A 57,671-nucleotide genomic window follows, 5' to 3' on the forward strand; every position below is an offset into this window, starting at 1 on the left:
CGCTGACGGAAGACGGCTTCCTCCTGGTGACCAGCTCCGGGCGGCTCAGCGACGGGCAAATCCGCAAGCTGAACGCGGGCGGCGCCGATGCGTTCCGCAATAAAGAGTTCGACCATCAGCTGGTCGATACGGTGACGGATTCGCAAGGGTTTATGTACACGTTAAGCCTGCGGTTCGGCGAAGTCGGCATTTACGACCCGACGGCGTTCCAAATGATTTTCTTCGGCGTCAAGGACGAGGCGGCGCGCCAACAAGGCGTGATGAGCTTTCCCGCCAGCATCGCGGTCAACGACGCCGACGAGGTGTGGGTAGCGGACAGCTCCCAGCATTCGGTCCAAGTGTACGAAAGAACGGATTTCGGCGAGACGTTCCTGAAGGCGAACGAATTGTATTTCGCGGGGGAGTACGAGAAGAGCAAGCCGTATTGGGAAGAAGTGATGCGGCATAACGGAATGATGGACTTCGCCTTCACCGGACTCGGCAAGAGCGAGCTCAGCGAAGGGAAGTACGCCGCGGCCGTCGGTTATTTCAAAGAAGCGCGGGACGCGGCGAACTATTCGGATGCGTTCTGGTACGTTCGCTACGAATGGATGCAGCGTTACTTCGGTTGGACGCTTCTCTTCCTGGCGGCGGCCTTATGGGGGGGCGCGTTCCTGATCCGCAAGTGGAGAGCCTATGCCGCGAAGCGTACGTGGCCGCCGTCGGCGCTTCGATACGGTTCGGAAATCAGAGACGTAGGGTTCGCCATGTTTCACCCGTACGAAGGGTTTTACCGATTGAAGGAACGGAACTTGTCGTGGCTGACGACGATAACGATATTGGCGGCGGTCGTCGGCGTCCACCTGTACTCGATTTTCGGCTCCAGCCTCATCGCCTCTCCCCGCGATGCGGATAAGGTCAATCTTCCGTTGTCCGTCGGCCTGCTGCTCGTGCCGTGGCTGACTTGGGTCGTCGCCAATTATTTGGTCAGCTCCGTCAAAGGCGGCGAGGGACGCTTCCGGGAAGTCGTGCAGGCCAGCGCCGTCGCGTTCGTCCCCTATGCGGTCATGACGATTCCGATCACGCTTCTGTCCAACGCGCTCGTATTCGAGGAATGGATCGTATACGACGTCAGCCGGCAATTGATGTGGATATGGATCGGACTGCTGTTTTTCGTCATGACGCAAGTGACGCATAATTTCGAGTTTACGGAAACGGTCAAAAATATCGGGATTACGTTGTTTACGATCGGCGTCATCTGGATTTTCGTCACGATTATCGTCGGGCTCGGCGTGAACTTGTATGACTTTATCGAGCAGATTTATCGGGAGGTGACCTTCCTTGCTTAGAAGGGTATGGCCGACAAGCGTTTCGACGCGGCTCCTGATCGTTCTGGCGATGGGCCTTCTGTCGGCGGGGATCATCCTGTTCGCGATCGGTCGATGGGATCGCCTCCCCAGCCTGCAAGAGATGGGAATCGACGCCCCCCCGGGGAACGCGTTCCCGGTGTTCCAAGGAGATCCATGGGTCGCGCCGGCGATCGGCCCCGACGGCTTCGCGGAAGTCGCGCAAAATCGGCGTTTCGCGCTGTACGTAGATCCGAAGACGAGCCAGATCGCGGTCCGCAACAAGGAGAGCGGGTTTGTATGGAGAAGCAACCCGCCCGCCTCGCGAATCGAAAAGGAGACGGTGAAAGGGGCGCTGCTTGAAAACCTGCAGTCCCCGTTCATCTTGGAGTACGTCGTCGGCGCGAATACGCGCCGAATCCAAAGCAACTCGCTCGATGCGAAGCTGAACGCGACCTACGTCCCGATCCGGGACGGCATTCAAGTGACGTACGATTACGGCGAGCTGAACCTCTCCTTCGCGATGCAATACGTCTTAACCGAAGCCGGCTTCGAGCTGCGCATTCCGGACGCGGGCTTGAAGGAGGCGGGAGAGGCGAAGTTGTTCTCACTCAATCCGCTCCCGTATTTCGGCGCGGTCGCCGGGAAGGAGGAGGAAGGGTATCTCTTCGTACCCGACGGTCCGGGAGGGCTCATTCGGTACGACTCCCGTCCGCCGGCTCATGTGAGAGGTTACGATTTCGCCGTCTACGGCGACGATCCCGCCCATCTGAAAGAGGGTATCTTCAAGCCGAAGCGGGAGCCGATCAGTTACCCCGTATTCGGCCTTGCGAGAGGGGACGAGGCTTACGCGGCGATCGTATCGGAAGGGAAATATAACGCGTCGATCCGTGCCCTTCCGTCCGGGATCGTCTCTTCGTACCATTCGCTCAGCGTCAACTTCCCTTATCGGCAGGAGTACGGACGAAGAGTCAGCGGGCTTACGGACGAGAAGGTCAAGACGATCGAAGCGGAACGGGCGTCGACGGATCGCCGCGTCGAATATCGGCTGCTTCATGGAGACGAAGCCGATTATGTCGGGATGGCCCATGCGTACCGGCAGTACTTGGAGGACAACGACATGCTGCCGGAACGGCTTGCGCCGACCGAACGGATCCCGCTGCATCTGTCGTTGATCGGCGGCGGGATGAAGCCGAAATTCGGCGGTTATCGGTACGAACCGGCCACGACTTTTCGACAGGCGGAGCGCATCGTAGAGCAGCTGCTTCAAGAAGGGGTCGCGAACCTTCGGATCACCTTCCAAGGCTGGCAGCGCAGCGGCCGCGCGAGCACGGACCAGCGGCTTCCGATCGCGAAAGACATCGGAGGAACGGACGGCGTGCGCGACTTCGTCCGTACGATGAAGGAGAAGGGGATCCCGGTGTTGTTCGAGGATACCGTCGGTTGGAAACGACCGGAGCATTCCGATTTCTCCATGAAGGCGGACGGCGTCCGGGCCATCGATTCCACCGTGCTCCAGGGAAGATTCCGATTTAACGACGAATTCGCGCTGATCCCTGGAGTGCTCGGCGACTTCATCGTGCATCCGGTGCAAGCGATCCGCGGTCAGAAGGAAGTGATCGACGCGCTCGGACGCATCGGGGCGAGCGGAATCCATTACGTCGACGGTCCCGGCAACTTGCTGTACAGCGACTACAACGCCGACGCGCGTCTCTCCAGAGCGGACACGGCGTACTATTACTCGTCGCTGCTTCGGTACACGAAGAACGAATTCGGCTCCGTCGGCGTGAAGCGGGGGCATGATTACGCGCTGCGATACGCGGAGCTGGTCGAGGAATTCCCTCTGGAGTCGAGCTACGACTTGATCGTCGACGAGACGGTGCCGTTCTATCCGATCGCCGTTCACGGGGCGGTTCCTTATACTTCGACGCCGGGCAATTTACGCAATCAATACGATCTCGACTTGCTGAAAGCGATCGAATACGGCGCGATCCCTTCCTTCAAGCTGACGTACGCGCCGAGCCGCGCGTTGACCGACACGGATTACGGCGGCGTGTACAGCAGCGAATTCGCCGTATGGAAGGATCGGATCGCGGAAGAATACGCGAAATTCGATTCGCTCGCCGCGGTGTACCATCAGCGGATCGTAGACCATGAGCGAGCGGAGGACGGCGTGTTCGTCACGACGTACGAAGACGGCACCAAGGTCACCGTCGACTACAACGCGATGCAATTCTACGTGGAGGAAGGAGGCGGGGAAGACCGGTGAATTCGAGCGTCGAGAAGCGCAAGGCGTATCTGTTGTTTCGCTGGAAGACCTACGGCGTCGGGTATTTGTTTATGCTCCCGTGGATCGTCGGTTTTTTATCCTTCGTCCTCTTCCCGGTCGGATGGTCGTTATACAACAGTTTCAATAAAGTGTCGATTACGAGCGACGGCTTTCAATACCATTGGGTCGGATTCGAAAATTATTACAGGATGCTGTTCGAGAACAACGAATACCCGATTTTATTGATTACGTATTTTCAAGAAATGCTGCTCATGATTCCGCTGATCTTGATTTTCGCGTTTTTCGTCGCGCTCTTGCTGAATCAGAAGTTCCCGGCTCGGGGGTTCATGCGGACGGTGTTCTTCTTGCCCGTCATCTTCGCTACGGGACAGGTGTTGATGGAGCTGTTCCGGCAAGGCTCGGGCGAGCTCCCGTTCATGGAGCAATATCGAGTCGAAGACGTCGTCGATTTGTATTTCGGCGGCTCCGTCGCGGAGGCGATCGTGAGCGTGCTGAGCAAGGCGGTCATCATCCTATGGTATTCCGGGGTACAAATTTTGATCTTCCTCGCCGGCTTCCAGACGATTTCGCGAACGCTGTACGAAGCGATTCGCGTCGACGGCGCGTCGCCTTGGGAAAGCTTCTGGAAAATTACGTACCCCGCGATGATTCCGTTCATCGGGCTGAACGCGGTGTATACGATCGTCGACTTGTTCACGTACCCGTTCAACCCCGTCCTGAAGGTCGTGCAGGATAACATGTTCAAGGCGACGACGGGGTACGGATACGCGAGCGCGATGGCATGGTTGTATTTCGGCTTAGTCTTAGTATGTATCGGCGCGGCGCTCGGATTGACGTATCGGGCGTCGGGGATGGGAGGCGGACGAAGATGAAGCCGGAGAGAACGGCAAGGCGGCTCGAGGGGCTCCGAACGGCGGGAAGGATGCCGAATCGGATGGCGCTGCAGCTGAAGAGGCTTGCGATCGGGCAGAACGTGAACGACGGCTGGATCGCGAAGATCGTCATCTTGCTCGTGTTGACGGTCATCGCGTTCTTGTACGTTCGTCCGATCATCGACATGATCTCGACGAGTTTGAAGAGCTTGGAGGACTTGATCGACCCGGTGGTCGGGGTCATCCCGCGGCACGTCGATCCGCAAAACTTCATCGACGCCTGGAACGGACTCGTGTACCCGCAGTCGTTCGCGAGCACGCTCACGATCGCCTTGTTCGGCTCGGCGTTCCAGGTGTTCTCCTGCGCGATCACCGGGTATGCGCTGGCCCGTCTGCAGTTTCCTGGGAAGAACGTCTTCTTCTTCTTGACGATCGTAACGTTCCTGGTGCCGCCGCAAATTACCATCGTTCCTTTGTACATGATCTACCAGCAGCTCGGGTGGCTCCATACGCCGTTCGTCTTCTTGGTGCCCGCGCTGCTCGGGCAAGGGCTGCGCGGCGCGTTGTTCGTCATCATTTTCCGCCAATTTTTCCTGTCCCAACCGAAGGCGTTGGAGGAAGCGGCGAGGATGGACGGCGCCTCCGCGTTCCGTTTGTTTTTCCGGATCATGCTTCCGCTCGCGAGCGCGTCCTGTCTCGTGGTGTTCCTCTTTTCCTTCATCTGGTACTGGAACATGTACTACGAGGCGACGCTGTTTCTAAGCAAAGGGTTCACGCCGTTATCGATCCGGCTCAGCGCGCTCGAGATGCAGCTGATCGGCAACCAGTCGCTGACGTTCGGCGCCGACGCCGGCAAGGATCCGATCGCCGAAGGGCCGAAGATGGCCGCGGCGTTCCTCATCATCCTGCCGCCGCTGATCGTGTATATGATCGCGCAGCGTTGGTTTACCGAGGGCATCGAACGGTCGGGGATGGTCGAATGACGACCGCGCGCGAATATACGAAGCGAGGGGCGTTCGCGGCAGGGATCGAAGGCCCGGCCTGCGACCCGGACGGCAATCTATACGCCGTCGCGTACAATGACGGCCGGCCTCGGGCGATCGGGAAGGTGTCCCCCGGAGGGGAGGCCTCCTTCTTCGTCTCCCTGCCGGAAGGCAGCATGGGCTGCGGCATGCGGGCGTACCCGAAGGAGGGCGCCCTGTTCGTCGCGGACTTCGCCGGCCATAACGTGCTGAAGATCGAGCTGACGACGCGGCGCGTGTCGGTGCATTGCCATGAGCCGCGCATGCATCAGCCGAACGATCTCGCGATTCGCTCGGACGGGACGCTGTTCGCCAGCGACCCGCTTTGGGACGAAGGAACCGGACAGCTGTGGAGGATCGATCCGGACGGAACCGCCGCGCTGCTCGAGACCGGCATGGGGACGACGAACGGGATCGAGCTCAGCCCCGACGAACGAACGCTGTACGTGGCCGAGACGCTGCAGCGTACCGTATGGGCGTATGACGTGAGCGGAACGGGGGCGGTATCGGGCAAGCGGCTCTTGCACCGCTTCGAGGACCATCTGTCGGACGGGATGCGCTGCGACGCGTCGGGGAATCTGTACGTGACGAGGTTCGGCAAAGGCTGCATCGCAAAGCTGTCCCCGGAGGGGGAGCTTCTGGAGGAGATCGCGCTGAACGGGAAGCAGTGCACGAATGTAACGTTCGGCGGAGCGGACGGCCGGGATGCGTACGTCACGGTCGCCGACAACGGCACGATCGAGACGTTCCGGACGGACGTTCCCGGACGCTGCTGGGCGATGTGGAGGAGCGCGGAGGGCTTCTAGGTTCGTCGTGGACACCCGGACGACGGATACGTTACAATATTTTCGGAGAAAGAAGGAGGGATATCCTTGGATCAACCATCGCCTAAGGTGAAATCGGCGGACCGGGTTCTTGATATATTCGAGCTGTATTCGGGAGATAAAGATTCTTATACGCTGACGGAAATCGCGAAGTCGTTGAACATGCCCGCCAGCAGCACGTACCAACTGCTTCAGAACATGCTGAGCCGAGGGTATCTCGAGTCGGACAGCACGGGCAAAAATTTCCGACTGGGCTACAAGCTCTTCGAAATTCGGGTGCAGCACCGGAAGAGCACCAGCTTGACGGCGGAATTTTTCCATATCGCGGGGAAGATGGCGGAACAGCTGAAAGAAGTCATTCTACTGGGCGTGCGCAGCGAAGACAAGGTCGTCTATATCGCGGAGAAGCAAATCGCGCAGCCGTTCCGCTTTTCCACAAGCCTCGGTTCGGTGCTGCCTCTTCACGCGTCCGCTTCCGGGAAAATCTTGCTCTCCCGTCTGCCCGAAGAGGAGATCGACGCGCTGTATCCGAAGAAAAAATTAAAAACGTTTACAAGCAAAACGATTTCGACCGTCGACGCGCTGAAAGAGGAGCTCGCGAAGGTGCGCGAGGAACAGATCGCGTACAATTACGGCGAATCGGTGGAGGGCGTCCACTGCATGGGCGGGCCGATCTACGACATGGAGGGCAACGTGGTCGCTTCCGTCAGCGTGTCGATTCCCGCGATCCGGATTACGGACGAATTGTGGGAAAATACGCGGTTTTGGATCAAGAAGGCTTGTACGGAAATCAGCAATAAGGTATACCTGCAAAATTGAAAACAGGCCGTCCGCGGCTCGAAGCCTCCTGCGATGCAGGGGGCTTTTTCGATGCCATTTTTCATAAATAAAAAAAGTTTAAGTATACATGAAAAAATCGTTGACTATCGAGGGCGTCGAATATAGAATTTCCTTAACAACTGGAATAGAACGGAAAAACGGAATACGGGGAGTCGAGGGGGAAGCGGGATGGTCGACAATTTGCTGGCGGCGCTGCCTGAGGAACTGACCCGATTTACGCAGCTGCCGAACGCGGAGGGGCATAACGCGGTTTGGGATTTCGCGAAATCGCCCGATGGCCGGTTTTACGTAAGCGTGTGCGGGGAAAACGAGAAACCGCTTACAGCGCTGCTCTACGAGTATTACCCGAAGACGGGCGACATTCGGCTCATCTTCGACGTCGCCAAGGCGTGGATCGTCGACGCGCGGCAGATGCCGCCGAGCAAGATCCATACGAGCATCGATTTCCTGCCGGACGGCCGGCTGATTATGGCGACCCATAACACCGCGCCGGCCCCCGGGCATAAGCAGTGGATGTATGAGCAGTATTACGAGCATCCGTGGGAAGGGTATCCGGGTTCGATTCTGATGATCGTCGACCCGGATACGAACGAGGTGCAGGTCCGAGGCATTCCCGTGCCGAGAGAGAGCATCTACGGCGGCATGCTCGGGAACGACCCGCGGTATTATTATTTTCTCGGGTACATGCGAGGTCACTTCTACCGGCTGGACCTGGATACGAACGAAGTGAAGGATTACGGGAAGGTGTCCGAGTTTTCCTCCTGCCGGTTGGTGAAGGACCGCGAGGGGCGGTTGTACGGCAGCTCGTATACCGGCGGGGTGTGGCGGTACGATCCAGCGAGCGACCGCGTCGAGGATTTGAAGGTGCGATTCACGTCGCCGAACGGGACGAAGCATCGGAGGCAGTTCATCTTCGCCGTGCATTCCCCCAGGAACACCATCTTCATGGTGGACAATATGGACGGCGAGATGATCGAGCTCGATCCCGAGACGCTCGAAGCGACGAGGCACGGCCCGATTCATCTGCCTTCGCAGCGGCCGGTCAACCCGTACGGCGTCGGCGGCCTCGCGGCGGACGACGACTTCGTGTTGTATTACGGCCTGAAGACGTACGACGGCTACAGCCCGATCCGGCTCGTCCGCTGGGATATCTTGAACGGCGGGACTCCCGAAAATCTCGGACTCGTCGCGCCTTCGGGCAAGGACTCTCAGTATTTGTGCGAGATGATCTTCGACGGCGACGGGCGGCTGCACATGGTGGACGTCTGCGGCGAATTTTCGCCGTATATTTTGGCCGTCGACGCGAAGCGGCTGCAGCCGCCGGGACCGGACGCGCCGAACGCCGCGCTGCGGCCGTACAGCGAGCCCGACTATAACGGCGTAGGCGCGCCGGCGTATATGCATATTGTCGCGAACGACGCCCGTACGATTCCGCTGCATCAGCATTTGGATTGGGCGGACACGGCGGTGCTCCATATGCGGAGCGCGCGCGGCCGGCTGTACGCGGTAAGCGGCACGCAGCGTACGCTGCTGCTCGAGCTCGAGCGGGACGACGTCCGGCCGGCGAAGGCGACGGTCGTGAACGAACGGGCGGCCGCAGTCTCTTGCATCGATCGGGTGGACGGCGGGATCGCGGCGCTGACCGCGGACGGCGACGTCGCGTCGATCGACCTCGCCGACGGCGCGGTCCGCACGGTCGCGGCGCCGGTTCCGGGCGGCGCGCCGTTAGCGGCGCTGCACTGCGACCTCGGAGGAGGCGTCCTGGTCGCGGGCGACCGCGAGGGGGCGCTCTATACGCTCGATTGCGCGACCGGGGCATGCGCGCCGCTGCGGAACGCGCCCGCCGCCGCCAAGGACGGTTGCGTACTGAAGCTCGACGACCGCAGGCTGCTGTTTTCCGGCAACAACGACGAGCTTCTGGTGTACGACATGTCGGAGGGGCGCAGCGAGACGTTAGCCGTACGGGCGCCCTCCATTCGGGGCAGGGCGTTCCTGGCGACGATGACCGGGGGCGCGCAGCTGGCGGACGGCACGGTCGTCGCGGGCACGTACGACGGCATGCTGTTTACCTTGTCGCCGGATTTGCGGCGCAAGACGACATACGGCCGGCTGTACTCGAGCGGGGAGCTTCGACAGTTCGTCCGGCTCGACGGCGAGACGATCGCCGGCGTCTATGGCGGCCCGAACGATGCCGGTCATGTGTTCCGCTACTCCCGGGACGAGGGCTTCGTCGATCTGGGCCGGCCTCGGGTGATCAAAGATAACCCCGAGCTGAGGGACGTCGACACCGAATGGGCCAATATCCATTACATCTCTTGTTTGGTCTACGACGCGGAGGACGATGCGCTCTGGGTCGCTTCGGGCGAGGAGTACGGCTGCATCGTGCGTTATCAAGGCCCGTCCGTCCCGGGCGAACCGTCATGATCCGGATTCAAGGTCACCGAGGCTTGCCGGCGGCGTTTCCCGAAAATACGATGCTGTCTCTGCGGGAAGCCGTTCGCGAAGGGGCCGACGGCATCGAGATGGACGTGCGGCGCACGGCCGACGGGATGTACGTCTTGATGCACGACGAAACCGTGGACCGGACGACGAACGGCTCGGGAGCCGTGGACCGGCTGCGATTCGAGCAGGAGGTTCGACACTTGGACGCCGGCGCTTGGATGGGAGACGCGTTCGCCGGGCGGGAAGATGCCAAGGTGCCGGCGCTGATCGACGCGCTCGACGAATTCGGGGACGCGGGGGTCGAACTGATCCTCCACATCAAGTGCCCCGCGGGCGACGCCCTTCCCGCCCTGGAGCTCGTGAAGGCGCGAGGGCTGATTCGGCGGACGACGTTCTTCGGCAAGCTCGAGGCGATCAACGCCGTCAAAGCGGCGGAGCGGGACGCGCGCACGCAGAACGACGGCGCGCCGGGACCGGAGACATACGAAGCGGTGCTGCAGAATGCTGTTCTTCACGGGCACGACGCGGTCAGCGTGAGCCCTGCCGTCACGGCGGAGATGGCGGCCCGCATCAAGTCGTTCGGGAAGGCGGTCCATTGCTCGTTCCTTACGGACGATTACGAGGAGCGGACGAAGCGGCTTGCCGAACTAGGCGTCGATGCGGTGTTAGGGAACGATGTGTCGCGCATGAAGCGAGCGGTCCGGCAAGCGGGCCGGGACGAACGGAGGTGAGCGAATGCCGAACGCAACGGGGTATCGGGCCGTGGAAGAGACGTACGACGTCGTCGTCTGCGGCGGGGGGCTCGCGGGGTTTTGCGCCGCCGTGGCGGCGGCCCGGCACGGGGCGCGCGTCTGCTTGGTGCAGGATCGCCCGGTGTTCGGGGGGAACAGCTCTTCGGAAATTCGCGTCCCGCCGCAGGGCGCGGCGAGCTTCCACGCGTACGCGAGAGAGACGGGAATCGTCCACGAGCTGCTGACGGAGGAGCGCGCGAGGAACCACGAGGAGGCGACGTTCGACAACGGGTGGATCAACAGCGTATGGGATATGGTGCTGTACGATACGGCGATGAAGACGCCGAACTTAACGTTCCGGCTGAACACCTCCGTGACGGGGGTGGCGATGAAGGACGAACGGACCCTCGAAGCCGTCGTCTGCCGCGTCCAGCATGCCGAGACGGAGCTGACGCTTCGCGGAGGCGTCTTCATCGATTGCACCGGCGACGGGCTGGTCGCCGCCTTCGCCGGCTGCGAATGGCGTCTCGGCACGGAGGGGCGGGACGAATTCGGCGAGCCGCATGCGCCGGAGCGGGCGAGCGACGCCGTCATGGGGAACTCGATCCATTTCAAGGCGAAGGATACGGGGCGTCCCGTTCCGTTCGCCGCTCCGGATTGGGCCGTCTCCTACGACGACCCGGACTTCTTCTACAAGCAAGGCCGATGGCCGGGCGAAATCCGCAGCGGGTATTGGTGGATCGAGCTGTCCGTGCCTTGGCATACGATCTACGACAACGAGACGCTGCGCCACGAGCTGACGCGGCATGTGCTCGGCGTCTGGGACTGGATCAAAAACAAGGACCCGGAGCTTTCCGTCGCGGCGGCGAATTACGCGCTGGATTGGATCGGGCAAGTGCCGGGGAAGCGGGAGAGCCGCCGGATCGTCGGGGAGTACTTCATGACGGAGCACGATCCGCTCGAGAAGACGGCGTTCCCCGACGAAGTGGCGTACGGCGGATGGTTCGTGGATTTGCACGAGCCCGGGGGACTGCTCGCGCCTTTCAGCGAGCGGGCCGCCGCCGAAGGGCATGCCGGCGCGTACGCCGCGAAGAGCTACGTCGGCCCGTACGGGATCCCGCTGCGCATCATGATCGCTCGCGGCATGAACAATCTGATGATGGCCGGACGCAACGTCAGCGTGACGCACGCCGCGCTCGGCACGGTGCGCGTCATGGGCACGACCGCCTCGATGGGGCAGGCGGCGGGTACGGCGGCCGCCTACGCGGTCCGCGCCGGCATGCCGGTCCGGGACGTCCCCGCGCGCGGGATCCGGGACGTGCAGCAGGCGCTGCTCCGGGACGGCTGCTTCCTGCTGCACGCAAGGAACGAGGACGATCGCGATCTGGCCCTCCGCGCGTCGGTCGAAGCGAGCAGCGAGGCGGGGCTGTCCTGCACGGCGGGCGTGCGGCGGGAGGCGAACGGGTCGGACGCGCTGACGGCGCGGCGCGGGCAGTGGATCGCGGTCGGCGAGGATCGGATCGACGCGCTGTCCGTATGCGTGAGCAACGGATCCGAGACGCCGCAGCCGGTCGCGGCGCGGTTATACGCGGTCGAGCATCTGTGGGATTATCGCGTCGAGCCGGGGCCGCCGCTCGCGGAAGCCGTCCTTACGGTGCCGGCGGGAGAGGAGCAATGGATCGAATGGCCGGTCGGGCTTCGTACCGCGGCGCTTCGGGGCGCTTACGTCCGGCTCGATCTGCTCGAGAACCCGCAGGTGCGCTGGCATGCCGCGGAGCGCGTCGAGCCCGGGCACGTCAGCGCGTACGACCTTGGGACGGGACAGATGCGAAGATACGGAGGCGGCGTCGCGATGAGCTTCCGCGTCGCGCCCGCGCAGCATTGCTTCGGCGCGGCGCAAGTCGTCAGCGGCGTGACGCGGCCGTACCGGTATACGAACCTATGGCGTTCCGACCCGAACGAGGCGCTGCCGCAGCGGTTGACGTTGTCTTGGCCCGAGCCGGTACGCATCGGACGCGTCGAGCTGACGTTCCCCGGTCAGCTGCTGCGCGATTACCGTTCTTATCCGGCGCTGTACCGGGATCCGCAATGTCCGAAGGATCTCGTCGTCGAGGCGTACGCCGGCGGACGGTGGACGGAAGTCGGCGCGATCGAGGGCAACTACGGCCGGCAGGCGGCCGTCGTTCCGCCGCATCCCGTCGTCGCCGACCGGCTGCGCGTGACGGTGACCGCCACGAACGGCGACGCGTCCGCGGCGATCTACGAAATTCGTTGTTACGCCGAGGACGACCGGCGGATCGGAACGCCGGCGACGGAACAAGGAGGAGGGGATCGCTACGATGCTGCAACATAAAGTCATATGGATCACCGGCGCCCTCGGCATGCTGGGACGGAGCGCGATTCGGATGTTTCTGGAGCGCGGGGCGGTCGTGATCGCCGTCGATCGCCGCCCCCTCGAAGATGTCCCCGACGTCGAACGACTGGCGGCGTCGTACGGCGAGGACCGGTTCGCGTTCCTCCGCGCCGATGCGTGCGACGAAGGCGACGTCGTCTCGGCGGTCGCCGAGATCGAACGCCGGTACGGGCGGTTGGACGGCACGTATCACAACGTGTACGCCAACGTCTGGAAGCCGGCGCTGGAGCTGTCCTTGACCGAATGGGAGGACTCCGTCCGCGGAACATTGACGAGCGCGTTCCTCGTGTGCAAGCATGCCCTGCCGCTCATGATTCGTTCCGGCGGCGGCTCGATCGTCAACACCTCCTCGATTTTGGGGCAGGTCGTCTCGCCGGGCTGCCTCGCCTACGGGGCGGCGAAAGCCGGCCTCAACCAGTTGACCCGCGTGCTGGCCGCGGATTACGCCGCCTCCGGCATACGGGCCAACGTACTGGTTCCCGGCGATTTCCGATCCGGGGAGGCGCTCGCGCGTCAGTCGGACGCGGAACGGCAAGCGATGCGCGAGCGCGCTTGGCTCGGGCGGAGCGGCAGCGCGGACGAAATTAACGAGCTCGCCGCCTTCCTGCTCTCGGACGCTTCTTCGTACGTAACCGGCACTTTATTTACCGCGGACGGAGGCTTTCACTTATGACATCGCTGTGGATGTACGAGCGCACGCGCGAAGAGATTTCCGAGTTCGCCCGCGCCGGCGGCGCCGCCGTCGTGCCGCTGGCCGCGACGGAACAGCACGGCCCGCACCTGCCGGTCTATACCGATACGATCATCTGTGAGCATATCGCGCGGGAGGCGGGCGAGCGCGCGGCCGAACAAGTGCCGCTCCTGATCGCTCCGGTGCTCCCGATCGGCTGCTCGCAGCATCACCTCGCGTTCGGCGGCACGCTGTCCTTCGCCTCGGAGACGTACTTGCGGATGCTGCGGGATCTCGGGGAAAGCCTCGTCGCGGACGGCTTTCGCAGGATCATCTTCCTGAACGGGCACGGGGGCAACGATCCGATCATGCACCAGACGGCGAGCGACCTCGCCGTGCGGCATCCGATCTGGACCGCCTCCGCCTCGTACTGGAGCGTCGCCGGGGAAGCGCTGCGTTCGATCGGGGCGAGCCGAGTCGGCATGGTGCCCGGCCATGCGGGCGGCTTCGAGACGGCGGCGATGCTGGCGCTGCGTCCGGAGCTCGTGCGGCGGGACCGCATCCCGGCCGAACACGTCCATAGGCCATGGATCAACAGCGGACCGCCGGGCGCCTTCATCGGCAGGCATCTGGAGCTGACGGGGGTCGACGGGTACACGGACGCCGCCTCCCAAGCGACGCCGGAGCTGGGGGAGCTGTATCTCGAGACGATCGTATCGAGCGTGGCGGCTTGGTTGGTGCGTACGTTGCAAGCGATGGAGGAAGGAGAGCGGAGCCGATGACCTCCTTGGCGAGCGGAAGCGGTCGGAAGAAGGTGGCCGCCGTCGTAACGGAGTACCGCTTCAATTCCCATGCGGACGTCATTCTGGGACGGCTGCTCGGCGACTTCGATTACCGGCCCGAGGTGGACGTCGTCGCGATCTATACGGATCAGGTGCCGGAGAGCGACATGAGCCGGGAGAGGGCCGGTCGGCTCGGCATTCCGATCTACCCGACGATCCGGGACGCCGTGCGCGCCGAGCGAAGCGGCGGACCCGTCGACGGGGTCGTCATCGTCGGAGAACACGGCAGCTATCCGTCGACCGCCAAAGGGCAGACGATGTACCCGAGACGGCGCATGCTGGAGGAGACGCTGCTCGCGCTGGACGAACTCGGACGCCGCGTACCGATCTTTTCCGACAAGCACTTCTCCTACGACGTCCAAGAAGCGAAGTGGATGTACGATCAGCTGAAGCGGCGCGGGATTCCGTTCATGGGCGGCTCCTCCATCCCGCATACCGACCATCTTCCCTCTTATGACCCGGCGATGCTTCGAACGCTCAAGGAAATCGTCGTCATCAGCCATTCCACGTTAGTGGAAGCGTACGGGTTCCACGCCCTCGAAGTGCTGCAGTCCGTCGCCGAACGGAGGCGGGGCGGCGAAACCGGGGTCGCCTCGGTAACCGCGACGCAAGGCCATGAGGTATGGGCGGCTATGGATCGCAAGGAGTGGCCGGAGGCGTTGATGCTGCGGGCGCTAGAGACGTATCCGGGCTTGCCGGCCGGCCGACATCCTAGAGAACTGGAGCCGAACCCGATCTTGATGACGATCGAATACGCGGACGGCACGAGAGGGTACGTCGTTCAGTTCGGAAGCTTGATCGAGCAGTGGGCGTACGCCTTCCGCAACGAAGAAGGAGGAGTCGCCGCGGCGCTGTGCAATAGCGACCTGGATCGGCCGTTCGGCCACTTCGAACGGTTGACCCGTCTCATCGAAGGGTTGATCGTTACGGGCCGGCCGCCTTTTCCCATGGAACGAACGCTGCTGACTACCGCCTTGACGTGCGCGGTCGTCGACAGCTTCCACGACGGCAAGACCGTCGCGACGCCGGAGCTCCGGATCGCGTACGGCGAGTAACGCGCCTTAAGGCGCGAGAGGAGGGTCGCGGAATGAGCAAGGCGAGGGTGGCGCTGATCGGCGCCGGATTGCGGGGGCAAGGGTATACGGAATATGCGTTGAAACACCCGGAAGAGATGCAGGTCGTCGCCGTGGCGGATCCGAACGCGAACCGTCGGGAGAAGATGAGGCTGGATCATGGCATCGACGCGGCGATGTGCTTCGCCGATTGGCGGGAGCTGCTGTCGCGGCCGAAGCTGGCGGACGCCGTCTTCGTGTGCACGCAAGACAAGATGCATTACGAACCGACGATGCGTTCTCTCGAGGCGGGATACCACGTGCTGTTGGAGAAGCCGATGTCGCCGGATCCCGTCGAATGCATCGCGATGGGGGAGAAGGCGAAGGAGCTGGGGCTCGTCTTTTCGATCTGCCACGTGCTTCGCTATACGCCGTTCTTCGGCACGATCAAGCGCTTGATCGACGAAGGGCGGATCGGGCGCCTTCTAGCGATTCAGCATAACGAAAACGTGGGCTACTGGCACCAAGCGCACAGCTTCGTCCGCGGCAACTGGCGGAACTCGGCCGAGTCGAGTCCGATGATTCTCGCCAAGTCGTGTCACGACATGGACATCTTGTTATGGCTCGCCGGGGCGGATTGCGTCAGCGTCGCTTCCGCCGGCTCGCTCTCGCATTTCAAGGCGGAGAACGCGCCCGAAGGCGCTCCCGAGAGATGCACCGACGGCTGCCCGGCGTCCGAGACGTGTCTGTATTACGCTCCCAAGGTGTACTTGACGGAGGACCCCGGGTGGCTCGGCGCGGCGATCAGCGACGACCCGAGCTACGAGGCGCGACTCCGGGCGCTGCAGGAAGGACCTTACGGACGCTGCGTGTACCGCTGCGACAACGACGTCGTCGACCACCAAGCGGTCAACCTCGAGTTCGCCAACGAAGTGACCGCCGCCTTCACGATGACCGCGTTCACGAATGACGTGTCCCGAACGATCAAGTTGATGGGGACCGAAGGCGAAATCCGCGCTTCGATGGAGAACGACGACATCGAGCTGATCCGATTCGGCGCGGGCGCGCGCGAGCGCATCCCCTTGGACGGGGCCGGCGCGGAAGGAGGACACGGCGGAGGCGACGGGGGCATCGTTCGCGATTTCGTCCGGTTGGTGCGGGAGGGCGGCAAGGGCAAAGGGCTGACCGCGGCGGAGCATTCGGTCCAGAGCCATCTGATGGCGTTCGCCGCGGAGCGGTCGCGCATCCATAAGGAAGTCGTGTCGCTGGCGGCGTTCCGAGATCGGTATCATCGGGAATACGCGCGTCGGACGTAACGCTCGTCCGGACCGAGGCCGGATCGGGAGAAGGGGGAATCCGAATGGGATCGGGATTCGACGTTAGCCGGAGGATGTACGAGGAATCCAAGCAAGTGTTGGCCGCGGGCGTCGCGAGCAATTTACGATTGGCGATGAAGCCGGTGCCGATCTTCGCCGAGCGCGCGCAGGGCTCCAAGTTGTTCGACGTCGACGGGAACGCGTATATCGACTACATCTTGGCTTACGGCCCGCAAATTCTAGGGCATGCGCATCCCCGGTTCGTCGAGGCGGTTCGGCGCCAAGCGGAACGGGGGCAAGCGTTCGGTACGCAGCATCGCGGCGAGATCGAATTGGCCCGGAAAATCGTGCAGCATGTACCGAGCGCCGAGTTGGTCAGCTTCTGCAGCACGGGCTCCGAGGCGGTGCACGTCGCGCTGCGGCTGTCGCGCGCCTTCACGGGGCGAAAGAAGATCGTCAAATTCGAAGGCCAGTACCACGGCTGGTTCGATAATGTCTTTACGTCTCCGGCGACCGGCGGGGACGGCGCCGTTCCCGGCACGGCCGGGCAGGACCCGCTCGCGCTGTCCGAGCTCGTGCCGCTCCCGTGGAACGACGTCGAAGCGCTGGAGGCGTGCTTCCGGCGATACGGCGAACAGCTCGCCGCCGTCGTCACGGAGCCGATCATGTGCAACTCGGGCTGCTTGCCCCCCTTGCCGGGATACCTGGAGCGGCTGCGGGAGCTTACGGCGGCCCACGGGACCGTGTTGATTTTCGACGAGGTGATCACCGGCTTCCGGCTCGGCCTAGGGGGCGCCCAAGCGGCGCTCGGCGTAACGCCGGACTTGACGACGCTCGGCAAAGCCGTCGCCGGCGGGATGCCGCTCAGCGCGGTAGCCGGCAGAAGCGACATTATGGAGCTGATCGCGGACAACCGAGTGACCCACATGGGGACGTTAAACGGAAATCCGCTCTGTACGGCGGCCGCCGTCGCTACGATCGAAGCGCTGGAGGAGGACGGCGGAGCGGCGTATCGCCGGATGGAGTCGCTGACGGTCCGACTGACGGACGCCCTCGAAGAGATCGCGTCCCGCGAAGGTCTTCCGTTCATCGTGAATCGCTGCGGACCGGTGTTCCACACGATGTTCGCCGAGGAGCGGCCGGTGGAGCGGTACGAGCAATTCGTCCGCCGGGACGCCGCACGGTTCGCCGCGCTGGCCGAACGGCTGCTCCGGGAAGGCGTCATGGTCCGGCCGAGCGGGCTGTGGTATTTGTCCGCGGCGCACGCGGAGGCGGATGTGGACGATACGGCGCATCGGTTCGAAAGAAGCGTCAGAAAGCTGAAAGAGGCGGGGGGAAATCCATGAACATCGCCGTCGGCGGCTTGTTTCACGAAACGAATACGTTCGTCGCCTTGCGAACGGAGCTTCCGCAGTTCCAACGCTGCGCGCTGCTGAGAGGCGGGGACATCGTCGATCGCTACCGAGGAACGGAGGGGACGTGGGGCGGGATCATCGACCGAGCGGAAGCGTTGGGCGTCCGGTTGTCCCCTGCGTTGTATGCGGAGGCGGTTCCCGGCGGGGTGGTGGAGCACGCGTCGTTCCTGCAGCTCGCGGAGGAATTGGTGGCTTCGTTGGATGCCGGCGCGGACGGCATTCTGCTCGTGCTGCACGGCGCCATGGTCACGTCGGAGGAGCAGGACGCGGAGGGCTGGCTGCTGCGGCGATGCCGGGAGAGGTTCGGCCCCGACGTGCCGATCGTCTGCACGATCGATCTTCACGCCAACGTCAGCCCCGAGATGGTTACCTTGTCGCATTGTCTCGTCGGATACGACACGTATCCGCACACCGATTATTACCCCAGGGCCGTGGAAGCGGTAGACATCCTTCATGGCATACTCCTCGGCGACCTCTCGCCGACCTCTTCCCTCTACAAGCCTTCCGCTATGCCGGCGGTACAATCCATGCTGACGGACGCCCCGCCTATGAACACGCTCATCGACCTTGCGCACCGGATCGAGAAGGAACCGGGCGTCGTCAACGTGACGATCACCGGCGGCTTCCCTTACGCCGACGTCTATTGGGCGGGCATGGGATTTATCGTGACGACGAACGGGGACCCGGCAGGCGCGAAACGTCGGGCCCGGGACATCGGGCGCGCCTTCGAAGCCATGGAGCGGCAGTTCGCCGTTACGCTGCCTTCCCCGGACGAGGGGGTCGTCCTCGCGAAAGCGTCGAACGTCTATCCCGTCGTGTTGGTCGATTCCAGCGATAACGTGGGGGGCGGCTCTTCCGGCGACGGGACGGACGTGCTTGCGGCCATCCTGAGGCATGGATTGAAGCCCTCCGTCGTCATGCTCGCCGACCCCGAAGCGGTGCTTGCGGCGATCGAGGCGGGCATCGGCGGCCTGCTTTCGACGAAGGTCGGCGGGAAGACGGACCGCCTTCACGGGGACAGCGTCGCCATTCGGGGGACCGTCGCCCGGCTCAGCGACGGTCATTACCGCAGCGAGCGGACAGGCGAACCGAAATATATGGGTCTTACGGCCGTCGTCGATTGCGACGGCGTCTACATCGTCTTAACGACGGAGCGCGTTCCGGCGTTCGACCTGGCGGCGATCGAAAGCGTAGGACTGCACTTGAAACATATGCGGTATATCGCCGTCAAAGGCGCCGTGCAATGGAAGTCGTCTTACGGCAGAATCGCCCGAGCCTCCGTCGAGGTGGACGCGGCCGGGGTCACCTCCGCGAGCTTCCGCAGGTTCCGCTACGCTCGATTGCGCAGCGGCATGTTCCCGATCGAACGATAACGGCATGCGGTCTACGGCGCATGCCCTCTCCGGGGAAAGAGGGATGGACATGAAGCGCAGGAAAGAAGTATCGCTTAAGGACATCGCCGCGAAGATGGGGCTGACCGTCCATACGGTTTCCAAAGCGCTCCGAGGCCGGCACGGCATGTCGGAGGAAACTCGGCGGCAAGTGTTTCGCACCGCAAGGGAGATGGGCTACCGAACGAAAGCGCAAGAGCTGTCGTTGGCCATAGGCGGCGTCGCGCGATACGGCGGGAAGCAGCATCGTTTCGTGTTGGCGACGGAGAGAGACGGCGGGATCGTAGACGTTCTCGGCGAAGGCATCCGCGAACGGCTGGCCGAGCTCGGGCACCGGTTGGATCGAATCGCGTGCCCCGTTCGGGCGAAGACGCCTTCGGCGCTGCGGGAGTGGGTCGAGCGGAGCGGCATTCCTTACGCATCCGGCATCTTCATCGCTCCGCTGCTATCTCCGGCGTTGGAGAAGGCGCTGCTGGAGCTGCCCTCCCCGAAGATTCTGCTGAATTATCCGAAGGCCGGCGTCGAGGCGGACAGCGTCGTCTGGGATGTATACGACGCGATGGCTCGCTGCGTCGACGTTCTCGCGGAAGCGGGGCATACCCGGATCGTATACGCAGGTCATACCGAGGGGCATCGGGGGTTCCGCTTGCGGTGGCAAGCGTTCAAGGAAGCGCTGGCGGACAACGGCATTCGGCTCGATCCGCGGGAATGCTTGCTGGAGCCGGCGCCGACGCTGGAGCGATGGATTCGGGCGTTCGCCGAGAAGCGGGAGCGCCTGCGGCCGACCGCGGTCATATGCGCCGTCGAGTATTTGCTGCCGTGGGTCGCGGCGGCGTGCGAAGCGCTGCGCATCGCCGTTCCGGACGAGGTGTCCGTCGTCAGTCTGGAGACGTCGGAAAGCGCCGCGTTCCCGAACATTACCTGCCCTGCGCTCCCGGTGCGAGACACCGGGGCGAGGGCGGCGGACCGTATGCTGTGGCGGATCGCGAATCCGCATTTGCCTTACGAGCATTCGCGGTTGATGTGCCGATGGCGCGAAGGCGACACCGTCCGGAAAGTTATCATGAATAAAATGACAAAATGAAACAAAAGTGGAACTAGATGGGCACTATTGGTGGTTGTATGCTTATGGTATAACGACGCATCTTTGGGTCGCAGGAGGCAGTTGCGGGGAAGGGGCAGTCGGACGGACGGTTCGAATTTTCCGGACGGGGACGGCTCGACGGCATGGGAGCATTGTAGGATGCAAGCGCTTCCATATTTGAGTTCAGGGAAAGGGGGGATCGCGGCAATCGAATCGCCGATGTGGAGTCGAAAGGTAACGCAGGAACCCAATCGATCGAAGAAGGAGTGAATTTCTTATGTTGAAACGACGTCTTCTGATTTTCGCCTGCATCTTCGGCATTGCGATCGCCGCCGTCTCGCCGGCGGCGGCGAACAAGGCGGCGGCGACGGAAGGGAATGCGTCCTTGCCGCAGACGATAACGCGTCTGCAGCAGCTGGCGGAGACGACGAGCCGCCCGCAGCTGAAGTCATTTATCGAAGACGCGCTGGCGGATAGCGGCGCCGCGGACGCCGAGCGCAAGTTGGCGTACGCCTTGAAGGTAGCGACCGATGTCGAGGGGAGCGAGCTGTGGACGAATTCGCCGTTCGTCGTGTACGAGGTGCCGGCGCTCAGCCCGGAGAAGCGGCTGCCGGATTCGCTGCCGTCGGACGGCGCCGTCAGCGATTCGCTGAGAGTCGTCTCCGCGCAAGACGAATACGAGGCGTCCTCTTTCGTCCTCGCCCCGCTGCGCGACGCGAGCTCGGTCTCGTTCCATGTAGGCGACTTGCAAGGGGAAGGCGGCACGATCCCGGCATCCGCCGTCGACATGCACGTCGTCAAGACCTGGTACCAAGGCGGGACGGCGTGGCAAAGCTACTTCTACGACGCGACCAAAGACGTCCTGACGCCCGAGCTGCTGCTGCATGACGAAAGCTTGATCCTGGTGGACCATGCGCAGAAGAAGAACTTCCTCCGCGTCGATTACCCGACCGGCTCCCAATACGTGGACGTCTTCACGAAGCCGGCCAAGAAGTTCGATCACCTGGCGGAACCCGTCGCGGACAGTCCGACGCTGCTGCCGATCGCGCTGAAGCAGGGCGAATCGAAGCAGATGTGGGTGACGACGAAGGTGCCCGCCGGGACGCCGGAAGGGATTTATACCGGCACGATCGGCATTACGGCGGACGGCGTTCCCGCAGGGGAGCTCGAGCTGAAAATCAGGGTGCTGCCGTTCGAGCTGCCGGACCCGAAGACGTACTATAACTTGGACAAAGATTTCTACGTCATGCTGTACCACGAGAGCCGCGTCAAGGAATATATGGATGCGAGCGGCGGGAATAGCGCGCTGGTCGACGAGAAGCTGCTGAACACGTATCGCAACATGGCCGAACACAATGCCGTCAACATTCCGGGCCCGATCTATCGAACTTCGGAACCGCAGCATTTCATCCGTCAGATCGAATTGATGCGGCAAGCCGGACTCGATCTGGATCCGCTCTTCGGCGTTGCGCCGGCGTTCGCGCCTTACCACTTCTTCAACGAATACAACAGCTATGTCGCCGCCAAGGCGGCTTACGAGGCGAACCCGACGGAAACGAATCGACTGAAGATGGAGCAGCACTACAACAACTGGCGCACGGGGATCGAAACCCACAAAACGGAACTCGCCGGAATTTACGATGCCGTGACGGACATCGTCGGCCACTCGAATTTGTACTTCGACGGTTGGGACGAGGCGGGCTGGAGCTTGCTTCAATGGCAGCAGGAAATGTGGAAATACGCGAAGGAAGAACTCGGCGTGAACCTGTTCGCGACGGGGCATGACTCGCATCTCGACCTGGAAGTCAAGCAGGACTTCCTCAACTGGGTCGGAGACCCGACGCGGGAGAAGGCGGCCGCTTGGCACGCGTTCGGCGAAGAGAAGCGCATCACGAACTACGCGTATCCGCATACCGGGCCGGAAAATCCGGATTTGATGCGCCAACGCCACGGCATGTGGCTCTATAAAGCAAATTACGACGCTACCTACAACTACATTTATTACGAGAACTTCCTCAACACGTGGAACGACGAAATCGACGGCACGTTCCGCGCCCTGAACTTGGTATACCCGACGAAGACGGACATTATCGACACGCTCGCATGGGAAGGGTTCCGCGAAGGCATCGACGATATCCGCTATGCGACGAAGCTGAAGCAGCTGGCCGCGGAAGCGGCGGCTTCGGGCGATCCGGAGCGCGCCGCCGCCGCGAACAAGGCGCTGACATGGCTGGAGGCGACCGACGAACGATCGACGAACGCAGATCTGATTCGACTGGAAATGATTCATCATATTACGAAGCTGATCGACTTGGCCGACGCGGAATAAGGGGGGATATCCATGTTGAAAACAACGAAACGCTTTGCGGCGCTGCTGATGTCGTCCGTCCTGTTCGCCTCGAGCGTGCCGGCGGCGTCCGCGGCCGACGCCGGCAAGCTGACGTACGAAGTGACGTATTCGGCCGAAGATTTGTCTACGCCGATGGACTGGTACAACAGCGATTACTTCGACAACCCGGAGTACAAGGAAAATCGGTTCGTGCAATATTGGGTGGAAACGCCGATCGCTCCGGGAGGCCCCCGCGACACTGGCTTCTACATCGTCTATAACGAGGAAGGAATGAATATATTCTTCCAGTCGAACGAGCAGGAGCGGGAAGCGAACGGGGTATTGAAGAACAGCTCCCTCGAAATTTTCCTTCAGACCGGGCATGGCGATCTTCCCTACCATCAGATGATTATACCGACGAACGGCGGACCGGTCGATTATTTCGAATGGCAGACGGAATACCGAAATAACCGTCCGTTGAAGGGCAACGTCACGGTCGTGAACGAGGAAATTCCGACGGGCTGGGGCACCGTGGTGCGGATCCCGTGGGAGACGTACTATGAACACGTCCCGTTGAACGGCGAGGATTGGGAATTCGCGATGATCCGCTGGTCGCCGTCCCATTCGCCGACATGGGGAGGACGGGTGCATCAGGCGGGCCGGTTCAACGTGCTCGACATCCAGGCGCCGACGGCGGAACAGCGGACGAACATCCAGAAGAACGTGATCCGGAAAGCGTGGGCGAAATTTAACGAAACGTCCGCGACGCTGCGCGCGACGTGGCTGAACGGAGACGCGGACGACGAGCGCTTCTTCAATCGGTATTTGCAGCCGCTGATCGCGGAGGGCGAAGCGAAGGGGGCGGAAATTTCGAATTTGGACGCGATGAGCGCGGCCGAGGTCGATGCGATGTACGCTCACGTCGACGAGTGGTTCGAGCTTCGGTACGACGCCGAGGACGCGCGGACGGCAGATTTGAAGAATCGATTTTTTGCCGAAAACGAAGCCCCGACGGTCGCCGACGTTACCTACTCGACCCTGAAAAACACGCCGGCCGCCGGCACGATCGTCGGAACGGATCCGGACGGCGGCGCGCTGACGTTCGCGCTCGGGACGGCGCCGCTCCACGGGACGGCGACCGTGACGGAAGGCGGCGACTGGACGTACGCGCCGAACGAAGATTACGTCGGAACGGACGCGTTCACGGTCGTCGCGACCGATGCTTCCGGCGAAACGGCGACGGCGACGGTGTCCGTGACGGTTCTCCGCGGTCCGGAAACGACGGCGTCGATCTCGCCCGGCGAGCCGAACGGCGGCGGCGGATGGTATACGTCGGACGTGACGGTCGCGCTGGCGACGACCGCCGACGATGCCGTCGGCGCGAACCGGACGGAATATCGGATCGACGGCGGCGACTGGACCGTCTATGTCGAGCCGATCGTCCTGACGGAGGACGGCGCGCACGTCGTCGAATATCGCGGCGTCGATAACGCCGGTCATGTGGAAGCGACGCGAACCGCGACGATCGCCATCGACAAGAGCGCGCCGGAAGCGGCGGTCGTACTCGACGTCGCCGTGCTTTGGCCGCCGAACCATAAGCTGATGCCGATCCAGGCGACGGTGACGTCCGGCGACGGCGAAGGCGGCTCGGGCGTCGCGTCCGTCCGGCTCGTCTCGATTGCGAGCAGCGAACCGGACGAAGGCACGGACGGCGAAGACGTGCCGGGCGACGTCGCGGACGCGGAATACGGAACGGAAGATACGAGCTTCTCGCTGCGGGCGGAGCGATCCGACGGCGGAAGCGGCCGCGTCTACACGATTACGTATGCGATCGCGGACGTCGCGGGGAACGTAACGACGGTCGAGGCGACCGTTACGGTCCCGCATAACCAATAAGCGTTTCACGATTCGCAGCATTCGGCTTGGAGGAAGCCGGATGCTGCGATTCCGCGCGTCAGGAGGGAGTAAGGATGAACGGCATCGCCATCGAAGACGATTACGCCGGCGGCAACATTCGCGTCATCGGGCAAGCGTCCGGCGTCGTCGCGCTCGAGCAGCAGCTGCGCGATACGTCGGGCTGGTGGTTTTACTGGAGCTTCGCGGCGACCGCCGCCGAAGCTCGCGCCGTCGCGTTCGAGTTCGCGAACGGCGAGGTGATCGGACCGTGGGGACCGGCGTACAGTCGGGACGGCATCGAATGGACGTGGCTCGGCGCGGACGCTTCGGGAAGCTCGCGGGCGTCGTTCGCGTACGCGTTCGAAGCCGGAGAGAAGGCGTACTTCAGCTATTGCATCCCGTACCAGCAACACCATTTCGAAACGTTCTACGCTCGCATATCCCCGCATCCGCTCGTCCGCCGGAAGGTGCTGGCCGTGTCCGAGCGGCTCCGCGCGCTGCCGCTGCTCGTCGCGGGGGACGCCTCCGCCGAGAGGCATATCCTGATTACGTGCCGTCATCACGCGTGCGAATCCGTATCCGGTTATGTCATGGAAGGCTTCTTGGAGCATTGCCTACAGCCGCCTTATTCCCTGTTTCTTACGCAATGCAAACTCCATTACGTACCCTTCGTCGATCTCGACGGCGCGGAACGCGGCGATCAGGGCAAAGGCCGGGCGCCTCACGACCATAACCGGGACTATACGGATCGTCCTCTGTACCGCTCGACCGCGGCGCTGACGGCCTACGCAAGCGCCCTCCCCCTCGAGGTCGGCATCGATTTCCATAGCCCGTATTTATGGGGAGGCCGCAACGATCGACCGTTCATCGTCAAGCGCCGTTCGCCGATGAAGGAGGAAATCGAACGGTTCGGGGCGCTGCTGATGCGCGCGACGAGCCGTTCGGAGGCGGCTGCGAACGAACTGCGGTACGACGGGGCGCACGACATCGAGGCGGGCGAGGATTGGAATCAGCCGAACGACCGCACCTGCAGCTCGTTCTTCGAGCGGCGGGGCGCGCGGCTGGCGTTCTCCTTCGAACTTCCGTACTTCGGAGTCGAGGGGGGCGTCGTTACGCCGGATAGCTGCCGGCGGTTCGGCGCCGATTTCGCGGCGGCCTTAGAAGCTTATATGCTGGAAGGAGGAAGACACGATGAGGACCGGTGAGACGAAGCGGATAACGACGCAGCTGCTGATCGCGGGGGGAGGTTTCGCCGGCGTCGCGGCGGCGATCGCGGCCAGCCGGGGAGGCGCGAACGTCGTGCTCTGCCACGACCGCCCCGTATTGGGAGGGAACGCTTCCTCGGAAATTCGGATGCACGTGTCCGGCTCCTCCGTCCGGGGCAAGGAGCTGGAGACGGAAGCGCGGGAGACCGGCATCGTCGAAGAAATCATGCTGGAATGCTCGGTACGGAATCCGCAGCGGAGCGCCAGCATGCTGGATTTGATCTTGTACGAAAAGTGCCGCGCCGAGCCGAATCTAACGCTCCTGCTGAATACGGCCGTCGTCGGCGCGGAGATGGACGGAGACCGCATCCGACGCGTCCATGCCGTTCGGGAAAGCACGGAGGATCGTTTCGCCATCGAGGCGGAGCTGTTCGCCGATTGCACGGGGGACGGACGATTGGGCTTCGAAGCGGGGGCGCTGTACACGACCGGCCGGGAAGCGGGGGACGAGTACGGCGAATCCGGCGCGGTTCGGGCCCGGGACGCCCGCCGCCTCGGGTCCTCGCTGTTGTTTACGGCCCGAGATACGGGGCGGTCCATGCCGTTCGTTCCCCCGCCTTGGGCCCGAAAGTTTACGGAGGAAGATTTGCGATTCCGGGACCACGGCAGTTGGGAATACGGGTATTGGTGGGTCGAAACCGGCGGAACGATCGACACGATCAAGGATAACGAGGCGATCCGAGACGAACTGCTCGCGATTCTGCTGGGCGTCTGGGATCATATCAAAAACAGCGGCAACCACCCGGAGTCGGAAACTTGGGCGCTCGATTGGTTCGGGTTTCTCCCCGGGAAGCGGGAATCCAGAAGGTTTATCGGCCGACATGTGCTGACCCAGAACGATATCGAGCGGGCGGTCGACTTCGAGGACGTCATCGCCTACGGCGGGTGGCCGATGGATACGCATCCGCCCGCGGGCATCGACGCGAAGGACGAAGCGCCGTGCAGCCAGCCGTATACGCCGTACTTGTACGGCATCCCGCTGCGGGCGCTCGTCAGCAAGAACGTCTCGAATCTGATGTTCGCCGGGAGGAACGCCTCCGCGACGCATATCGCCTTCTCCAGCACTCGCGTGATGGGCACCTGCGCCGCGATGGGGGAAGGGCTCGGCACGTTCGCCGCGGTCGCGCTCCAGGCCGACAGGCCGTTGGAAGAAGCGTGGAACGACGGGGCGCTGATCCGCGCGGCGCAGCAGCGGCTGCTTCGGCAAGGCGCGTTCCTTCCAGGGAAGGTCGTGGAAGGCAATCTCGCCGCTTCGGCTCGCGTGACCGCCTCCTCCGAGCAGGCGCAAGGGCCGGCTTCGTGCGTCGTCGACGGGATGACGCGCGCGGTGCACGGCGAGCGGGGCGTGCGGCCCGATCTGCGGAAGCCGGGGACGCACCGGTGGATGTCCGATCCTCGGGATCCCGACCCTTGGCTGGAGCTGACTTGGGACGTACCGGTGCGGTTGTCCTCCGTTACGCTCGTTTTCGATACCGGGCTGCATCGTCACTTGTCCTTAACGCATCAAGATTCCCATTATCGCCGCATGTGCTGGGGACGTCCGCAGCCGGAGACGGTGAAGGACTGCCGCGTAGTCGCGAAGCTCGCCGGAGGCGCGGAGTCGATCGCGTCGGTTCGCGACAATCACCGACGGGTGCTGCGGTTCGACGTCGCGTTGGAAGGCGTGACCGCGCTTCGCATCGAGGGCATCCGCACGAACGGTTTGGACCACGCTAGAATAATGGAGGTGATTTGCGAGGGATGAAGCATCTATCTTCGAATGCGGAGCAACTGTTAGCCGTTCCGGGGCTGATCGCCTTCTGGGACTTCCGCGAGGAAGCGGGGGCGGAGCGGGTTTCTCAAGGGCCTTGCGAATATCGGCTTGAAGAGAGGAACGGTCCGATCGAACGGGCGGACGACGGCGTGTTCGGGCCGTATGCGGCGAACCTGCGCTTCGGCCAATGGTTCCGCATCCCGCGGGAACGATGTCCGGCGCTGAACCTTCATGGGCCGCGGGCGCAGCTGACCGTCGCCGCTTGGGTCAAACGGGAAGCCGTCGCTTACGACGGCTGCGAGGCGGTCGCCGGCTTTTGGGACGAGACGCGGCGGAAGCGGCAGTATTGCCTTTTTCTCAATTTGAAAATATGGAACAGCTCGCAGCAGGTGTGCGGGCACGTCTCGTCGGTCGGCGGACCGACGCCCGGCTATAAATATTGCATGGACGCTTCGATCGGCGGCACGCCGGTTCCGTTCGGGGAGTGGCGCTTCGTCGCGTTCACGTACGACGGCAAGGCGGCTCGGTCGTACTTGGACGGCCGTCTGGACGTGCGGGACGCGTTCAATCCGTACCCGTACGACGGGGGCATCTTCGACGGGGGCGAGGACGGCGCGGACTTCACGGTCGGCGCGGTGGATCGTTCCGGCGAACCGGGAAATTTCTACACCGGCTTGCTCGGAGGGCTCGCCGTGTTCGACCGCGCGCTGTCCGAGGACGACCTTCGCCGGATGGCCGAGGCGACGGCGCAAATCCGATGAACGACGAAACGGCCTCGATCCCTATGCGTACGGGTCGAGGCCGATTACTGGATATTTTTTAAGTTACAGCTTTAAGCAATCGCTTGATTCGAAAGATGTCCTCGTCGTGCTCTTGGATTTTCTCCCGGACGTAGTCCATGCCCTCGTCGACCTTCTCGAAGCGAGCGTTCATTTCGGTTCGAACCGCTTGCAGTTCCGTTCGAACCTCTTGAATCTCCGCTCGAACCCCTTGAATTTCCGCTTTCAGTTCCGCTCGAAGTTCTTGGATTTCCTGCTTCAGATCCTCATGGCTTTCCGCGATCGCTTGTCTGATCATCCGCACTAATTCCTGTTGTTCGCTCGTCATACCGAGGTCACGCTCCTTTTCATCAAAATCATGCCCTCGGCATCCGCGCTGGGTTTGACGGTAAGGAACAGGGCTGACTCTATTATACTGCGGGAGGGAGGTTTTTTGTAGGCGCCGGGGTCGAAAAAAGTCGATTCGGAACAATTTCCCTATGCGAGTTGTTTCCACTTTGTAGGTTTCCGCTGTGGTATAATGCTAGAAAAGCAGGCTTCCGTCTGCAAGCAAAGGGGAAGGTTTCTTCGTGTCCAATTCGTTGTTATTGGTCGACGGCATGGCGGTGCTGTTCCGCGCTTACTTCGCGTCCGCGTACGGCGGGTACGTGCGAAAGACGAAATCGGGCGTGCCCGTCAACGCCATCCACGGCTTCGTTCGGTATTTGACCGATGCGGTCCGTACATACGAACCTACTCATGTAGCCGTCTGTTGGGATATGAGCAGCAAGACGTTCCGCACGGAGCGTTACGCGGCGTACAAGGGCAACCGGCCGGAAGCGCCGGACGATCTCATTCCGCAATTCGACCTCGTGAAAGAAGTCGTCGAAGCGCTGGACGTTCCGAACATCGGCGTGCTCGGCTACGAGGCGGACGACTGCATCGGCACGCTCGCGCGCAAGTACGGCGGCGAGATGGACGTGCTCATCCTGACGGGCGACCACGATTTATTGCAGCTCGTCTCGGAACGAGTCAAAGTCGTGATGTTGAAAAAGGGCTTCGGCAACTACGCGGTGTACGACCGCGAGGCGCTGCTCGCGGAGAAGCAGCTGACGCCGCCGCAGGTGATCGACCTGAAGGGGCTCATCGGCGACAGCAGCGACAATTACCCGGGCGTCAAAGGCATCGGCGAGAAGACGGCGATCAAGCTGCTGTCGGAGTACGAGACGATCGAGGGCATTCTCGCGAATCTCGACGCCTTGTCGGCTTCGGTCAAGAAGAAGATCGAAGCGGACCTCGACATGCTGCATCTGTGCCGCGAGCTGGCTACCATCTATTGCGAAGTGCCGCTGACGTGCGAGATCGACGCTTGCCGCTGGGCGCCGGATCCGGAGCGCGTCGGGGCGAAGTTCGAGGAGTTGGAGTTCCGCGGTCTGCTGAAGGATATCGTGTAGTTTTCCGGATTGCACAACCCTTGTGCACTTTCAGCATTATGTATGTGCACATTCTGCACAGTCCCTGTGCAATTGCCGGCCGCCGGCGGCCTCACGGGTACGATTCACAGCCGGATTGTACAACCCTTGTGCACTTTCAGCCTCATGGCGGTGCACATTGTGCACGACTCTTGTGCAATCGCCGGTCGGTGCAGGTCCGTCAACGAAGAAGGAAGGCCCGGTCGCCCGAGCCTTCCTTCTTCGTTACGCCCGTCCCGACGCTTAGATTTCGGCCTCGAACGCGCTTTCGTTGCCTTCTTCGTCGTGCGTCCGATGAGCGCCCGGAAATTGACGCGGCATTCCCTCGTGAAGCTCTCGGTTTTCGTAACTGAACCGGTTCGGCGACCGCTGGTCTTCGCGCCACGGTCCGCTCTTGCCGATCGATTCGACGATCAGGCTCGAGCCGTACGGTCCTTCCGGAAACTCCTCGAAGGCGAGGTCGTTTCGCTGCGATTCCACCGTCGATACGTCGGTATATTCCGAGCGATCTTCCTTCAGAAAAGCCATACAAAAAACCTCCTTCCCGGGATTTCCTTATCGTGTCCGGGAGGGAGGTTTTTCATGAAACGTTAATCGTCGGGATACGAAATCGGACCGACGATTTGCGACAGGAATTCGTGAAGCTCCTCGGCTTGCTCTTCGTTCAAGCGGAACCGGCGCTCCAGCAAGCCTTCTTCATCGAGGTCGTCCGGTCCGATAATGACGGAGATGCCGCTTTGCATGTCGATGATCAGCTTCTTGCCGTAGAATCGGTTCGTCGTCAAGATCGCGAGATCGAACCGGTTCAGCTTCGGCGTCACCATAGTGACGTAGCGCGTGCTCGTTTGTTCGGTGCTGTCCGATAAAAAATCGAAATCGTTCGACATGGATTTCCCTCCTTCGGGAGAAACTTTTGGGAGCCGTTCGGCGTATAAAACAGTAATTCAATCATTATACCGGAGCGAGGCGGTTCCGGCAAAGACGGCGGCGGGGAGGGACGCGAATGCGAGGATTGCACGCGATCATGCTGTGGTGGATGGATGTAATGGTAGCGGTGTTTATCGGGCCGGTCGAGCGAGGCAAGAGAGCTTGGAAGGTGCGCGAGATGGCGTCTCGCCGAGGCGTATACGCGCTCGGTTTCGCCGGCTTCGTCGTCGCCGCGGCCGCTCTATATACGATTATAGTAAGGTGGTCCGCACCGGGTTCGTATTAAGTGTACGGTGGTAAAATTAGGCTTGTCAGCGCGTTCGGCGCGTGATATAGTGAAGGCAATTGAACGTGATCGGCGAGGAAGCACCTCACTTACCTAGGTAAGTGGGGTGCTTTTTTGTCGTCGTTCGATGATCATCATTTTCCTGGGAAGGGGAGTTTTGACGGATGAACTGGGTATTCATGAACAGCTTGCAGAAGCGGACGGAGGAGGGCGGCGTCGTCCAAGCGCAGGTCACGATCGGGGAAGACTCCGGCGTATGGCATGTGTATTGGAACGAGCCGGACGAGAGCGGGGAGACGACGGAGATGTGCTGGTTCGAGGGCGCCGGATGGAACGAGATGCTGACGGCGTTCCGCGGGCAGCTGCTGCAGAAGATGTCCGAAGGGTACGCGCCGCTGCTCGACAACGTGACGGGCGACGTGCAATCGCTCAACGGCCGCTCGGAGTGGGTGCAGAAGCTGCAATATTACGGCGACGCGTTCAAGAACGAGGCGGTGTACGAGGCGCTTCGGGAGTGGCGGCGGAAGCAGGCCGGCAAGGAAAACAAGGCGCCGTACATGGTCGCGACGAACCGGCTGCTCGGCATGCTGAGCGCCTTCCTGCCGCAGACGAGGGACGAGCTGCTGCAGCTGCCGGGATTCGGGCCGTTCAAGGCTGACTTGTACGGCAAGGAGCTGCTAGCGATTACGGGCGCGGCGGCGCGGGAGACGACGTTCCCGCTCGATTGGGTGCCGGAACGCATCGACTACGCCCAGTACAAGCTGTGGCTGCATCAGCAGCAGGAGGCGTTCGTCGAACGGGAGCGGCAGCGCAAGGAGCAGCGGAACGCGGTGCTCGAGGCGGCACTGAACGGCACCGACCTCGAGACGCTCAAGACGAACGCGTCGCTGCCGCGGCGGGAAGCGCTGGCGCTGCTTGAGGAGCTGGAGAAGGAAGGCTACGACGTCGAGCCGGTCATCGCCGTCGAGACGAAGGACGTGCCGTCGGAGCAGCAAGCGCGCGTGCTTCAGCTGTTCGGTCAGGCGGGCGACCGGTACCTGAAGCCGATTTTGCAGAAGCTGAACGAAGAGGAGCTGTGGAAGGACGTCCCGTCGGACCGCGCGTACGAATGGCTGCGGCTGCTGCGCATTCGCTTCCGCCGGCAGAAGGAGGCGACCGCGGCGAAGGCGGGGTGACGGACGGAGGACGATAGCGGGATAGAGCTAGACCGGTAGAGAGCAGTAACCTTGACCCGTGAGACGGACGCATGGAAAGAAGCGACCTCTTACGGGTCATTCGGTTGTTTTCTCGGGTGCCCCGCCTATCGTTCCCAATCCGGGTGCATAAGTTTGCGCAGGTCGAGCAAGCGGCAAGCCATCCCAATGGTTGCCTAGGGTACCTTTATCTTTTAAAATGTCCATAGGAAAGCGCTTCCCCTCAAAGAAAAGGTGGTGTGGACATGAAGAAAAATTGGTACCGCCGCATGCTGCTTTCGTATTTTCCGATTTTCTTCTTTACGGTGACGATTCTGATCTTCCTGTCCCTGATCCTCGTGAACGATATTTCGCATAAGGAAACCGTGAAGGCCGACCGATTGTCGACGGATTATATGCTGGACCGTCTGTCCCGATCGTTGCGAGCGGTCGAGATGGACGTGCTCGAGGAGCTCGAGAAGAACGACCGATACCGCGACGCGCTGAACGCGAGAACGACGCGGGAAGATCGTCAGGTCGTCATCGACGTGGCGGACAGCATGAGAAAGCTGATGGCGAACGACGGCTTAATCCATTCCATTTATATTTACAGACTCGAAGACAAGCAAGTGCTGACGACGAGCGGTCTCGTCGGTTGGGAAAGCTTCGCCGATCGGGGCTTCGTCGAGCGGGCGATGGAACGTCCGGAGTTCCGCGGTTGGTCGTCCATTCGGACGTACCGCGAGTTCAGCATCGATCAGGAGCGGCGCGTCGTCTCCATGTATAAGCGGTGGCCGCTGCCCTTCGGCTCCGAGGGGTTGTTCGTCGTCAACGCGGACGTCTACTCGATCGAGCAGATGATCCGGTCGATGAACGACGGCGACGTCTCGTTCGTGGACGTTCGCGACGAGAACGGAAGCTTGTTGTTCTCCACCCGTTCGGCGGAGCGGGAAGAGTCGGCGGCGACGGGCGGCAAGGTGCTTAATCGGGCGACGTTCGAACAGCTCGGGTGGACGTTCGAAACCGGCATCGCCGCGGGGCAGATGTTCATGTGGGTTTCGGTCATTTCCTACGCTTGGGTCGGGGTCGGCTTGGTGACGATCGTCTTCGCCATTTTCTATATTCTCTATATTACGAGGAAGAACTATCAGCCGATTCGGGTCATTATGAATCGGATCGAATCGATCCGAATGTCGGAGAACGACTTCGGACTGAAGATGGATGAGCTGTCGGTCATCGACCAGACGCTGGAGAAGCTCATTCGGCAAACCGAAGATTTCGAAAAGCAGCAACGCGAAAATTTGCTCGTCCAGCGGCGTCAGCTGTTCCACGATATGATGCAGGGCCTCGCCAAAGAGACGGCGGCCGAGCGGCTGAAGAAGCTGGGCATGCTTCCCGAGGCGAAGCGGCTGCAGCGATTGGCGTTCGTCGTCGTCGAGATCGGACATTATCGGGACTTCAGCCGGGCGTTCTCCGCGCGGGATCAGCATACGTTGAAATTCGCGCTCACGAACGTATTGCAGGAGCTGGCGCAGACGGAAGGGATGTACGCCTGGGCGGAATGGATCGCCGAAAATCGGATGGGGGTCATCGTCGGATGGAACGGGGAGCCGTCGTCGCTTCGGGAGACGATTCGACGGTTCGCCGATAAGGGCCGGGATTGGGTGGCCGAGCATCTGCGGTTGTCTTTGTTTTTCGCCATCGGATCCGTCGAGCGAGATTGGGAGGGAGTCGGTCGATCCTATCGCGCGGCGCTCGACGCGCTGTCGCACAAGATGTCGCTCGGCAAAGAAGCGATTCTGATGAGCGAGGACCTGCCCGGGGAAACCGGACGGCAATGGTATAAATATATCCAATCCGCCGCCGAGCTCGTGAAGGCGTTCAGACTGCTGAACGCCGAGTGGCGCGATTCGCTCGACGCGATGTTCGATCAGATGGCGGCGGATCGTCTGAAGGACGAGGATATCCGAACGGCGCTGCGGACGTTGATGGATATGCTCGGAACCGAGCTGGCGGAGATGTCGCCGGAGCTGCAGGCGCATTTCCAAGCTCCGGAAGCTTCCGAGGCCGCAGAGGAGGAAGCGGCTACGCTCGCGGAGCTCAAATCGAGGATGTCGGAACGTTTGACCGAAATTTACCGCACCTACGTCGCGCACAGCGAAACGAAAAACCATCTCGCGATGATCAAGGAATTGAAGGCTTATATCGAGGAACATTTCGAGAATCCCGACTTGTCGTTGAAGCATCTGAGCGATCGATTCCATATCTCGGGCAAGTACGTCAGCTACCTCTTTAAAGAAGCGTTCAATATGAAGTTCGTCGATTATCTTGCGGAGCTGCGAATGGATCGCGCCGAGCGGCTGCTGGCGGAGACGGAGGAATCGATCCAACGCATCGCCCTTCAGGTCGGGTACGCCAACTCCATAACGTTCGGCCGCGTGTTCAAGCGCCTTGTCGGCGTGACGCCGGGGGATTACCGCAAGCTGAAGCTGAAGCCCGGAACGACGCGGATTTCAAGCGATATTTGAAAATGGTTTAGCATGCGAATACGGTTTCATTTTCCATATTAAGGGAATTTCCGCCCCGGTTTATGCATGGGAAACTAGTTTATTGCCGCTCGCCCGGATGCCGTGCCATACTGGCGTCATTCCGATCGGGCCGTCTCCGCCTCGGTTGTAAGCGTTATCGAATGCGGCGGACGCCTGTGCGGTACAACTTTACTTGTATAAGGGGTTGGAACAATGATCGGCATCAGAAGAGCAAAAGTCGCTCCGGCAACGAAACGAGCGGCAACGGCGTTCGGACTGGCCTGCACCTTACTGCTCGCGGCATGTTCGAACGCGGCGCCCGAAGCGGCCGAAGGCACGGACGGCGCGGCGAAGGGAGAGCGGGTGACGCTGAAGGTCGAAGTGTTCGACCGAGGCAACTCGCCGGCAGGCAGTACCATCACGGATAACTACATGACGAACCTCATTCAAGAACGATTCGGCGACCCGAACGGCATCGACATGGAATACGTGCCGGTGCCGCGCTCCGAAGAGGTAGAAAAGCTGAACGTCCTCATGGCGAGCGGCGGCGACGTGCCGGACATCGTATTTACGTACGATCCGAATACGTTCAACCGGTACGCCGAGCAGGGCGGATTGACCGACGTCGGCGCGCTGCTCGACGAGCACGGCCCGAACCTGAAGGCGTTCCTCGGAGAAGACGTGTTGGCGTATGGAAAATACAAAGGCGTGCAGTACGCGATTCCCGCCAAGCGCTCGGTCCTCGGGAAATACGCTTCCTTCATCCGACAGGACTGGCTCGACAAGCTCGGGATGCCGGTGCCTCAGACGACGGAGGAGCTGTATACCGTGTTGAAAGCGTTCAAGGAGCAGGATCCCGGCGGCACGGGCGGTCAGGTCATTCCGCTCGGCATGACGATCGCCTCCGCGCAATACGAGCCGCTCATCTGGTCGTTCATCAAGCCGACGACGGAGGAAGAGAAATATACGCTGACGCAGCAGCTCGGCTCCAACGATTACCCGACGCTGCTTCCCGGCTTCAAGGATGCGCTGCAATTCATGAACAAGCTGTACAACGAAGGTCTGATGAGCAAGGACTTCGCGTTGGACAAAGATAAAAAGAAATTAGGCGAAGACGTCTCGACGGGGAAGATCGGCTTCTTCAGCGAGGACGATATCAATCCGTTCTATGATAATGGCTCCTATGAGACGCTGCAGACGAACGTACCCGGCGCCATTCTCGCTCCTGTAGACGTATACGCCAACGAGGAAGGAAAGCACGCCAAGCCGATGTACGCGCCGAACGGCATGTACATCATGATCCCGAAATCGAGCGAACGCGCGGTCGAGGCCATCAAATACTTGGACTGGATGGCGACCGCCGACAACCTGTTCGAATTGCAGAACGGGGTCGAGGGCGAAAACTACACGATGGTCGACGGCATCCCGGTAGCTGTGGAGAACCCGACCGAAGAAGCGGCGAATCGGCTGTATAACGTAGGCGATATGGTGATCGTGTCGAACGGCAAGCAGCTCGGAAGCATGGAATTGAACCTGAAGGCGCGCGCGATGCAGATGCCGCCGGAATTTCAAGACGAGGTGGACGCCGCGCAGCGGGTGGCCAACACGGACGTGTTCGCGCCGGTGCTGCTCGACCGGCCGATCGCGGCGCAGACGAAATACGGCACGACGCTGCTCGACAAGTTCAACGAGATGATCGTCAAGACGACGATGGCGAAGCCGGAACAGTTCGAGAGCGTCTACGAGACGATGTTGAAGGATTACATGGCGAGCGGAGGCCAAGCGATTCTGGACGAACGGAAGGCTGTTTATCAAGAGATGAAGGCCGACTAACGACAGACTCGAATACGGGCTCGGCGCGGGACGGGGCAGCCTTGTTCCGCGTCGAACGGCCTGGCGCATAAGGAGGAATCCGCATTGAGCTGGAACGTATATCTCCGCAGGTATTGGCAGCTGTACGCCTTGCTTGCCCTGCCGCTCGCCTATTTCGTCATTTTCAAGTACGGGCCGATGTACGGCATTCAGATCGCATTCAAGGACTTTAACTTCTTTCAAGGCATCGAGGGCAGCGAGTGGATCGGGTTGGAAGCGTTCCGGGACATTTTCCGGATGCGCGATTTCTACATCACGCTGCGCAACACGTTGATGCTCAATTTTCTAGACCTGCTCGTCTCGTTCCCGGCGCCGCTCATCCTGGCCATCCTGTTGTACGAGATGAGGCTGGTCTGGTTCAAGAAGCTGTCGCAGACGATTTTGTATATTCCGCACTTTATTTCTTGGGTCATCATCGGCGGCATCGTATATCAAGTGTTCGGCACGCAATCCGGCATGATCAACAACGTCGTTACCGCGCTCGGTTTCGATGCGATCCCGTTCCTGACCGACAAGGGCTACTGGCTGACCACGTACTTGGCGGTCGGCGTCTGGCAGAGCGCGGGCTGGGGTACGATCATTTACTTGGCGGCGCTCACGGGCATCAACAAGGAGCTGTTCGAAGCGGCGGGCATCGACGGGGCGGGCCGGCTGAGACGAATCTGGCACATCACCCTTCCCGGACTGAAGCCGACCATTCTCGTGCTGCTGATCATCAATCTGGGGCATATGATTTCCATCGGCTTCGAGCGGCCGTACGTCATCGGCAACTTGGCGGTCCGCGAATATTCCGACGTGCTCAGCACGTTCGTCTACCGGGTCGGACTCGAATCCGGCCAATATACGCTGGCGACCGCGGTCGGGTTGTTCCAGGCGGTCGTGGGTCTCGTTTTCGTATTAGGGGCTAACTACGCTTCTAAGAAGCTTACCGACGAGAGCATTATGTAGCGTTGCGAATCCGATTACAGGAAAGGAGCGGACGCGATGAGAACGCATACGTCCGACCGCGTGTTCGACGCCGTCAACTTTATCGTGTTACTCGCCTTCACGTTGATCTGTCTGGCTCCGTTTCTTCACATAGCGGCCATATCTTTGAGTTCGGCGGGGCCGATCCTATCCGGGAAGGTGAGCTTGCTTCCGGTCGAGTTCACGACGGAAGCGTACGCCAAGGTGTTTACCGACGCTTCGATGATTCGTTCCCTCGGGTTTACGGTGATGCTGACCGTCTTGTACACCTTGTTCTGCATGCTGTTATCGATCGCGGCGGGGTATCCGCTGGCGAATAAGAAGCTTAGAGGACGCAAGGGGCTTATGCTGATCGTCGTCGTCACGATGTTTTTCAGCGGCGGCCTCATTCCGGAATATATTTTGGTGAGAAGCCTGCATTTGCTCGATTCGATCTGGGCGCTGGTGCTGCCGGGATTGATTAACCCGTTCTATCTCATCATCCTGATTTCGTTCTTCGCCAACATTCCGGAAAGCCTGCAGGAGTCCGCGGAGATCGACGGCTGCAGCCACTTCCGAAGCTTGATCGGCATTATGCTGCCGCTGTCGATGCCGGTCATCGCGACGTTGAGCTTGTTCTACGCGGTAGGGCGATGGAACGGCTTTACGGATACGCTGATGTACATTAACAGTCCCGAGCTGTATCCGTTGCAGCTGAAGCTGTATCAATTGATCCAAAACAATATGATCACGGATTTGCTCCAGATGGAGGGCGCGCAGATGGCGCTCGTCGTCCCGGAAAGCTTGAAGGCGGCCAGCGTCATCTTCGCCACCGTGCCGATCTTGATCGTGTATCCGTGGCTGCAGCGATATTTCGTGAACGGCGTCATGATCGGAGCGATCAAAGGATAGGGGGAAACCATGTGGGGATATACGAGAAGCTTGCCGTCCTGAACGACGAATGGGCCGCGCGCGGCATGGAAGGGCAGGTGCTCGACGCCGAGAGCCGGTTTTACGGCGGGATCGTCGATCCGGCGAACGGCATCGCCTGGCCGAGCCATGGCGGAACGCCGCTGACGATGGGCGTGTGGACCGCCGCGCTCGCGTGCGAGCGGTCGCGGTATTACCGGGACCCGGAGCTGCTTCGGCGTCTTGCGCTGAGCGCCCGCTTCCTGCTGCGGTCCCAGCATGCCGACGGCACGATCTCGCCGCCGTGGACCAATTTGCACTCGCCGCCGGATACCGCCTTCGTGGTCGGCGGCCTCGCGCAGGCATACGAGCTCCTCGCCGACTGGGAGCCGGCCGACGAGGCGGCCGCGGACATTCGGACATTTTTGGAGCGGACGATTCCCGCGCTGCTGACGGGCGGGTGTCACACGCCGAATCATCGCTGGGTGCTCACGGCGGCGCTAGGGTTCATGTACAAGCTGACGGGCCGGGAGGAGCTGAAGGCGCGCGCGGACCGGTGGCTCGCGGAAGGGCTCGACTGCACGGAAGACGGCGAGTGGACCGAGCGGAGCAACGGCATCTACAACGCCGTCAGCGATATCGTGCTGTATTACGCCGCTGAGCTGTTCGATCGGCCCGAGCTGCTGGAGCCGGTGCGGCGCAATCTGCGGATGATGGCGTATATGATCCATCCGAACGGCGACGTCGTCACCGATTATTCCGGGCGGCAGGACTTCGGCGCCGCCTCCGATCTGAGCTCTTATTATCTCGTCGCGAAGCTGATGGCGAACCGGGACGACGATCCGTTGTTCGAAGCGATCGCGGAGCTGGCGGGGGAGGCGCTGAAACATCCGGGCGGCCTGCCGAATCAGCCGATGCTCGGGCTGCTGCGGTATCCGGAGCTTCGGTCCGGTACCGTTCGGGCCGGCCGGCTGCCGGAGAGGTATCGGGTCGTCGTGAACGGCGCCTTCCCTCGGGAGCGGTATCTCGACGGCATGGAGGCGGCCGGCCACGGCGGTCGGATTTATCACAGCAAGCTTCATCCCGAGTTCGGCGCGCCGGTCGCCCGGCACCGGAACGGCGCGACGAGCGCGACCGTCATGACCGAGACGAACGTGTTCTTCGCGCTGCGTCACGGCGCCGCGCGGCTGCTTGCCGTGCAGCTCGCCTCGTCCTTCGAGCCGGGCTTCGTGAAGATGCGGCGGCTCGAGTCGATCCCGTCCGGCTACCGATTGACGGCGGCGGAGCGGAAGGGCTACTACGGCCCCGTCGCGGAGACGGATTTACCGGCGAGCGCGAGGGAGCCGGCGAGCCCGTGGTATTTGCTGCCGCATCAGAAGCGGGAGCTGACTCACGAGCAACGGCACGAGGTAGAGCTCGAGCTGACGGAGGACGAGGACGGGAGGGGATGGAGCCTTCGCGTCCGTTGCGCGCTGCCGGAGCCGTTGCTGACGCAGCTGTCGTTCGTGTTCGAGCCGGAGAGCGAGCTAGTCGGGGACGGACTGTCGCCGGCGGGCGAAGGCGTCGCGTACTGGGAACGCGGGGCGGTTCGCCTCGCGGCCGGAGACGATTGGGTCGAGCTGGACGGAGGGGCGCGGCATCATACCGCGAGAACGATTAACAACGTAAGCTACCCCCCGCATTGCCGGACGCTGCTCGTCAATTTGTTGACGCCCTACGATCATACGATCCGCATTCGAACTTCGCCGACGGGAGGAGGGCAGGCATGAGCGCTTATTTGGAGCCGCGCGAGAGCGCGCGCTATTGGTTCGGCGAGGACGTCCGCCGCGTCCTGGAGGCGTTGTCCGCCCGCTATGTCGGGGCGAACCCGCCCGTTCCTTTCGCGATGCGCGCCTTCTCCGCGTCCGGGGTTTTACAGACGCGAGACGGACTGTACGATATGGATTTGTCCGCGAAGCTGCCGACCGCCGAGAACGGCGATTACGCGTACGTCCTCGGACGGGTGTGGAGCGACGACGAGCGGTCGATCGATGGTGTCGTCGAGCCGCTGAGCCCGGTTCGGCTGTACGTGAACGAGGAGCTGCTGTATCGGTCGAGCGCGGCCGAGGAGACGAAGCCGGACGCGAGCGTCGTCGTGCCGCTGCTGTTCCGCAAGGGATGGAACGCGGTGCTCATCGAGGCGCTCCGCACGGAGGCGGGCTTCGGGTGCCGCTTCGGCGCGGTAGAGGCGAAGGTGCGCATTTTGCAGGTGCTCGCTCCGTTCGCAGGGCGGGAGGGGAGCGCGGGTTGGGCGTTCACGGCGCCGGCGAAGGGCCGCCGATTCGGCCCCGAGGAAGGGTTCCCGGACGTCCTTGGGCACGAGGAGGATACCGGCCTGACGTGGCTGCCGCGGACGGCATGGACGGCGGAGGAGGCGGGGCGCCCCAATCTGGAGCGGATGTTCGGCCGGCCCGCCGCGCCGGTCGCGGCGTACGGCTGGTCCGTCTTGGAGGTGCCTTACGGCGATGCGTTGACAGTCGTCTTGGAAGGCCGCGCTTCGGGCCGCTCGACTGTGTGGCTGGACGGCAGGCCGGCGATCGAGGTGGCCGCCGCCGGGCCGTTCCGCGCGGAGATATCCGCCGACGCCGGACGCCGTCAAGTGCTCGTGCGCTGCGTCGGGGGCCCGGACGAATGGGGCTTCGAGCTGCGGGCGTACCGCGGCGGGGAGCCGCTGGCGTTCGCGGCGCCGGTTCCCGTCCACGGCGGCGAGGGGGCGTGGCTGTACGCGGGTCCGCTCGACCCGTCCGCCGCGGCGGAGCCTGCAGCGGTATGCGGCACGGCGGCGCTGTTCCCGGCCGTCGATCTCGCGGGACGCGCCGCCGGGCAGACGTATTGGCGGCTGGACGCTCCGGAGACGATGGCGCGGCCGTATTACGAGAACGCCATGCTGAGCAACCGTTGGACGACGGGCGGCGCGACGAACTACGCGCGCTGGGATTATCCGCTCGGCGTGACGATGTACGGGCTGCTTCGGACGGCGCGCGAGTTGAATCGGCCGGACCTGGCGGAATATGCGCTGGGCCACATCGACAGCTGCGCGGAGCTATACGAGTACGCCTTATGGGATCGCGACCGGTACGGCTTCCCGTCCGTCAACCATCAGCTCGTCCTCATCCGGATGCTGGACAACTGCGGCTCCTTCGGATCGGCAATGCTCGAGGCCTATCTCCGGACGGGGAACGCGCGCTACCTGGCCATCGCCGATGCGATCGCCGATTTCATGCTCCGAAGGCTGGAACGCCGCGAGGACGGGGCGTTCTATCGAAGGTGCCCCGGAGAGTATTCGGCGGATACGATGTGGGCGGACGATCTGTACATGAGCGGGCCGTTCCTGACGCGATACGCCGTCGCTCGCGGAAGCCGCGAGCCGTTGGACGAAGCGGCGAGGCAGTTCCTGCTGTATCGCAGGTATTTGTTCATGGAGGCGGAAGGGCTGATGTCGCACGTGTACGACTTCAAGTATGGCAAGGCGACGCGGGTGCCGTGGGGACGCGGCAACGGCTGGTGCCTGTTCTCGCTGTCGGAGCTGCTGGAGAAGCTGCCGGAGGACCATCCGGACCGGGAAGCGCTGCTCGCTTTATTCCGCGATCACTGCGCCGGCGTGATCGCCCTGCAGTCGGACAGCGGGCTGTGGCGTCAAGTGTTGAATCGGCCGGACGCCTATGAAGAAGCGTCCTGCACGGCGATGTTCGCCTACGCCTTCGCCAGAGGCGTGCGCTTCGGTTGGCTGCCGGAGCGGGAGCGTTACGCCGCGGCGGCGCATCGCGCTTGGCGGGGGCTGACCGCGGAGGCGATCGACCGTCAGGGCAACGTGCATGGGGTATGCAGCGGCTCGCGTTATTCCTTCGATCCGGGATATTATATGGACGATCTGCGAACGGTCGTGAACGACAATCACGGCATCGGCATTATGATGCTGGCGGGCGTCGAGATCAGCAGGTTAGAAGGCAGCAAGGTGTGAGCGGCTGCGGAGGAGAAGGTGTGTCGGGGGGGACGGAACCCGGCGGCGTAAGCGCGAATCCGAGCTTATAAGCGGAAAAATCCGCTTAGCCCGGGCGCGTAAGCGCGAATCCGAGCTTATAAGCGGAAAAATCCGCATAGCCCGGCGGCGTAAGCGCGAATCCGAGCTTATAAGCGGAAAAATCCGCTTAACCCGCCGGCGTAAGCGCGAATCCGAGCTTATAAGCGGAAAAATCCGCATAGCCCGGCGGCGTAAGCGCGAATCCGAGCTTATAAGCGGAAAAATCCGCATAGCCCGGCGGCGTAAGCGCGAATCCGAGTTTATAAGCGGAAAAATCCGCATAGCCCGGCGGCGTAAGCGCGAATCCGAGCTTATAAGCGGAAAAATCCGCGTAGCCCGGCGGCGTAAGCGCGAATCCGAGCTTATAAGCGGAAAAATCCGCTTAGCCCGGCGGCGTAAGCGCGAATCCGAGCTTATAAGCGGAAAAATCCGCTTAGCCCGGTGACGTAAGCGCGAATCCGAGCTTATAAGCGGAAAAATCCGCATAGCCCGGCGGCGTAAGCGCGAATCCGAGCTTATAAGCGGAAAAATCCGCTTAGCCCGGTCGCGTAAGCGCGAATCCGAGCTTATAAGCGGAACAATCCGCTTAACCCGGCGGCGTAAGCGCGAATCCGAGCTTATAAGCGGAAAAATCCGCTTAGCCCGGCGGCGTAAGCGCGAATCCGAGGTTACCTGACGGAATGGGTCTGTCACGCACAAAAAAGAGCGGCTGCGTCACAGCCACTCCCGTTTGCGGAAATAAAAGAACATGCCGACCGCGAGCAACGTCATCGTCACGATTAAGATGACGGCGAAATGCGGATTCTTCTCGCCGGGCAAGTTGAGCAAGTTCATCCCGTAGATGCCGGTGATGAACGTCAGCGGAATGAAGATCGTCGTGACGGCCGTGAACACGCGCATGATTTCGTTCGCGCGGCTCGCGATGCTCGACTGGTACGCCTCGCGCAAGTTGCCCATCAGGTCGCGGAACGTGTCGAACGATTCCGTGACCTTCAGCGCGTTCTCGTGCATGTCGGCGAAATACTTCTGCAGCGTGCCGTCGATGAGCCGAAGCTCCTTGCGCGCCAGCATGCCGATCACTTCCTTCTGCGGGCCGAGCACCTTCTTCAAATATAAGATCTCGCTGCGGAGACCGATGATTTCGTTCAAATGCGACTTCTTCGTGTGTCGAAGAATGTCTTCCTCGAGCTTCTCGATTTTGTCTTCGATCCGGTCCGCCACGCTGAAATAATTGTCGACGATCCGGTCGACCAAGTGGTAGAGGAATTGATCGGGCGAATTGACCTCTTCCTCCCATAGCAGCGGCTTCACCGCGCGCAGCTCGTTCACCTTCTGCCGCGTCACCGTAATAATAAAGTGCTTGCCTAAGAACATGTTCACGGCCCGAAAGAAAAACTCCTCGTCGTCGAACCGGATGCTGTTCACGACGATAAAGTAATGCCCCTCGTGAATTTCCAGCTTCGGGCGCTGCTCCTCTTCCTGCATCACGTCTTCGACCGCCAGCTCGTGAAGGTGGAACAACGGTTGGAGCGTCTCCAGCTCTTCAGGGCTCGCGTCGATCCAGTAGAAGCCGTTGGCCGGTTGAACGAGCGCTTCCGCCGGATCTTCGATTTGCGTAAATACGCCTTGCTGCACCAATCTGACTTTCATCGCGGATCTCCTCCTCGTGTCGAGGAACGCAGTCGCGATTGCGATGCAAGTCGGGCGCGGGTATCGTCAATGAGGGATCGCTCGCGCCGGCGGCAGAATCGCTTCCGCGTTCCGATATGCAATTTTGTTCGTCGCTCTGTGTTGGAACCAACAGGGTCGGTCTCCGTCCATGCGCTCGCGTCACCTCGATACATCCTGATTTTCCCCGCGAAAATAACATGAAAACTCGCGAGTACTCGATTAGTATACTCTTGTCCCTATAGGGTTTCAACAGGGTTCCGAACCCCTCTTGACTTCGACGCGGTTTCTCCGTAACATAAAGAGTAATCGCAACTGGAAACCGAATATGAACGCACTCTTATCAAGAGCAGGTGGAGGGACTAGCCCGATGAAACCCGGCAACCGGCACGGAATCGCACCGCCCAAGCGGCGCGATTCCTGCACGGTGCTAATTCTTGCGGAAGCTTACGATTCAGAGCGTATATCCTTCGGATATAACACCTGAATCGGCCCGAATCTCTACGTCGTCCGTTGGTCGACGGTTGGAGATTCAGGGGCTTCTGAGAGATGAGAGAAGGCCGTTACCGATACCCGTGAACGCCTTTCTCTCTATTGAGGAAGGCGTTCTTTTCATGTTCCACGTTCCGTGACATCCCTATATTTCAGGACAAAGGAGCGTTCCGCCATGCCGATCAAAGTACCCGACAATCTGCCGGCGAAGGAAATTTTATCGAACGAAAACATCTTCGTGATGGACGAATCCCGCGCATTCCGCCAAGACATCCGTCCGTTGCGCATCATCATTCTGAACCTGATGCCGACGAAGGAGACGACCGAGACGCAGCTCCTGCGCCTGCTCAGCAACACGCCGCTGCAGGTCGAAGTCACGCTGCTGCACCCCGAGACGCATCGGTCCAAGAATACGTCCGCGGAGCATCTGGAGTCGTTCTACAAGACGTTCAACGACATCCGCTACGAGCAGTTCGACGGTCTCGTCATTACGGGCGCGCCGGTCGAGCATCTTCCGTTCGAACAAGTCAACTACTGGCGCGAGCTGCAAGAAATCATGAACTGGGCGAACCGCAACGTGACGTCGACGATGTATATATGTTGGGCGGCCCAAGCCGGGTTGTACCACCACTTCGGGGTATCGAAATATGATATGCCGGAGAAAATTTTCGGTGTATTCCCCCATGTCCTGACTTGCTCGAACGTGAAGCTGACGCGCGGGTTCGACGAGATGTTCTTCGTGCCGCAGAGCCGTCACACGGACGTCAAGCAGGAAGATATCGAAAAGGTGCCGGAGCTCGACATCCTCGCGGTGTCGGACGAAGCGGGCGTCTACCTCGTCGCGACGAAGGACGGCAAGCATGTATTCGTCACGGGCCATTCCGAATACGACGCGGAGACGCTGAAGTGGGAGTACGATCGCGACATTAAGAAGGGCATGGACATCGCCGTGCCGAAAAACTACTTCCCGAAGGACGACCCGACCCGCGAGCCGCGCTCGACGTGGAAGGCGCATGCGAACCTGCTGTTTTCCAATTGGTTAAACTACTACGTATACCAAGAAACGCCGTTCGAGCTGGGCCAGGCGAAAGAAGAGGACAGCTTCGTATACGCGGGGATGTACATTTAAAGAGGGGACGAGTGAACACGTGAAACATATCGAAAGCCGCCTCGCGCAGATCGGGTCCTTGGAGGATCCGCAGACGGGCGCCGTCAGCTATCCGATTTACCAATCGACCGCATTCCGCCATCCGAAGCTCGGACAGAGCACGGGCTTCGATTACGCCCGGACGAAGTCGCCGACGCGCAAGGTGCTCGAGGAGGCGTTCGCAGGTCTCGAGTCCGGCGACGCCGGGTTCGCCTGCAGCACCGGCATGGCCGCGCTGCAGACGATCTTCGCCCTATTTTCGTCCGGCGATCACCTGCTCGTCAGCCTCGATCTGTACGGGGGTACATACCGCTTGATCGAGCAAATCATGACGCGCTTCGGCGTGACGGCGTCGTACGTCGACACGAACGATCTCGACGCGCTCGAATCGCACTTCCGCCCCGGCTCGACGAAGGCGGTGCTCATCGAGACGCCGACGAATCCGCTCATGATGGTGACGGATCTCGAGCGCGTCGCCGCTTGGGCGAAGAAGAAGGACCTGATCACGATCGTCGACAACACGCTGCTGACGCCGTTCTTCCAGCGTCCGCTGGAGCTCGGCTGCGACATCGTCGTCCACAGCGCGACGAAGTATCTCGGCGGCCACAACGACGTGCTCGCGGGTCTCATCGTCACGAAAGGCGAAGAGCTGTCGCAGAAGATCGCCTTCCTGCACAACTCGATCGGCGCGGTGCTCGGACCGCAGGACTCCTGGCTGCTCATGCGCGGCCTGAAGACGCTCGCGCTGCGGATGGAGCGGCACCAGCACAACGCGCTGAAAATTTCGCAATGGTTATCGGAGCACCCGATGGTGTCCGAGGTGTTCTACCCGGCGCTGCCGTCGCATCCGGGCCACGATATCCAAAACCGGCAGTCGTCGGGTAATACGGGGATCTTCTCGTTCAAGATGAAGGACGCCCGCACGATCGAGCCGATCCTGCGCCATATCAAGCTGATCGCGTTCGCGGAGAGCCTCGGCGGCGTCGAGTCGCTCATGACGTATCCGGCGGTGCAGACGCACGCGGACATCCCGAAGGACATCCGCGACAAGGTCGGCGTCGACGAGACGCTGCTTCGCTTCTCGGTCGGCATCGAGCACAGCGACGATTTGATCGACGATCTCGCGCAGGCGTTCGACGCGGCGGCCGCGGAATTGAAGTAATGCTTGGCGCGCTCGGGAAACCTTACCGTTCTGTCTTTCGGATCGATTTGTGATAGAATGATAGGAAGGCTAGAACAGGGGAGGACGAACCGAAAATGAGCATAGATGCGATTCTGGACAAGGCGCTTCGGGGCGAACGGCTGACGATGGAAGACGGTCTGGCGTTGTTCGCGTCGGACGAAATCGAGAAGATGGGCGCCGCGGCGGACCAGATTATGAAGAAGTTTCATCCGGAGCCGGTGACGACGTTCGTGATCGGCCGGAATATTAACTATACGAACATCTGCGACGTGTATTGCCGGTTTTGCGCGTTTTACCGCCAACCGGGCTCCGACGAGGGCTACGTGCTGCCGGACGAGACGATCTTCCGGAAAATTCAGGAGACGATCGACGTCGGCGGCACGGAAATCTTAATGCAGGGCGGCACGAATCCGAATTTGCCGTTCTCGTATTACACGGACCTGCTGCGGGGCATTAAGCAGCGGTTCCCGGACATTACTATGCATTCGTTCTCGCCGGCGGAAATCCGCAAGATGGCGGACGTGTCGGGACTTCCGGTGGACGAGGTCGTGCGCGAACTGAAGGCCGCTGGCCTCGACTCGCTGCCGGGAGGCGGCGCCGAAATTCTCGACGACCGGACGCGGAAGAAGATTTCCCGCCTGAAGGGCTCTTGGCGCGATTGGATCGACGTCATGCGTTCGGCGCACCGCGCGGGCATGAACACGACGGCGACGATGGTCATCGGCTTCGGCGAATCGATGGAGGAGCGGGTGCTGCATCTGCTTCGCATTCGCGACGCGCAGGACGAGTGCATCGCCGAAAACAACCCGTCGACGGGCTTCCTCGCCTTCATCGTGTGGACGTTCCAGCCGGATAACACGAACCTGAAGGCCGAGAAGGCGACGCCGGAGGAGTATCTGAAGACGCTCGCGATCGCGCGTCTGATGCTCGACAACATTCCGAACTTCCAATCGTCGTGGGTCACCATGGGACCGGAAGTCGGCAAGAAGTCGCTGTCGTTCGGCTGCAACGACTTCGGCAGCACGATGATCGAAGAAAACGTCGTCTCCGCCGCGGGCACGACGCATAAGGTCAACATCGAGCTGATCCTGAAGCTGATCCGCGAAGCGGGCAAGCTGCCGGCGCAGCGCGACACGAAGTACAACACGATCCGTACGTTCGACGACGAATCGGCGGGCGTGGACAAGGATTTCGTGATGCAAAACTGACGCGCGGCGTCGAGGTCTCCGAAGCTACGGAACATCCGTAGCCTCGGAGACCTTTTTTTCGTGGTCGGCCGCCGAAATAAGAAGGAGGGGAGATGTGTCCGCCGCTCCTTTTCCTCGAATTCCCTTCCCTCAGCCGAGGATGATGGGAATGTGCACTCGCGCTGCACGGCGACAAGGCGTGGGTCATTCCGGAGCAGCGGAGCGAATGACCCGCGCCAGCCTTTCCTCGCATGATGCTTAAACATTTTCTTTATTCCGGCCCCCCCTTCCAACGATTGCTTTGTATATCCCCTGTAGAGCGACCATATACTCTTAGAAAGGGAAGGGAGGGGAAACACCATGGAGCTGTTCACTCTGCTTGTGAACCCCGCCGACATCGACGCGGAGCGCGTCGCGGAAGCGATGCGAGCCGCCATCGTCGAAGCGAGTCCCGTAGCGGACGGGATCGAGCTTCGCAGAGTTCCGCTTACGGGCGGGACAGGCATCGTATGCGATATCGCCAACGCGAGCCAGGAAACCATCGCGAAAGCCCGCAAGGCTGCGTCGCGACCGCTTGCGGCGGCTGTCATAGAAGGTTATGAACGCGAGTGGCTGCAGAAGTACATCGCGAAGGAAGTCGGAACCGAAGACCGGGAGGGCGTCGCCGCGGTGCAGGAGCAATGCGACCGCATGCTGGCGGCGAAGCCGAACGAGGACGGCGTCGAGGTGTTTTACGAACGCCGCTTGTCCAAGCTGGCCGAAGCGATCGAGGCGTATCTCGGCGAAGAGCGTTTCCTGAACGTGGAAGGGTTCCTCCGGTTTCGCGCCGGATCGTACGTGGAGGAGCTGCGCGATTCGGTCGCGTACGCGGTCGACGAATGGATGATGGAGCGTCAGTACCAGGAGTTCATCTCGTTGCTGAAATATTTCGTCTACATTCAAGAGGCGAAAATTCCGGCGGCGCATGTCGTCCATCACGGCAACCATGACTTCACGCTGCTGAACGAGCGGATGCTGCCGATCGATACGAAGCAGATGGACCAATTCGTCGTGGAGCTGATCGACAAGGACATCAGTTACGAGGACGTCATCGTCAGTACGCTCATTTCGGTATCGCCGGGCAAGCTGTTCGTGCATACCCAGACGCCCGAGGAGCAAGTGATCAAGACGATTCTGACCATATTCGAGGGCCGCGCGGAGCTGTGCGTCGATTGCGGCGTCTGCCTGCCGCTGATCGAGGAGCGCCGGAGGAAATAAGGGGCCAGCCGCGCCTCGGACATATTCCCGAGCCGGGGAGCCCCGCTTGACGAACGCCCGCCGGCGCGTCTATAATGATGTCATATTTTAGCGCAAAGGCTTCGACCGAAGACAACAGCGTTCGCCGCTCCGCCCAGAGAGAGGAATCTCGGCTGCAAGTTCCTCCGGATTACGCACGAACCGCTTACCGCTTCGAGAGCCGCGTCGGCGAATCCGCTCCGGAAGGGAAGGATCGTAGCCGATGCCGGGACGTTCCCGTTATCGGACGAGGTGAATGAAGCGCGTTGCGCCTCGCGTCGTCCTAACGACGACGGGAAGCGAACGAACTAGGGTGGAACCGCGAATGCAAGCATTCGTCCCTATGGGGATGGGTGCTTTTTTTGTTGTTTTCCAAAGACACGAGGAGGATGAAAGACATGATTAAGGTAACGCTGCCGGACGGGTCGATTCGCGAATACGAGGCCGGATCGACGATCGAGGACGTCGCGGGCTCGATCAGCCCGGGATTGAAGAAGAACGCGGTGGGCGGCAAGGTGAACGGCAAGTCCGTCGACCTGAGCTTCGCGTTGAAAGAAGACGCGGCGGTGGAGATCGTCACGCTCGATTCCGAAGCGGGCGTCGAGGTGCTCCGCCACAGCACGGCGCATCTGCTTGCGCAGGCGATCAAGCGGATCTACGGCGCGGACAACGTGCGTCTCGGCGTCGGTCCGGTCATCGAAGACGGTTTCTATTACGATATCGATCTCGATACGCCGATCTCCGTCGAGGACTTCCCGAAGATCGAGAAAGAGATGGAGCGCATCGTCGGCGAAAATTTGGCGATCACGCGCCGCGAAGTGAGCCGCGAAGAGGCGAAGGCCATTTTCAAAGGGATCAACGATCCGTTGAAGGTAGAGCTGCTCGACGCGATTCCGGGCGACGAGCCGATCACGCTGTACGATCAAGGCGAGTTCTTCGATCTGTGCCGCGGACCGCACCTGCCGGCAACCAGCCGGATCAAGGCGTTCAAGCTGCTCAGCGTGGCGGGCGCTTACTGGCGCGGCGACGCGAAGAATAAGATGCTGCAGCGCATCTACGGCACGGCGTTCCCGAAGAAGGCGCAGCTGGACGAGCACTTGGTGCTCTTGGAAGAAGCGAAGAAGCGGGATCATCGGAAAATCGGCCGCGAGCTGAAGATGTTCTCCTTCTCGCGCGAGGTCGGCCAAGGCTTGCCGCTCTGGCTGCCGCGGGGCGCGAAGCTGCGCCGCATCATGGAGCGCTACATCGTCGATCTCGAAGAGCGCCTCGGCTACAGCCACGTCTATACGCCGGTGCTCGCGAACGTCGAGCTCTATAAGATTTCGGGCCACTGGGCGCATTATCAAGAGGACATGTTCCCGGTGATGGGCATGGACAACGAGGAGCTCGTCCTCCGTCCGATGAACTGCCCGCATCATATGATGGTGTATAAGAGCGACATGCGGAGCTACCGCGACCTGCCGGTCCGCATCGCCGAGCTCGGCACGATGCACCGGTACGAGATGTCCGGCGCGTTGACGGGCCTCCATCGCGTCCGCGCGATGACGCTGAACGACGCCCACATCTTCTGCCGTCCGGACCAGATCAAGGAGGAGTTCGCGCGCGTCGTGCAGCTGATCCAGCATGTGTACAAGGACTTCGGCATCGAGGAATACCGGTTCCGCCTGTCGTACCGCGATCCGAACAACAAGGAGAAGTACTTCGACGACGACGCGATGTGGGAGATGTCCCAGCGCATGCTGAAGGAAGTCGTCGAGGACCTCGGCTTGCCGTACTACGAGGCGGAAGGCGAAGCGGCGTTCTACGGGCCGAAGCTGGACGTGCAAATCAAGACCGCTTTGAAAAAGGAAGAGACGCTCTCCACGGCGCAGCTGGACTTCCTGCTGCCGCAGCGGTTCGAGCTCGAATACGTCGGCGAGGACGGTCAGAAGCATCGTCCGGTCGTCATCCATCGCGGGATCATCTCTACGATGGAGCGCATGACGGCGTTCCTGCTCGAAAATTTCGTCGGCGCGCTGCCGACGTGGCTGTCGCCGGTGCAGGCGGTGGTCGTTCCGGTATCGGACAAGTTCTCGGATTACGCCAAGAACGTACAGGAGAAGATGCAGGCGTCTCGCCTCCGGGTCGACGCGGATCTTCGCAACGAGAAGCTCGGCTATAAGATTCGCGAAGCGCAGCTGGAGCGCATCCCGTACATGTTCGTCGTCGGCGAGAACGAGCAGAGCGCCGGCACGGTATCGATCCGGCGCCGCGGCGACGGCGATATCGGCGCGTTCCCGGTCGAGGAAGCGATCCGGATGATCCAAGAAGAGGTCGGCGGGAAAGTCTACTAAACTAGCGAATTCAGACGGTTTTCATCCCCTCGCATGCCAATAAATAGGTTTTTAATGTATAAGAACCAATTGGCCTGGACACCCTCAGAGTATGGGGGGATGAAACCGAATGATGACAACGACGCCAACGAAGCCTGCGACGACGACGAACGGAAAGATTCGAACGATGGTCGTAGGCATGACCGCTTTCCTATTGATTGCGTCGCTAGGGCCGATAGGCAATGGCAAAATACTAGGAGCGCATCTCGAAGCGTCCGACGACGCGTCGCCGACGCAAGCGGAATTCCCCGGGCAGCTGCAAAGCCTGAGCCCGGTTAAGAACCTGGGATCGCCGGCCGCGCGTCCGACGATCGTGCAGCTCCTGCAAGCGAACGTGAAATCGAAGTCGCAATGGATGAAGCTGGCGAAGGCGGTGCCGGTGCTCCATGCCGACAAGATGAAACAATATGACGAGATCGAAGTGACGGCGACCGGCTATACGGCGGGCGTCGAATCGACCGGCAAGTCGCCGGATCACCCGCAATACGGCATCACGTACTCCGGCGTGAAGGTGCGACGCGACGTATTTTCCACGATCGCGGCCGACCGCAAGGTGTTCCCGATCGGTACGGTGCTGCATATTCCCGGCTACGGCTACGGCGTCGTCGCCGACACCGGCTCCGCGATCAAGGGGAAGAAGATCGACTTGTTCTTCGAGACGACGAAGCAGGTGTACGACGAGTGGGGCAAGAAGAAGGTCAAGGTTCGCGTCATTCTCAAGGGCAACGGAAAACTCACGGAGAAGGAATTGAATCGGTTGAACGACCTGATCTTGGAGGACGGTCGGAGGAAGCTGTCGGTATAACGGTTGGAAAATGAAACTTTTGAGAGGAACGCTGACGCGTTCCTCTTTTCTTTTGGTTATATGAGGATTATAATGTTAGAAAAGGTAACGTAGATGAGAGGGTGGGCGCGGTGGGTTGGACATTCTGGAAGAAGTCAGGGAACATAGCTGACGCGAGGAGGGCCGGAAGCTCCGCTACGGCGGAAGTGGTCGAAGCGTTCCTGAACGAATCGCAAGTGTTTGCGGACCGTCTCATCGCCAGCGTGGACGACCTCGGCCGGGCCGCCGATCATCTGAACGATATCGCGGAGCGCTCCTCCGACGCGGGCGACAAGCTGCGCAAGCGAAGCTTGCACGTCATGAGCCGCTTGAAGCAGACGCTCGTCTGGATGAAGGAAGCCGACGCCCAAGCGGAGCGCGTGCACGCGCTGTCGGATCGCATGAAGCAGGAGAGCGAGCGGACGCGCGCGAATATGGTCGACATGAACGAGGCGGTCCATGAGTCGGTGCGCGCGCTGTCCGAGCTCGACGGGTTGAATCGGACGGTGGTCGACCATGTGAAGCATTCGACCGAGCGGATGAAGCATATCGAGGATATTAACGAGCTGCTTCGGGAGATCGTCGGGCAGACGTCGCTGCTCGCCTTGAACGCCTCGATCGAGGCGGCGCGCGCCGGCGAAGCCGGCCGCGGGTTCGTCGTCGTCGCGGATCGGATCAAGAAGCTCGCGGAGCAAAGCCGCGAAGCGGTCGAACGTTCCTCGCGCATGGTCGAGGAGATCGGGCTCGGCGCCGCGCAGGCCGCGGCGGCGGTGGAGACCGAGCGCGCGTCGGTGCAGCGGGCGATCGGCCATGTGCGGGCGATCGCGCTGAAGCTGGACGAGGCGTCCGCCGCGGTGGAGGCGGTGCACGACTCGGCCCTCGGCGTCGCGGACGCCAACCGGGAGCAGCGGATCCGCGTCTCCCGCACGGCCGACATGGTGAACGAAGCGGCGGAGCTCGGGCAGGAGACGGTGCAGAGCGTCGAGCAGACGATGGCGGACATGCGGCGCCAGCGCGAGGGCATCGAGTCGCTCCAGACGGTCGGCGCGGAGCTGCAGCAAGCGTCCAGCGAGCTCGTCTCGTCGATCCTCTCGCTCCGCGCGGAGGACGGCGCAGAGCTCGACGGCGTCGACCTCGAGCAGGCCAAGCGCATTCTGCGCTCGCTCGCGGACGAGCTGACGGCCGCAGGGCTCGACAAGGACCGGCACAAGGGCATGCTGCTGCGGGCGTTGAGGGAGCATGACGGAGTCGAAGCCGTCTGGTCGAACGACCCCGACGGCCGCTTCATCTTCTCCGAGCCGGCCGCCGGTCTCTTGCACGCGCGCCATCGGGAATGGTGGAAGCGCGCGATGGCGGGCGAGCTGTATATATCGGAGCCGTACGTCTCCGCCATTACGAAGCGCCCTTGCGTCACGCTCGCCGTCCGCTACCAAGGCGGCGCGGGCGGCGTGGTGGGCATCGATTTGCGGGTGTGATACATAATCGACGGAAGAGACGCCTACTCTAATGGAAACTATGTAGGGGGTCGCTTCCGTTGATTTCTTTAAATTCGAATCTAACGAATCGGGAGCTCGATTTCGTGGAGCTGAAAGACGCGCTCGAGCGCCGCTTGTTCGCGCTCGGCGGCAACTGGGATTACAATCAAGGCAGCTTCGATCGGAAACTCGACGGCGAGAAGCAGACCGTGTGGCTTCGCGTTCCGTTCGAGGTCGTGCACGGCGAGCTGGACCCGGACGCGCCGCAGCCCGGGACGCGCGTCGTCGTCGGGACGCCTTACGTGTTGAAGCATCTCTATAATGCCGGCGACGACCATACGGCTCGCTTTTACGTGCTAAGCGCGTTGGTGAATCAATTCCAAGCGCCGGTCGACCCGGACGCGGCGGTCGAGGACGCCTACGTCGCGGAGGCGAAGGATGTTCTTCGAGAGATCGAATCGGCGCTTGTCTAGAAAATCGTTCGTCTTTTCAGCGCGAATTTAGCCTTCTTTAAGGTAGCTTTAAGGTTCTTCGTTCACAATAGAGCCATAAGGTTATTTGAGGAGGTTATTCGCAATGGACGATCATAATAAGAAGGATAGAGAGTATCACCATTTTACGTACGGACGAGTTCCGTCGGAGCGCGAACGGGAAGAGGCGCGGCGCGAAGCGGCGTCGGAAGCCGCGGTCGAAGCTGAGGTGACGCCGCCGCGGGAGCTGCGCACGTACCCGATGGTGCAGACGTCGCCGAAGCCGCAGCCCGCCTGGTCGTACACCGGCGCGGAGGCGCGTCCGCCGAAGCGTTCTTCGTTCAAGAGCGTCGTCGCCGCGTTCCTCGCCGGCGCGGTCGTCGTCGGCAGCTTGATGTTCGCGAGCGACAAGATGAACCTGTTCTCGGGCAGCGACGTCTTGGCGACGGGGGCGGCGTCGGGCGGCGTCGGCACCGCGACGAACGCGGCCGGCAACGGCTCGAGCGGCGCGATCGAGACGGCGGCGATCGACGTCGTCCGGCCGAATACGATCGCGGAGCTGGTCGACGTCGCGTCCCCGGCGGTCGTGAAGATCGTCACGTACGCGAACCAGCGCGCGAGCTCGGGATCCAGCATTTTCGATCAGTTCTTCGGGGTTCCGGAGCAGCGCCGGCCGAGCGCGGGTACGGGCAATCTCGTGCAGGTCGGTTCGGGGTCGGGATTCTTCTTCGATAAGGAAGGGTATATCCTTACCAACGAGCACGTCATTAACGGCGCGGAGAAGGTCGAAGTCGTGGTGGAGGGCACGAAGGAGCCTTATGTCGCGGAAGTGCTCGGCACGGCGTACGATCTCGATCTTGCGGTGTTGAAGATCGAGGGCGCGGCCGACTTCCCGACGCTGCCGCTCGGCAGCTCCGATTCGATCGACGTCGGCGATTGGGTCGTCGCGATCGGCAATCCGTACGAGTTCGATCATACGGTCACGGTCGGCGTGCTGTCGGCGAAGGAGCGGGCGATCGATATTCCGGACACGGAAGGCACCCGGAAGTACCAAGCGCTGCTTCAGACGGACGCCTCCATTAACCCGGGCAACTCGGGCGGTCCGCTGCTCAACTTGAACGGCGAGGTCATCGGCATCAATACGGCGGTGAACGCGCAGGCGCAAGGCATCGGCTTCGCGATTCCGACGACCACGATCAACGAGGTGCTCGAATCGCTCAAGGCGAACAAGGCGATTCCGCGTCCGTACATCGGCGTCATGATGGGCGACGTGCCGGAAGAGTATATCGACGACCTGGGTCTCGAGGACAAGGACGGCGCGTTCATCTCCGAGGTCATCCTCGGTTCGCCGGCCTATAAGGCGGGCCTTCAGCAATACGACGTCGTCGTCGGGATCGACGGGCAGGAGATCAAGGGCGCCGCGGATTTGCAGACGATCGTCGGCAAGAAGAAGCCGGGAGACCAGATGTCGCTCGACGTCATCCGCAACGGGAAATCGGTGAAGGTGACCGTGACGGTCGGCGACCGGAACGACGCGGCTCAGCAATAAAGACGAGCGCCCCGCGCGGGGCGAACGAACGGCCGAACGGTGATGTGGATCCCGTTCGGCCGTTTTTCGATTTTGCCGCGGGGCGGGTTTTGTTTTACGATAGATTCGGAAGTTTTTTTTCGCGAGACGGAGGCGATTCATTCGCGATGAGAGAGACGGTATTGGTCATCGACGACGACGAGAAGATTACATCGATGCTGCGCCGCGGCCTCGCCTTCGAGGGTTACGGGGTGCGGACCGCGCGCAACGGCGCGGAAGGGCTGGAAGCGATCCGGCAAGAGGAGCCGGACGTCATCGTGCTCGATATTATGATGCCGGGCGTGGACGGCTGGGAGGTGTGCCGGCGGCTGCGCGAGGCGGGCAGCCGCGTGCCGGTGCTCATGCTGACGGCGAAGGACGAGGTGAGCGACCGCGTGCGGGGGCTCGACGCGGGCGCGGACGACTACCTCGTCAAGCCGTTCGCGTTGGAGGAGCTGCTGGCGCGGGTGCGCGCCTTGCTTCGGCGCAGCGCCGTTCCGCGCGCCGACGAGGCGGCTCTGGATCGGCGCCTCGTCTTCGAGGATTTGACGCTCGACCCGGATACGAGGGAAGCGGTTCGAGGCGGCCGGTCGATCGAGCTGACCGCGAAGGAATACGAGCTGTTGCACTTTTTTCTATCGAATCCGCGGCGCGTGCTGTCGCGCGACGTGCTGATGGATAAGATTTGGGGGTACGACTACAGCGGGGAGTCGAACGTGCTGGAAGTGTACGTCGCGATGCTGCGCAACAAGCTGGAGGAGGCCGGCGAGAAGCGGCTGATCCAGACGGTGCGCGGCGCCGGATACGTATTGCGAGGCGACAAGGGATGAGCATTCGGCTGCGATTGACGTTATGGTACAGCGCCGTGCTCGGCGTCACCGTCATCGCCTTCTGCATCGCGGTGTACGTGTTGGTTTCGTTCATTCTCTCCACGGGGGAGAAACGCGACATGGAGGCGCTCGCCGTGAGAATCGAGCAAGAAATCGGCGTCCGCGTCGGTTGGAGCTTCTTCTACGGCCCCCGCGTCGTACCGCAATTCCCCGCGCTCGACGAATTCCGCTACTCGGGTTACTTCCTGCAGATGGTAGATGCCGACGGGCGGGTGTGGCAGAAGAACATCAACGGCCAGCTGCCGTTGCCGGCGAACGTCGAGGACGGCGAGCCGGTGACGAAGCCGATGTATATGGAACGCAAGATCGGCGGGAACACCGTCTTGATCTACAATCGGCCGATGCTGCTGCCGAACACGGACAATTACGTCGGGCTGCTGCAGGTGGCGACGACGATCGACGACCTGGAGCAGACGCTGTC

At 61.6% G+C, this 57,671-nt stretch carries 45 protein-coding genes and 1 riboswitch (2 of these 46 running past the window's edge); of the genes, 41 read left to right on the plus strand and 4 right to left on the minus strand.

Features of this window, described 5'->3' with window-relative positions:
• The 21 genes from FE782_RS15360 to FE782_RS15455 form a co-directional block, all read left to right on the plus strand.
• Positions 1-1,328, plus strand: partial view of a YIP1 family protein gene (locus FE782_RS15360; RefSeq protein WP_138195097.1) — the 3' portion only. 700 nt of this gene lie to the left of the window's left edge; only the last 1,328 of its 2,028 coding nucleotides appear in the window; the start codon falls outside the window, past its left edge; the stop codon is at positions 1,326-1,328.
• Positions 1,321-3,594 carry a DUF5696 domain-containing protein gene (locus tag FE782_RS15365; RefSeq protein ID WP_138195098.1) on the plus strand — a complete coding sequence of 758 codons (2,274 nt, stop codon included), beginning with the start codon at positions 1,321-1,323 and terminating at the stop codon, positions 3,592-3,594. The genes FE782_RS15360 and FE782_RS15365 overlap by 8 nt, the downstream gene beginning before the upstream one ends.
• Positions 3,591-4,487 carry a carbohydrate ABC transporter permease gene (locus tag FE782_RS15370; protein WP_238392503.1) on the plus strand — a complete coding sequence of 299 codons (897 nt, stop codon included), beginning with the start codon at positions 3,591-3,593 and terminating at the stop codon, positions 4,485-4,487. The genes FE782_RS15365 and FE782_RS15370 overlap by 4 nt, the downstream gene beginning before the upstream one ends.
• Complete coding sequence (locus FE782_RS15375) at positions 4,484-5,470, plus strand: carbohydrate ABC transporter permease (protein WP_158299408.1); 987 nt, start codon at positions 4,484-4,486, stop codon at positions 5,468-5,470. Before FE782_RS15370 ends, FE782_RS15375 begins: the two co-directional genes overlap by 4 nt.
• On the plus strand, positions 5,467-6,315 hold the full coding sequence (locus tag FE782_RS15380; protein ID WP_138195100.1) for an SMP-30/gluconolactonase/LRE family protein: 849 nt from the start codon (positions 5,467-5,469) through the stop codon (positions 6,313-6,315). The genes FE782_RS15375 and FE782_RS15380 overlap by 4 nt, the downstream gene beginning before the upstream one ends.
• A gap of 66 nt (positions 6,316-6,381) precedes the next feature.
• Positions 6,382-7,152: an IclR family transcriptional regulator gene (locus tag FE782_RS15385; protein WP_238392504.1), complete on the plus strand. Its 771-nt coding sequence runs from the start codon at positions 6,382-6,384 to the stop codon at positions 7,150-7,152.
• Positions 7,153-7,341: 189 nt separating this feature from the next.
• Positions 7,342-9,597 (plus strand): PQQ-binding-like beta-propeller repeat protein, encoded by a 2,256-nt coding sequence (locus FE782_RS32310; protein WP_158299409.1) that lies wholly within the window; start codon positions 7,342-7,344, stop codon positions 9,595-9,597.
• Positions 9,594-10,346, plus strand: coding sequence for a glycerophosphodiester phosphodiesterase (locus FE782_RS15390; RefSeq protein WP_158299410.1), 753 nt, complete (start codon positions 9,594-9,596; stop codon positions 10,344-10,346). Before FE782_RS32310 ends, FE782_RS15390 begins: the two co-directional genes overlap by 4 nt.
• Before the next feature lie 4 nt (positions 10,347-10,350).
• On the plus strand, positions 10,351-12,699 hold the full coding sequence (locus FE782_RS15395) for an FAD-dependent oxidoreductase (RefSeq protein ID WP_138195103.1): 2,349 nt from the start codon (positions 10,351-10,353) through the stop codon (positions 12,697-12,699).
• On the plus strand, positions 12,686-13,432 hold the full coding sequence (locus FE782_RS15400; protein ID WP_138195104.1) for an SDR family NAD(P)-dependent oxidoreductase: 747 nt from the start codon (positions 12,686-12,688) through the stop codon (positions 13,430-13,432). Before FE782_RS15395 ends, FE782_RS15400 begins: the two co-directional genes overlap by 14 nt.
• Positions 13,429-14,211 (plus strand): creatininase family protein, encoded by a 783-nt coding sequence (locus FE782_RS15405; RefSeq protein WP_138195105.1) that lies wholly within the window; start codon positions 13,429-13,431, stop codon positions 14,209-14,211. The genes FE782_RS15400 and FE782_RS15405 overlap by 4 nt, the downstream gene beginning before the upstream one ends.
• Positions 14,208-15,326 carry a hypothetical protein gene (locus tag FE782_RS15410; RefSeq protein ID WP_138195106.1) on the plus strand — a complete coding sequence of 373 codons (1,119 nt, stop codon included), beginning with the start codon at positions 14,208-14,210 and terminating at the stop codon, positions 15,324-15,326. The genes FE782_RS15405 and FE782_RS15410 overlap by 4 nt, the downstream gene beginning before the upstream one ends.
• 32 nt (positions 15,327-15,358) lie before the next feature.
• Complete coding sequence (locus FE782_RS15415) at positions 15,359-16,639, plus strand: Gfo/Idh/MocA family protein (protein WP_138195107.1); 1,281 nt, start codon at positions 15,359-15,361, stop codon at positions 16,637-16,639.
• A 44-nt stretch (positions 16,640-16,683) separates the two neighbouring features.
• Positions 16,684-17,985 carry an aspartate aminotransferase family protein gene (locus FE782_RS15420; RefSeq protein ID WP_138195108.1) on the plus strand — a complete coding sequence of 434 codons (1,302 nt, stop codon included), beginning with the start codon at positions 16,684-16,686 and terminating at the stop codon, positions 17,983-17,985.
• Entirely contained in the window at positions 17,982-19,427 is a 1,446-nt protein-coding gene (locus tag FE782_RS15425; protein ID WP_138195109.1) for a M81 family metallopeptidase, read from the plus strand. Before FE782_RS15420 ends, FE782_RS15425 begins: the two co-directional genes overlap by 4 nt.
• A gap of 49 nt (positions 19,428-19,476) precedes the next feature.
• The gene (locus FE782_RS15430) at positions 19,477-20,529 is read left to right on the plus strand and encodes a LacI family DNA-binding transcriptional regulator (RefSeq protein WP_158299411.1); all 1,053 of its coding nucleotides are present in this window, start codon (positions 19,477-19,479) and stop codon (positions 20,527-20,529) included.
• Between the two features lie 277 nt (positions 20,530-20,806).
• Positions 20,807-22,858 carry a hypothetical protein gene (locus FE782_RS15435; RefSeq protein ID WP_138195111.1) on the plus strand — a complete coding sequence of 684 codons (2,052 nt, stop codon included), beginning with the start codon at positions 20,807-20,809 and terminating at the stop codon, positions 22,856-22,858.
• Between the two features lie 12 nt (positions 22,859-22,870).
• A complete protein-coding gene (locus tag FE782_RS15440) occupies positions 22,871-24,754 on the plus strand; it encodes an Ig-like domain-containing protein (RefSeq protein WP_138195112.1) in 1,884 nt (627 codons plus the stop codon).
• A 74-nt stretch (positions 24,755-24,828) separates the two neighbouring features.
• The gene (locus FE782_RS15445) at positions 24,829-25,959 is read left to right on the plus strand and encodes a M14 family metallopeptidase (protein WP_138195113.1); all 1,131 of its coding nucleotides are present in this window, start codon (positions 24,829-24,831) and stop codon (positions 25,957-25,959) included.
• Entirely contained in the window at positions 25,946-27,763 is a 1,818-nt protein-coding gene (locus FE782_RS15450; RefSeq protein WP_138195114.1) for an FAD-dependent oxidoreductase, read from the plus strand. The genes FE782_RS15445 and FE782_RS15450 overlap by 14 nt, the downstream gene beginning before the upstream one ends.
• Positions 27,760-28,533: a LamG domain-containing protein gene (locus FE782_RS15455; RefSeq protein ID WP_138195115.1), complete on the plus strand. Its 774-nt coding sequence runs from the start codon at positions 27,760-27,762 to the stop codon at positions 28,531-28,533. Before FE782_RS15450 ends, FE782_RS15455 begins: the two co-directional genes overlap by 4 nt.
• Before the next feature lie 58 nt (positions 28,534-28,591).
• Here the strand turns inward: FE782_RS15455 and FE782_RS15460 are convergent, their stop codons facing one another.
• On the minus strand, positions 28,592-28,879 hold the full coding sequence (locus FE782_RS15460; protein ID WP_138195116.1) for a hypothetical protein: 288 nt from the start codon (positions 28,877-28,879) through the stop codon (positions 28,592-28,594).
• A gap of 241 nt (positions 28,880-29,120) precedes the next feature.
• Between FE782_RS15460 and FE782_RS15465 the strand changes: the two genes are divergently transcribed.
• Positions 29,121-29,984: a 5'-3' exonuclease gene (locus FE782_RS15465; RefSeq protein WP_274388720.1), complete on the plus strand. Its 864-nt coding sequence runs from the start codon at positions 29,121-29,123 to the stop codon at positions 29,982-29,984.
• Positions 29,985-30,245: 261 nt separating this feature from the next.
• On the opposite strand, the gene FE782_RS15470 is transcribed toward FE782_RS15465, so the two are convergent.
• Complete coding sequence (locus FE782_RS15470; RefSeq protein ID WP_138195117.1) at positions 30,246-30,530, minus strand: hypothetical protein; 285 nt, start codon at positions 30,528-30,530, stop codon at positions 30,246-30,248.
• Positions 30,531-30,592: 62 nt separating this feature from the next.
• Positions 30,593-30,889 (minus strand): DUF3055 domain-containing protein, encoded by a 297-nt coding sequence (locus tag FE782_RS15475; protein WP_138195118.1) that lies wholly within the window; start codon positions 30,887-30,889, stop codon positions 30,593-30,595.
• Positions 30,890-31,005: 116 nt separating this feature from the next.
• On the opposite strand from FE782_RS15475, the gene FE782_RS15480 reads away from it, so the two are divergent.
• The 8 genes from FE782_RS15480 to FE782_RS15515 all read left to right on the plus strand — a co-directional run bounded on the left by FE782_RS15480 (position 31,006) and on the right by FE782_RS15515 (position 42,641).
• Positions 31,006-31,215 carry a hypothetical protein gene (locus tag FE782_RS15480; RefSeq protein WP_138195119.1) on the plus strand — a complete coding sequence of 70 codons (210 nt, stop codon included), beginning with the start codon at positions 31,006-31,008 and terminating at the stop codon, positions 31,213-31,215.
• A 164-nt stretch (positions 31,216-31,379) separates the two neighbouring features.
• Entirely contained in the window at positions 31,380-32,390 is a 1,011-nt protein-coding gene (locus FE782_RS15485; protein ID WP_138195120.1) for an HRDC domain-containing protein, read from the plus strand.
• A gap of 263 nt (positions 32,391-32,653) precedes the next feature.
• Positions 32,654-34,915 carry a helix-turn-helix domain-containing protein gene (locus FE782_RS15490; protein ID WP_138195121.1) on the plus strand — a complete coding sequence of 754 codons (2,262 nt, stop codon included), beginning with the start codon at positions 32,654-32,656 and terminating at the stop codon, positions 34,913-34,915.
• A gap of 213 nt (positions 34,916-35,128) precedes the next feature.
• Positions 35,129-36,748, plus strand: a complete 1,620-nt coding sequence (locus tag FE782_RS15495; protein WP_138195122.1) for an extracellular solute-binding protein — start codon at positions 35,129-35,131, stop codon at positions 36,746-36,748.
• A gap of 84 nt (positions 36,749-36,832) precedes the next feature.
• Positions 36,833-37,735, plus strand: coding sequence for an ABC transporter permease (locus FE782_RS15500; protein WP_138195123.1), 903 nt, complete (start codon positions 36,833-36,835; stop codon positions 37,733-37,735).
• A 36-nt stretch (positions 37,736-37,771) separates the two neighbouring features.
• Positions 37,772-38,644, plus strand: coding sequence for a carbohydrate ABC transporter permease (locus FE782_RS15505; RefSeq protein WP_138195124.1), 873 nt, complete (start codon positions 37,772-37,774; stop codon positions 38,642-38,644).
• Between the two features lie 11 nt (positions 38,645-38,655).
• Positions 38,656-40,410, plus strand: a complete 1,755-nt coding sequence (locus FE782_RS15510) for a hypothetical protein (protein WP_338016897.1) — start codon at positions 38,656-38,658, stop codon at positions 40,408-40,410.
• On the plus strand, positions 40,407-42,641 hold the full coding sequence (locus FE782_RS15515; RefSeq protein WP_138195125.1) for a glycoside hydrolase family 88/105 protein: 2,235 nt from the start codon (positions 40,407-40,409) through the stop codon (positions 42,639-42,641). The genes FE782_RS15510 and FE782_RS15515 overlap by 4 nt, the downstream gene beginning before the upstream one ends.
• 774 nt (positions 42,642-43,415) lie before the next feature.
• Here FE782_RS15515 and corA read toward each other — a convergent pair.
• Complete coding sequence (gene corA / locus FE782_RS15520; RefSeq protein ID WP_138195126.1) at positions 43,416-44,351, minus strand: magnesium/cobalt transporter CorA; 936 nt, start codon at positions 44,349-44,351, stop codon at positions 43,416-43,418.
• 355 nt (positions 44,352-44,706) lie between these two features.
• Positions 44,707-44,852: riboswitch (SAM riboswitch) on the plus strand.
• A gap of 184 nt (positions 44,853-45,036) precedes the next feature.
• Between corA and metA the strand changes: the two genes are divergently transcribed.
• The 11 genes from metA to FE782_RS15575 form a co-directional block, all read left to right on the plus strand.
• Positions 45,037-45,990, plus strand: a complete 954-nt coding sequence (metA, locus tag FE782_RS15525; protein WP_138195127.1) for a homoserine O-acetyltransferase MetA — start codon at positions 45,037-45,039, stop codon at positions 45,988-45,990.
• Between the two features lie 19 nt (positions 45,991-46,009).
• The gene (locus FE782_RS15530; protein ID WP_138195128.1) at positions 46,010-47,170 is read left to right on the plus strand and encodes a PLP-dependent transferase; all 1,161 of its coding nucleotides are present in this window, start codon (positions 46,010-46,012) and stop codon (positions 47,168-47,170) included.
• A gap of 95 nt (positions 47,171-47,265) precedes the next feature.
• Entirely contained in the window at positions 47,266-48,399 is a 1,134-nt protein-coding gene (mqnC, locus tag FE782_RS15535) for a cyclic dehypoxanthinyl futalosine synthase (protein ID WP_138195129.1), read from the plus strand.
• 339 nt (positions 48,400-48,738) lie between these two features.
• Positions 48,739-49,635, plus strand: coding sequence for a putative sporulation protein YtxC (locus FE782_RS15540; RefSeq protein WP_138195130.1), 897 nt, complete (start codon positions 48,739-48,741; stop codon positions 49,633-49,635).
• Between the two features lie 416 nt (positions 49,636-50,051).
• Positions 50,052-51,986, plus strand: coding sequence for a threonine--tRNA ligase (gene thrS, locus FE782_RS15545; RefSeq protein ID WP_138195131.1), 1,935 nt, complete (start codon positions 50,052-50,054; stop codon positions 51,984-51,986).
• Positions 51,987-52,095: 109 nt separating this feature from the next.
• Positions 52,096-52,830, plus strand: coding sequence for a 3D domain-containing protein (locus FE782_RS33120; protein WP_274388721.1), 735 nt, complete (start codon positions 52,096-52,098; stop codon positions 52,828-52,830).
• A gap of 110 nt (positions 52,831-52,940) precedes the next feature.
• Entirely contained in the window at positions 52,941-54,323 is a 1,383-nt protein-coding gene (locus tag FE782_RS15555) for a methyl-accepting chemotaxis protein (RefSeq protein ID WP_138195132.1), read from the plus strand.
• Positions 54,324-54,382: 59 nt separating this feature from the next.
• Positions 54,383-54,796: a YugN family protein gene (locus tag FE782_RS15560; protein ID WP_138195133.1), complete on the plus strand. Its 414-nt coding sequence runs from the start codon at positions 54,383-54,385 to the stop codon at positions 54,794-54,796.
• Positions 54,797-54,899: 103 nt separating this feature from the next.
• On the plus strand, positions 54,900-56,342 hold the full coding sequence (locus FE782_RS15565; protein WP_138195134.1) for a S1C family serine protease: 1,443 nt from the start codon (positions 54,900-54,902) through the stop codon (positions 56,340-56,342).
• A 146-nt stretch (positions 56,343-56,488) separates the two neighbouring features.
• Positions 56,489-57,190, plus strand: coding sequence for a response regulator transcription factor (locus FE782_RS15570; protein ID WP_138195135.1), 702 nt, complete (start codon positions 56,489-56,491; stop codon positions 57,188-57,190).
• On the plus strand, positions 57,187-57,671 hold the 5' end (the start) of the coding sequence (locus FE782_RS15575) for a sensor histidine kinase (RefSeq protein ID WP_138195136.1). Its footprint extends 997 nt past the window's final position; the window shows 485 of its 1,482 coding nt (coding positions 1-485); its start codon is at positions 57,187-57,189; its stop codon lies beyond the right edge, outside the window. The genes FE782_RS15570 and FE782_RS15575 overlap by 4 nt, the downstream gene beginning before the upstream one ends.

Source organism: Paenibacillus antri (assembly GCF_005765165.1).
Classification (GTDB): domain Bacteria; phylum Bacillota; class Bacilli; order Paenibacillales; family YIM-B00363; genus Paenibacillus_AE; species Paenibacillus_AE antri.

Bases quoted from the DNA above. Each gene is read 5' to 3' on its own strand.
- FE782_RS15375 (WP_158299408.1), top strand. From the start codon at position 4,484: ATGAAGCCGGAGAGAACGGCAAGGCGGCTCGAGGGGCTCCGAACGGCG.
- FE782_RS15380 (WP_138195100.1), top strand. From the start codon at position 5,467: ATGACGACCGCGCGCGAATATACGAAGCGAGGGGCGTTCGCGGCAGGG.
- FE782_RS32310 (WP_158299409.1), top strand. From the start codon at position 7,342: ATGGTCGACAATTTGCTGGCGGCGCTGCCTGAGGAACTGACCCGATTT.
- FE782_RS15390 (WP_158299410.1), top strand. From the start codon at position 9,594: ATGATCCGGATTCAAGGTCACCGAGGCTTGCCGGCGGCGTTTCCCGAA.
- FE782_RS15395 (WP_138195103.1), top strand. From the start codon at position 10,351: ATGCCGAACGCAACGGGGTATCGGGCCGTGGAAGAGACGTACGACGTC.
- FE782_RS15400 (WP_138195104.1), top strand. From the start codon at position 12,686: ATGCTGCAACATAAAGTCATATGGATCACCGGCGCCCTCGGCATGCTG.
- FE782_RS15405 (WP_138195105.1), top strand. From the start codon at position 13,429: ATGACATCGCTGTGGATGTACGAGCGCACGCGCGAAGAGATTTCCGAG.
- FE782_RS15410 (WP_138195106.1), top strand. From the start codon at position 14,208: ATGACCTCCTTGGCGAGCGGAAGCGGTCGGAAGAAGGTGGCCGCCGTC.
- FE782_RS15415 (WP_138195107.1), top strand. From the start codon at position 15,359: ATGAGCAAGGCGAGGGTGGCGCTGATCGGCGCCGGATTGCGGGGGCAA.
- FE782_RS15420 (WP_138195108.1), top strand. From the start codon at position 16,684: ATGGGATCGGGATTCGACGTTAGCCGGAGGATGTACGAGGAATCCAAG.
- FE782_RS15425 (WP_138195109.1), top strand. From the start codon at position 17,982: ATGAACATCGCCGTCGGCGGCTTGTTTCACGAAACGAATACGTTCGTC.
- FE782_RS15430 (WP_158299411.1), top strand. From the start codon at position 19,477: ATGAAGCGCAGGAAAGAAGTATCGCTTAAGGACATCGCCGCGAAGATG.
- FE782_RS15435 (WP_138195111.1), top strand. From the start codon at position 20,807: ATGTTGAAACGACGTCTTCTGATTTTCGCCTGCATCTTCGGCATTGCG.
- FE782_RS15440 (WP_138195112.1), top strand. From the start codon at position 22,871: ATGTTGAAAACAACGAAACGCTTTGCGGCGCTGCTGATGTCGTCCGTC.
- FE782_RS15445 (WP_138195113.1), top strand. From the start codon at position 24,829: ATGAACGGCATCGCCATCGAAGACGATTACGCCGGCGGCAACATTCGC.
- FE782_RS15450 (WP_138195114.1), top strand. From the start codon at position 25,946: ATGAGGACCGGTGAGACGAAGCGGATAACGACGCAGCTGCTGATCGCG.
- FE782_RS15455 (WP_138195115.1), top strand. From the start codon at position 27,760: ATGAAGCATCTATCTTCGAATGCGGAGCAACTGTTAGCCGTTCCGGGG.
- FE782_RS15460 (WP_138195116.1), bottom strand. From the start codon at position 28,879: ATGACGAGCGAACAACAGGAATTAGTGCGGATGATCAGACAAGCGATC.
- FE782_RS15470 (WP_138195117.1), bottom strand. From the start codon at position 30,530: ATGGCTTTTCTGAAGGAAGATCGCTCGGAATATACCGACGTATCGACG.
- FE782_RS15475 (WP_138195118.1), bottom strand. From the start codon at position 30,889: ATGTCGAACGATTTCGATTTTTTATCGGACAGCACCGAACAAACGAGC.
- FE782_RS15480 (WP_138195119.1), top strand. From the start codon at position 31,006: ATGCGAGGATTGCACGCGATCATGCTGTGGTGGATGGATGTAATGGTA.
- FE782_RS15485 (WP_138195120.1), top strand. From the start codon at position 31,380: ATGAACTGGGTATTCATGAACAGCTTGCAGAAGCGGACGGAGGAGGGC.
- FE782_RS15490 (WP_138195121.1), top strand. From the start codon at position 32,654: ATGAAGAAAAATTGGTACCGCCGCATGCTGCTTTCGTATTTTCCGATT.
- FE782_RS15495 (WP_138195122.1), top strand. From the start codon at position 35,129: ATGATCGGCATCAGAAGAGCAAAAGTCGCTCCGGCAACGAAACGAGCG.
- FE782_RS15505 (WP_138195124.1), top strand. From the start codon at position 37,772: ATGAGAACGCATACGTCCGACCGCGTGTTCGACGCCGTCAACTTTATC.
- FE782_RS15515 (WP_138195125.1), top strand. From the start codon at position 40,407: ATGAGCGCTTATTTGGAGCCGCGCGAGAGCGCGCGCTATTGGTTCGGC.
- corA (WP_138195126.1), bottom strand. From the start codon at position 44,351: ATGAAAGTCAGATTGGTGCAGCAAGGCGTATTTACGCAAATCGAAGAT.
- metA (WP_138195127.1), top strand. From the start codon at position 45,037: ATGCCGATCAAAGTACCCGACAATCTGCCGGCGAAGGAAATTTTATCG.
- mqnC (WP_138195129.1), top strand. From the start codon at position 47,266: ATGAGCATAGATGCGATTCTGGACAAGGCGCTTCGGGGCGAACGGCTG.
- FE782_RS15540 (WP_138195130.1), top strand. From the start codon at position 48,739: ATGGAGCTGTTCACTCTGCTTGTGAACCCCGCCGACATCGACGCGGAG.
- thrS (WP_138195131.1), top strand. From the start codon at position 50,052: ATGATTAAGGTAACGCTGCCGGACGGGTCGATTCGCGAATACGAGGCC.
- FE782_RS33120 (WP_274388721.1), top strand. From the start codon at position 52,096: ATGATGACAACGACGCCAACGAAGCCTGCGACGACGACGAACGGAAAG.
- FE782_RS15565 (WP_138195134.1), top strand. From the start codon at position 54,900: ATGGACGATCATAATAAGAAGGATAGAGAGTATCACCATTTTACGTAC.
- FE782_RS15570 (WP_138195135.1), top strand. From the start codon at position 56,489: ATGAGAGAGACGGTATTGGTCATCGACGACGACGAGAAGATTACATCG.